The sequence below is a fragment of the Shewanella sp. FeAMO genome (assembly GCF_053653955.1).
In genome coordinates this window covers 4,429,304-4,486,974 of sequence record NZ_CM132201.1, presented here as the reverse complement: position 1 = coordinate 4,486,974, position 57,671 = coordinate 4,429,304, and the positions used below count along the sequence as shown (strand labels likewise).

The following is a 57,671-nucleotide window of genomic DNA, read 5'->3' as shown; positions in this document are numbered from 1 at the left end:
AATGGCTGACATTATTGAGGTCCGACTCCATCTGCTCGGTCAGAAAGTTCTGGGTCTCATTGAATTGCACATAGCCCACACTGGCTACAACCAAGAGAAACAGCCCAAACAGTAACGAGTATATCTGTCGAAACAGTGTCATTGCTGTAGCTACTCCAGTTTTAATTTTGGCTGACGTAAGCGATCAGCCCCTAATCTGTGTCTCAGGTCATTCCACTTTTCCAAGCGAGCGGATGAGCCTGCCAATACACCGCGTCCTTTCTCTTTGTTTAGCCACAATTGCTTACCGTTAAAGCTGTACACAGGGATCAGGTCTCTGCGTTGAGTTGCCGGTTTGAGCTCGCGATCCAGGTTGTCCAGAATAAGAGGAACAGAGGAGGGCGTCTCATAATAGGCCAGCACCATATGGTACTGATTAACACTGGTTGCCTTAACCATGGTGATGCGCATCTTGTCTTCAGGTATGCCCAACTGCAGCAGAGTGAAGTATTTGGCGATGGAGAAGTCTTCACAGTCACCACCATTTACTCCGATAAACTCTAAAGGGGTGGCCCAGTAGTTGGCCATCCCCCAGAGCTTGATATCATCTACAAAGCGAAACAGGTTAAAGAAGTTGTTTACCTTGGTGATTTTCCCCATATCGTCCAACCCTTGCGCCTCGTCCAATATCTTGAACCAAGCTCTGGCTCTGAGGCCTGCCCGCTCGCCATAACGAGCTTCCAGTGTCCTGGTAATGCTGTTGGGGTCGAGCTGTTGGGTTGAAGCGGCGTACAGGCATGACACTGCTAGAGTCGATGCCAGTACTGTGTAATGGCAGACCCGTCTGAGCAGTGAATACTGGTTGAGCCTGCCTGTCATATGGGGATATCAAGGTCCTATTTCACTTCTTGATCCACAGTGTAGATGTTCCACTTCATATCGGCCATAGTGTCTTCGCCTGTTACTTCGGCGATCACTCGGCGGTTACGTTTGTGGGCCAATTGCGTATCTGTTGGATCTACTGGTCTATCGTAACTGTAACCTATGGCTGTCAGTCTATCGGCAGTGATACCGAATTGATCTTCAAGCACTTTGGTTACGGCGTTTGCCCGATTCTGTGACAGCTCGAGGTTATGCTCATAGCTGCCGGTACGGCTACAGTGTCCTTCAATCGTCACCTTGGTGCTGGGATATTGCTTCATAAAGTCAGCAATAACACCAATTTGATCATAGTACTGAGGATCTATGTAGAAGGAGTCGTTGGCAAAGAGTATTTTCAACTCGGAACGCTCATTGATAGGCTTGATCTTACCACAACCATAGTTATCAATGTTGGCACCTTCAACGGTACCTGAGCAGCGCTCACGGGCTTCGATAACACCGTCTCTGTCATTATCATTGAGATCGTTGACCTGAGCTGTCGGCTGATCCATGGAAACCGTGTCACGCATTGAGCAGCCCGCCAGTATGGCGACGCTAAGCAGGGTGATAAAGAGTTTCATTATTTAACTCCTCCTTCATATTCACGCTCCCCTTTCCATACATCGGGGCGAGTGACTCTAAGCGAGTCTAGTAGTTGACCTGTGGCATTGAGTACGCGGTATTTGGCAATCACTTCGTCGTACTCGGCGGTCAGATAGTCTTTTCTGGCTTCAAACAGCTCATTCTCGGTATCCAGCAAGTCGAGCAGGGTGCGCTGACCCAGGTTGAACTGCTGTGAGTAGGCGACTTGAGTGTCCTTGGCTGCAATGACATGCTCGCGAATATACTGCTTCTGTGGCCCCAGGAACTCATAAGCGTTCCAGGCAAGGTTGGCGCCTTCAACCACTTCACGATAGGCGCGCTCACGGATCTCTTTCGCTTCACCTATCTTGTAGCTGGCCTCTTTCTCACGAGCCAAGTCGCGGCCACCGGCGAACAGGTTATAACGAACCCTGACCATGGCCAGAATGTCATTGTTGTAGCCGCCGACATTTTGGCTGGCGATACGGCTAAAGCCGTCTTCACCGTCCAGGTTGTTGTTCAGGTTGCCTTCCACCTCCAGCGTGATCTTGGGGTAGTAGTTGGACTGAGCCGACGACTTCTCATACTCGGCGGCGCGAATATCACTGGCGGCCGACTTGAGAATAGGATGGTACTCCTGAGCCATCTTGATGCTGGCATCTATATCTGCCGGCAACATATCGGCATCCGGAACCGGCACTATCAGGTCTTCCGGCTGCTGATGGGTGATGCGGAAAAACTGACTCTTGGCATCGAGGAAGTTATTACGCGCCGACACAACGTTGGCGTTGGCACGGGCCAGACGACCTGTGATTTGAGATAGATCCGCGGTAGAACCCAGGCCCGAATCAGTACGTTGCTTGATCTGCTCGTAGATATCCTGGTGGCTCTTGAGGTTCTTCTCGGCCAGCGTCAGCACCTGCTCGGTACGTATGTAGTTGATATAGACCTTGGCAACATCCAGCGCCATATCTTCGGCAGCGGCAAACAGCGCCCATTGATCGGCACTGGCTTCGAAGCTGTATCTATCGACTTCACTGCTGGTAAAGAAGCCGTCGAACAGCATCTGCTTGATGCTGACGCCGAATTCGCCTCGTTTGAGTTCAATTTCATCATCCAGGGTGCCGGCCAAACGGCGACGGGTGGCCGGACTGTCTGTGTATTCATAGCCGTAGCCACCGGTAATATCTACCGTTGGCATATAACCGGCTATGGCCTGGTTCACCTGCTCTTCACGAGCCTTGAAGCGGTTAAAGGCGAGCCGTAGTTCCGGGTTGGTATCCAATGTCTGCGCTACGGCTTGTTCCAGGGTCTGACCAAACCCTGCCGTGGGCAACATCAGCCCGGTAATCGCCAGTGCCAAGGCACTGGGTTTCACCAGCCGAGTAACTTTCTTGTTCATGCTAAACCCTCCAGGTTTATTGTGACTTTGAGCCTAGCGTTCTCTTAACGCTGTTTCTTTGGCCCTTAGAATGGGATTAAGTATGTACTCAAGGACAGTTCTTTTCCCGGTAATTACGTCAACAGAGGTCAACATGCCGGGAATAATGGGCATCTCAGTGCCATCGTCTTTAATTAAACTGGACTCTTCGGTCCGCACTTTTACCAAATAAAAGCTGTTGCCTTCTTCATCCTGAGTAGTGTCTGCACTTATCTGTTCCACAGTGCCTTTCAACCCGCCGTAACGGGTAAAATCATAGGCGGTAACCTTAACTATGGCGGGCAGCCCCGGATGCAGGAAAGCGATATCCTTTGGTAAAATTCGGGTTTCGATCAGCAGTTGGTCTTCGGAAGGAACTATCTCCATGATATCGATACCTGGCTGAACAACACCGCCCAATGTATTGATATTTATGGTTTTAATGGTTCCATTGACCGGTGAGGTTATGACGGCTTTGCTGACTTTATCCTTGGTTCCCACTTGGGCCTCATTCATTCTTGCCAGCTTGGCCTGCATCTCATTCAGTTGTGCGCGGGAGTCGGCGGCGTAAACCAATACCGCTTCCCGGCGTTTGAGTATGGCCTCATCCATGTTGGCCTTGAGCTTGGGACGCATCACCCTGAGGGTCGCCAGTTCGCCCTGAATGTCGTTAACTGTACGTTCCAGCTTCAAGAGTTCCACCTCGGGCACTATGCCTTTCTGTGCCAGAGGTTTGGTCAGTTCCAGCTCGCGGCTGACCAAGCGATAACTGGTGCTCAGGGTGCCGATTTTTGAGGTTAACTCTTCAGTTTCCTGCTGCCGCTGCTGGATTTGCCTTGCCTGGATTTCGACCTGGTTGCTGAGGTTGTCCAGACGGCCGGCGTATTCATCCTGTTGGCGCTTGACCAGCTCAGGCTCCTTCTCGGCCAGTTCGGCAGGAAATACCAGCGGGATCTTGGTGATCTTGAGCTGTTCCCGCCAATCGTTGGCCATGTCTGAGATAAAGATGCTGTTCAGCTCGGCCTGCAGGCGAATAACGTTGGCCTGCAGGCTGTAGACCTCTTGCTCCTGCTGGGCGGCATCGGAACGGAAACGTGTGTCATCGATGCGAACCAAGGGCTCCCCCTGTTTGACCAGCATGCCTTCTTGAACGTACATCTCTTTCAAAATACCGCCATCCAGACTTTGAATGACCTGTACCTGGGAAGAGGGGATCACTTTACCCGTGCCCTTGGTAACTCGGTCGAGAGAAGCGAAATAGGCCCAGGTCAGGAAGCAGAGCATCATTGTCGCCAGCGACCAGATGATCAATCTGTGGCTGGTGGGAGCATCTGTCATCATGGCGCCGTAGACATCGTCTACCATTTCCAAGTCATCAGAAGTCAGGTGCTTATTCATATTACTTGCCTCCTGCCATCAGCCCTTGGTTGAGCTTTTCGAGCACCTTATCCTTAGGACCGTCGGCAATGATGTGGCCTCTATCCATCACTATGATGCGATCCACCAGATTCAGCAGGTGCATCTTGTGAGTGATGATCAGCAAGGTTCTGTCTCGGCTGACATTATGCATTGAGCGCATGAATTGCTTCTCGGCTCTGGCATCCAGGCTGGCTGTGGGTTCATCCATCAACAGCACGGGTGGGTCATTGAGTATGGCTCTGGCCAAGGCCACGGTTTGCCGTTGGCCCCTGGACAGAGAGTGGCCGCCTTCACCTACCTGTTGATCCAGGCCTTCCGATTCCATATCGGTAAACAGGTTGACCCCGGAAAGTTGTACCGCTCGGATCAACTGGTGCTCGGTGACCTGACGGGTGCCGAAGAGAATATTGTCTCTGACCGAACCGTGGAACAGGGTGACATCCTGTGGTAGATAACCGAAGTTACGGCGTAGATCGCTGGGGTGGATCTGGGCGCTGTCTATGCCATCGTATCTTAGGCTGCCGTTACTGGGTTTGAATAACCCTACCAGCAGCTTGGCCAAGGTGCTCTTGCCGCTGCCATTACGGCCAATAATGGCTATCCGCTCGCCCGGGCGGATCCTCAAGGCGAAGGGATGCAATACAGGTTTTTCCGAACCAGGGTAACTGAAGCTGAGGTCATCGGCTTCTATCTTGCCCATCAGGCGCTGTTTGCTGACCAGGTGGCCTTTGTTTTCAAACTCGTCTTCCTGGGTCATTATCTGATCCAGCTGTCTCAGCGCGCTGGCCGTCTGGTTGGCTCTAGTCATCAAGCCGGCCAGTTGCGCCATGGGGGCAACTGCTCTGCTGGCAAGCATCACAGCGGCAATGATCCCACCCATGGAAATATCATTGTCGGCAACCCGGTAGACGCCGAGAATGACGACACTGACGACGGTCAACTGCACCACAAAGTTGGCAACGTTGGCCACTGAATTGGAGAGCTTTTTCGATCTCAACTGCCAGTTGGCAGTGTGGCCTATCATCTGCTGCCAGGCTTTTTGTACCAGGCCTTCCGCGCCGTATGACTTGATGGACTCCAGAGAGGCCAGACTTTCGATCAGATGGCCGTGTTTGAGGCTGGCAAATTTATTGCTTTCCTCAATGGCAGTCTTGAGCCTGGGCTGAATGATCAAGGTATAGCTGATGATGATTAAGCTGGCGATTAATGGGATCAGCGCCAGATCGCCGGCGACCAGATAGATGATCAACATAAACAGCAGGGCGAAGGGCAGGTCGACCAAGGTGGTGATGGTCGCCGAGGTAAGGATCTCCCTGATACTGTCAAACTCACCTAATTGACGCGCCATGCCGCCGACACTGGCCGAGCGGTTTTCGAGGGGAATACCGATTGCCTTATAGAACAGTCGCGACGAGACTATGATGTCGACTTTCTTACCGGCAACATCGATAAGGTAACTTCTCAGCTGTCTCATGACCAAATCAAACAGATAAGCAATACCGGCTCCGATGGCCAGTACCCACAGTGATTCGAATGCCAGGTTGGGCACCACTTTATCGTAGACGTTCATGATAAACAGCGGTGAAACCAGGGCAAACAAGTTCACCAGGATTGAGGCAATCAGTGCATCACGATAGATGGGGGCCGAGTCTTTGATGGTTTGCAGTAACCAGTGTTTACTGTGGTCGTGATGATAAACATCAAACCCCATATCGCCACGGTACTGCTGTTTAACCAGAAACAGATAGCCTACATAGAGGGTTTCCAGCTCCTCCATGGACAGGCGTTGTTCGCCGCCGGTTTCAGGTAATTGGATCACGGCATGCTGTTGCTCCAGATCCAGCTCGCGAAGAATGCAGGCTTTCTTGTCTTTCAAAAGCAAGATACAGGGAAGCTGAATAGCAGTAACCTGATTCAAGCCTTTACGGGAAAGCTTGGCGGTTAGGCCGGCCCTTGCAGCTGCCTGAGGTACCAGTTCCGGGGACAGAATCGCCGAAGACAGGGGCAGGCCTGCCGCCAGAGACTCACTGGAACAGGGGCTGCCAAAGTATTCCGTCAATAGAACCAGACTGTCGAGCAGGGGATCCACAGTGACTCGCTGGGAAGCCGAGATAGTCCATTGCTCAGGTTTAGGTGAAGCGGATGCGGTCACAGAACGACTTATCCTTTCGTTTTATATGATTAATTCTAGTATCAGCCATGCTAGCCCATATTGCGAATTGCAATATGGGCTAGCATTCAAACAACAGAGCTTTTAAAACACTGAATCCAGCGTTTTTTGCTCATCCAGCCCACTGGAGCTGGTTTGACTGACATAGGAGGAACCAGGGTTACCCGATTGAGTGTCGACAATCAGAGGGCCATCGCCACTGTTCCCCAGTAAGCCATTGATAATGTCGCTTTCATCACTGCCGTATGTCGCAAACAGGTCGACACCGTCGAGCACTATGTGCTGATCGAATTCACCATCCAGATCTGCATCGATCGAGATAGTGGTATTGCCATCAGCAACACTGAATTCGAAATATTGCTCCAGTGAGTTGTGCTCTTCACCCAACAGCAGATCACTGAGGTTCAGCTGATCTTTGTTGAGCTCAAAGTCAGTGATATGGTCGGTGCCGGTTTCACCCGCTTTCCAGCTGAAGGTATCTACGCCTTGGCCACCGGTGAGCCAATCATCACCATTGCCGCCAACCAGCAGGTCGTTGCCATTACCACCGAACAGCATGTCATTACCATTGCCGCCGTAGAGTTCATCATTACCGCCTTGGCCAAACAGAATATCGCTTCCGTCACCGCCGCGGATGATATCACCCTTGTCGTTGGCGCTTGACTTATCAAAGAGGTTTGAATGCTCGCTGATATAGTTGTGAATTTCAGCATCGGTCACATCACTTTGGCCCAACTCGCCGGCAATAAAGGCTTTGAGCGCGTTGTAACCCTGACCTTGAATACCATCAAAGCGAATCACGTCACCGAAGATGATGTCGTTACCCGCACCGCCATCCAAGGTATCTGAGCCAGGCATATTGGTGATTTCATTGCCGAGAATAGCGTCGGCAAGTTCATCGGCATCGATGTTGGTCTGGACGTTGCCATCTGTATCGTAAGACTGCAGGTCATCCTCATCGATATTGGAGCCCATTCCTATGGCTTCAACCGTGACACCCAGGCCAGAGAGTAGAGCAAAACCAGCTTCGGAATTCGCCGTAGTGTCCGAATTGGTACTGCTGCCGGTACCAGCCAAGGCATAGTAATCATAGTTACCTTGGGCATCGGGTCGCATGGCTCCAACAGGGCTTCTGCTCACGTTGTTAAAGTCTTCTACACTGAACACGTTACCGCTTTCGTCAATTACCACATGTCCGTTAACGGTATAGACTTGGCCGAATACGTAGGCTGCGCCAATGACTTGTGACAAGCTACGATCATTACCACTCCACCACGTGTCGTAGATCTTCGGGTTCCCACCGGCATTGGCGTTGTAGTAAGTTGGTTTGCCGTCAGTGATAAAGAAGGCCAGGTTAGTGGCACCGCTATTATCTTGAGCATCGCCATTGGCGAACCAGTTGGCTGTGGTGGTGAAGACATCCTCATAGTTGGTGCCGCCACCGCTGCTCATGTCATTCAGGGCATTCTGAAGAGTGCTCAATGCATTGGGGTCATTGAGATCTACACTGATGCTGCCCTTGGCATGAGTATCAAAATCGACCAAGAATATTTTCACGGTGCCGCTTTGCTCACCACCTGCACTGTCTTTGAGAGTTTCAAATACCTGTGCCAACTGGGACTTCATGGTATTAAGTGTGCTGGTGTTGATACTCCCCGAGCTATCGACCATAAAGGCGATATTGTAATCCTGCCCGGGAACCACGACTGTGCCATCCAGGTCGCCGATAACGATATCTTCGGCGTTACCCAAATTGACCGTTTGATCGCCTGGACCCGCTTCAGTGACCTGATAGTTAAATACAGGCACCACCGCAATATTGCCGGTGTAAGAGTCACCATCGGCATCGGTTACCGTTACTGCAAAGTCCAGGTCGCCGTCTTCGGTGCCCTGCATGGTCTGGTACTGATAGAAGTCCCAGTGGCCTGTACCAGGGGTGAATTCCAGCTTAAAGACCAAGTCGCCCGAGTCTGTTTGGCCCAGCAAAGTATTGCCTGAAAGGGTCACTTCAACGGCTTCCCCGCTGGCGGTAACCAGGGACGTGTCGGTCACACCTGCCAATGCAAGGCTGCCTTGGCCATCAGCGCCCCATTGGGCCGTTACTTCACCGGAAGCATAGGCGATTGCCGGGGCATTGCCTGTACCAGTGAATTCTATCGAGGAAATCGTGAAGTCACTGTTGTCTCCATGGCTGGGGGCTGTGCTGTTGTCGGTTGCCTTGATAACAACTCTATCAAAGCCACCATCCTGCACGTTAAAGTCAGCCGCATAGTCACCGTTACCGGCATCAGAGCTGAAGGTTTGGGTCGATATAAGTTGGCCATCACGCCAGAACTCAACCACACCGCTTTCAAGCTCACCTCCGAAGATGTTGGCAAACTCTATCTTCATGCCGAACGCCAGGGTGTTGGGATCCAGATCTATGATGACTTCTTCAGAAACGCCGGTGCCATCAGCAAATTCACGGAAATCTACTTCGTTGGCTATGTTGTGGTATGGCGAGCCAACACTGGCAACCCCTATGCCTGAACTGCTGCCGTTAATATTTGCCGAGGTCAGAGTGTGGTCGGTAGATGAGGTAAAACCTCTGGCAGTGATGGTGAAACCATTAAAGTCCAGTTCCCCTCTATTACCTGTGTAACCGGTCAGATCGAAGGCGCCTATGAGAGTATCCGGAATATCGGTTACCGTAGCCGTTACCGGAGCTGTATCAGGCATGTAAGGCGCATCATCTTCGACACTGACCACGAAGCTACCGGAGACAGTACCGCCATTGCCGTCATTAACACTGACACCAAATGTCAGATCTTTAACATCTTCAATGCTGGTATCAGGGTGATCTATTGGTCCCAACAGATTGACCTGATAGTCCCAATCACCACTGCCATTACCCGCTGGCGGTGTCAGTACCACAGTCATTACTGCAAGGTTACCTACAGAGCCTGTCAGGGTGTGAGTCGCAACGTCCCACTGCCAGGTAACAGCCTGGCCACCTGAGGTGATACCACTTGGTGGTGTCAGGCTAACAGTCAGTGCATCACCATCCACATCCTGAAGCTGGATAGTGCCATTTGCAGTGGCACTGTCAGTGGTATCACTGCTGCCGTTTGAATCCGGCAGGCCATTGGTCAAGCCTTCCTCAGAGACAACAGCATTGGTAGTGGTAACGATAGTCGGTGCGTCGTTGACACTGTTGACCTTGATGGTCAGGGTCGCAGTATCACCATTGTTGGTCACATAGGTGATAACGGGCACAGTACCGTTCCAGTTGGCTTCCGGAGTAAAGGTATAACTACCATCCAGATTGATAACCAGAGTGCCACCCTCAACTGTGACATCTTCTCCTGCGATGTAGACCTGGCTATCCCCGGCTACGGTAAAGCTGGCCAGTTCAATGTCTTGGCCATCGCTGAACTCACCTGTGTCATTGTCAAAAATGTTGCCGGTTGCCAGCTGATCTTCATTGATTTCTTGGTAATCATCCACTGCAGCCGTGTACTTCTCGACTTTAACGTCCAGAGTCGATACTGCGGTTTGGTTGTTGTTATCTGTACCAACAATCTCAATACCTGAAATCTTCAGAGAGTCGACATCTATGTTATGGGGGAGATTCCCTATCAGCTCAGCGTTGACTATGATATTGCCTTCACTGCCTGCCGCTATGGCAGACCAATCCAGACTGATCTTCAATACGTCTTTATTTGGACCATTACCCGGCATTGAAGCTATTAGGTACTCACCCTCAAGGCGCCAGCTCAATGGGAAGTTTTCTCTTATCCCTTCCACTGTAATACCGCTGAAGTCACCATTTTGATAGTTGAAGCCGAAGTCTGAAAGTTCACTGTCACCAGCCTTGAAGCGCAGTGACTGTTGATCGGTATCCAGGTTGTCATCCTGCAAACCAAATTCATCCAGACTGGCCAGTGCATAGGAGGTAATAGCGACTGGAGCGCCTCCTGGAGCATCCAGGTGAATATCCAGATTGCCGTTGGTCTGATCGCCGTCACTGTCAGTGACCACTACACCAAAGTCCAGATCCAGAGGCTCTGTGGAGCTGACGATCTCCTGAGCGGTTGTGCCGGTCAGTTGGAACTTGGCACCGTCAGGCGTTACAGCACTCAGCTCGATATAGGCGATAGCGCCCAAATCACTGATAACTTCGTTGGGGCCGATTTCGCCTTCACCCAGCAGTTGACCGTTGGCATCATAGGCCTTGTAGTGCACCAGCACAGGGTCGTTATTACCGACGTTGAAGTTAAAGCTGGCACTGGCTACTGTGTCTGCATAGTCAACGATAAGGGTCTCACCACCTGAAACCCAAGGGTTAGCCACCCCAAAGCCGTTGTCTGTACCATTGACATCGGCCAAGTCTCCGTTGCCATCACGGCCGTAAAGCGTGAAAGCAACTTCGGCATCAGAGGGCACTTTGCTTGGATCGTTGTATATGTTGTAGGCACCGGTAGCGTTGTCATAAGTGACATACACGGTACCGCTGATGCCTCCTTTACCTCCGTCCAACGCGCCAATGTCTATCTCTTCCAGCTTGTCTATGCTCTGCAATATATCGAGCTGATAGCTGTCGCTGTTTGGATCTGTGTTGAGGGTAAAGATCAGCGTCTGATCAGGGTTAGACGCATCATAGGCCGTAGCAGGGCTTTCATCGCTTGTATAAGCGAACAGTTGATCCGGGTTGTTTGGATCGACAAAGAAGAAGACTGTTTTGCCTCCGGCCGTGATATCAGAAGCACCAAAGTAGGTTTGAGAACCAGCATCCCAGCCGTTTACGTTGCCGCTGAGATCGGCACTATAGTCTTTATCTGCTCCTGATGTGTTCATGACCCCAGTATAGGTGCCAACAGTGTTGACCCCATCCAAGATAGGTTCAACATCGACAACAGGTGAGTCGTCTTCAACTGTAACCTGGAATGAACTTGAGTCTGTCGCTCCTGAACCATCCGCGACATCAATGCCAAAGTTCAAATTGAGCACATCTTCAACATTGGCTACAGGATGATCCAGCGGAGCATGCAGTGTGACCTCATAACCCCAAGTACCACTGCTGTTACCCGCAGGAGCCGTGAGCGATATGGTCATCACCACAGTTGAACCGGCAGAGCCTGTCAAAGTCTGAGTACTGGCATCCCAACTCCAGGTTACATCGACGCCTCCGGAGGTTATACCTGATGGGCCGCTAAGCGTAACTTCCAGCTCATCGTTGTCAGGATCTTGCAGCTCAATGGTACCGTTGGCTATCACGGCATCTGTTGTATCTGTGTCGCCTACATCATCCGGCGCACCATCGGTCAGCCCCTCTTCAGATACGGCAACATTGGTGATGTTACCTATGCTTGGTGGGTTCTGGGCATCGAGAATAGTGGTGTCGGCGCTGTTGTTGGCACCAATGCTGGCATCGGCACCGCTGACACTGTTAATGGTGACGGTGAAGTCTTCAGCGCCTTCATAGATACCGTCGTTAATGGTGCTGATATCCAGCGGCACACTGGTGCTGCCGGCGGGAATGGTGACACTGGCAACGCCGGTGAAGTCGCTGCCGTCCTCGGCCACGCCGGAGTAGGTGAAGTTGACTACCACATCCTCGTCGGCCACCTGGTCGATGCTGACGGTGAAGGCGGCGGTTTCACCCTCGGTGACGCTGCTTTGATCGGCGACGATGCCGACCACGGGCGCATCCTGGGCGTCGAGAATAGTGGTGTCGGCGCTGTTGTTGGCACCAATGCCGGCATCGGCACCGCTGACACTGTTAATGGTGACGGTGAAGTCTTCAGCGCCTTCATAGATACCGTCGTTAATGGTGCTGATATCCAGCGGCACACTGGTGCTGCCGGCGGGAATGGTGACACTGGCAACGCCGGTGAAGTCGCTGCCGTCCTCGGCCACGCCGGAGTAGGTGAAGTTGACTACCACATCCTCGTCGGCCACCTGGTCGATGCTGACGGTGAAGGCGGCGGTTTCACCCTCGGTGACGCTGCTTTGATCGGCGACAATGCCGACCACAGGCGCATCCTGGGCATCGAGAATAGTGGTGTCGGCGCTGTTGTTGGCACCAATGCCGGCATCGGCTCCGCTGACACTGTCGATGGTGACGGTGAAGTCTTCGGCGCCTTCATAGATACCGTCGTTAATGGTGCTGATATCCAGCGGCACACTGGTGCTGCCGGCCGGAATGGTGACACTGGCAACGCCGGTGAAGTCGCTGCCGTCCTCGGCCACGCCGGAGTAGGTGAAGTTGACTACCACATCCTCGTCGGCCACCTGGTCGATGCTGACGGTGAAGGCGGCAGTCTCACCCTCGGTGACGCTGCTTTGATCGGCGACGATGCCGACCACAGGCGCATCCTGGGCGTCGAGAATAGTGGTGTCGGCGCTGTTGTTGGCACCAATGCCGGCATCGGCACCGCTGACACTGTCGATGGTGACGGTGAAGTCTTCGGCGCCTTCATAGATACCGTCGTTAATGGTGCTGATATCCAGCGGCACACTGGTGCTGCCGGCGGGAATGGTGACACTGGCAACGCCGGTGAAGTCGCTGCCGTCCTCGGCCACGCCGGAGTAGGTGAAGTTGACTACCACATCCTCGTCGGCCACCTGGTCGATGCTGACGGTGAAGGCGGCGGTTTCACCCTCGGTGACGCTGCTTTGATCGGCGACAATGCCGACCACAGGCGCATCCTGGGCATCGAGAATAGTGGTGTCGGCGCTGTTGTTGGCACCAATGCCGGCATCGGCACCGCTGACACTGTCGATGGTGACGGTGAAGTCTTCGGCGCCTTCATAGATACCGTCGTTAATGGTGCTGATATCCAGCGGCACACTGGTGCTGCCGGCGGGAATGGTGACACTGGCGACGCCGGTGAAGTCGCTGCCGTCCTCGGCCACGCCGGAGTAGGTGAAGTTGACTACCACATCCTCGTCGGCCACCTGGTCGATGCTGACGGTGAAGGCGGCAGTCTCACCCTCGGTGACACTGCTTTGATCGGCGACGATGCCGACCACAGGCGCATCCTGGGCATCGAGAATGGTGGTGTCGGCGCTGTTGTTGGCACCAATGCCGGCATCGGCACCGCTGACACTGTTAATGGTGACGGTGAAGTCTTCGGCGCCTTCATAGATACCGTCGTTAATGGTGCTGATATCCAGCGGCACACTGGTGCTGCCGGCCGGAATGGTGACACTGGCGACGCCGGTGAAGTCGCTGCCGTCCTCGGCCACGCCGGAGTAGGTGAAGTTGACTACCACATCCTCGTCGGCCACCTGGTCGATGCTGACGGTGAAGGCGGCAGTCTCACCCTCGGTGACACTGCTTTGATCGGCGACGATGCCGACCACAGGCGCATCCTGGGCATCGAGAATGGTGGTGTCGGCGCTGTTGTTGGCACCAATGCCGGCATCGGCACCGCTGACACTGTTAATGGTGACGGTGAAGTCTTCGGCGCCTTCATAGATACCGTCGTTAATGGTGCTGATATCCAGCGGCACACTGGTGCTGCCGGCCGGAATGGTGACACTGGCGACGCCGGTGAAGTCGCTGCCGTCCTCGGCCACGCCGGAGTAGGTGAAGTTGACTACCACATCCTCGTCGGCCACCTGGTCGATGCTGACGGTGAAGGCGGCAGTCTCACCCTCGGTGACGCTGCTTTGATCGGCGACGATGCCGACCACAGGCGCATCCTGGGCATCGAGAATGGTGGTGTCGGCGCTGCTCTCGGTAGGACTGATAGTCGCATCGGCACCGCTGACACTGTTAATGGTGACGGTGAAGTCTTCGGCGCCTTCATAGATACCGTCGTTAATGGTGCTGATATCCAGCGGCACACTGGTGCTGCCGGCGGGAATGGTGACACTGGCAACGCCGGTGAAGTCGCTGCCGTCCTCGGCCACGCCGGAGTAGGTGAAGTTGACCACCACATCCTCGTCGGCGACCTGGTCGATGCTGACGGTGAAGGCGGCGGTTTCACCCTCGGTGACGCTGCTTTGATCGGCGACGATGCCGACCACAGGCGCATCCTGGGCATCAAGAATGGTGGTGTCGGCGCTGTTGTTGGCACCAATGCTGGCATCGGCACCGCTGACACTGTTAATGGTGACGGTGAAGTCTTCGGCGCCTTCATAGATACCGTCGTTAATGGTGCTGATATCCAGCGGCACACTGGTGCTGCCGGCGGGAATGGTGACGCTGGCGACGCCGGTGAAGTCGGTACCGTCCTCGGCCACGCCGGAGTAGGTGAAGTTGACCACCACATCCTCGTCGGCGACCTGGTCGATGCTGACGGTGAAGGCGGCGGTTTCACCCTCGGTGACGCTGCTTTGATCGGCGACGATGCCGACCACAGGCGCATCCTGGGCATCGAGAATGGTGGTGTCGGCGCTGCTCTCGGTAGGACTGATAGTCGCATCGGCACCGCTGACACTGTTAATGGTGACGGTGAAGTCTTCGGCGCCTTCATAGATACCGTCGTTAATGGTGCTGATATCCAGCGGCACACTGGTGCTGCCGGCGGGAATGGTGACACTGGCAACGCCGGTGAAGTCGCTGCCGTCCTCGGCCACGCCGGAGTAGGTGAAGTTGACCACCACATCCTCGTCGGCGACCTGGTCGATGCTGACGGTGAAGGCGGCGGTTTCACCCTCGGTGACGCTGCTTTGATCGGCGACGATGCCGACCACAGGCGCATCCTGGGCATCAAGAATGGTGGTGTCGGCGCTGTTGTTGGCACCAATGCCGGCATCGGCACCGCTGACACTGTTAATGGTGACGGTGAAGTCTTCGGCGCCTTCATAGATACCGTCGTTAATGGTGCTGATATCCAGCGGCACACTGGTGCTGCCGGCGGGAATGGTGACACTGGCAACGCCGGTGAAGTCGCTGCCGTCCTCGGCCACGCCGGAGTAGGTGAAGTTGACTACCACATCCTCGTCGGCGACCTGGTCGATGCTGACGGTGAAGGCGGCGGTTTCACCCTCGGTGACGCTGCTTTGATCGGCGACGATGCCGACCACAGGCGCATCCTGGGCATCGAGAATGGTGGTGTCGGCGCTGCTCTCGGTAGGACTGATAGTCGCATCGGCACCGCTGACACTGTTAATGGTGACGGTGAAGTCTTCGGCGCCTTCATAGATACCGTCGTTAATGGTGCTGATATCCAGCGGCACACTGGTGCTGCCGGCGGGAATGGTGACGCTGGCAACGCCGGTGAAGTCGCTGCCGTCCTCGGCCACGCCGGAGTAGGTGAAGTTGACTACCACATCCTCGTCGGCGACCTGGTCGATGCTGACGGTGAAGGCGGCGGTTTCACCCTCGGTGACGCTGCTTTGATCGGCGACGATGCCGACCACAGGCGCATCCTGGGCATCGAGAATAGTGGTGTCGGCGCTGTTGTTGGCACCAATGCTGGCATCGGCACCGCTGACACTGTTAATGGTGACGGTGAAGTCTTCGGCGCCTTCATAGATACCGTCGTTAATGGTGCTGATATCCAGCGGCACACTGGTGCTGCCGGCGGGAATGGTGACACTGGCAACGCCGGTGAAGTCGGTGCCGTCCTCGGCCACGCCGGAGTAGGTGAAGTTGACTACCACATCCTCGTCGGCGACCTGGTCGATGCTGACGGTGAAGGCGGCGGTTTCACCCTCGGTGACGCTGCTTTGATCGGCGACGATGCCGACCACAGGCGCATCCTGGGCATCGAGAATGGTGGTGTCGGCGCTGCTCTCGGTAGGACTGATAGTCGCATCGGCACCGCTGACACTGTTAATGGTGACGGTGAAGTCTTCGGCGCCTTCATAGATACCGTCGTTAATGGTGCTGATATCCAGCGGCACACTGGTGCTGCCGGCGGGAATGGTGACGCTGGCAACGCCGGTGAAGTCGCTGCCGTCCTCGGCCACGCCGGAGTAGGTGAAGTTGACTACCACATCCTCGTCGGCGACCTGGTCGATGCTGACGGTGAAGGCGGCGGTTTCACCCTCGGTGACGCTGCTTTGATCGGCGACGATGCCGACCACAGGCGCATCCTGGGCATCGAGAATAGTGGTGTCGGCGCTGTTGTTGGCACCAATGCCGGCATCGGCACCGCTGACACTGTCGATGGTGACGGTGAAGTCTTCGGCGCCTTCATAGATACCGTCGTTAATGGTGCTGATATCCAGCGGCACACTGGTGCTGCCGGCGGGAATGGTGACGCTGGCAACGCCGGTGAAGTCGCTGCCGTCCTCGGCCACGCCGGAGTAGGTGAAGTTGACCACCACATCCTCGTCGGCGACCTGGTCGATGCTGACGGTGAAGGCGGCGGTTTCACCCTCGGTGACGCTGCTTTGATCGGCGACGATGCCGACCACAGGCGCATCCTGGGCATCGAGAATGGTGGTGTCGGCGCTGTTGTTGGCACCAATGCCGGCATCGGCACCGCTGACACTGTCGATGGTGACGGTGAAGTCTTCGGCGCCTTCATAGATACCGTCGTTAATGGTGCTGATATCCAGCGGCACACTGGTGCTGCCGGCGGGAATGGTGACGCTGGCAACGCCGGTGAAGTCGCTGCCGTCCTCGGCCACGCCGGAGTAGGTGAAGTTGACCACCACATCCTCGTCGGCGACCTGGTCGATGCTGACGGTGAAGGCGGCGGTTTCACCCTCGGTGACGCTGCTTTGATCGGCGACGATGCCGACCACAGGCGCATCCTGGGCATCGAGAATAGTGGTGTCGGCGCTGTTGTTGGCACCAATGCCGGCATCGGCACCGCTGACACTGTTAATGGTGACGGTGAAGTCTTCGGCGCCTTCATAGATACCGTCGTTAATGGTGCTGATATCCAGCGGCACACTGGTGCTGCCGGCGGGAATGGTGACACTGGCAACGCCGGTGAAGTCGCTGCCGTCCTCGGCCACGCCGGAGTAGGTGAAGTTGACTACCACATCCTCGTCGGCGACCTGGTCGATGCTGACGGTGAAGGCGGCGGTTTCACCCTCGGTGACGCTGCTTTGATCGGCGACGATGCCGACCACAGGCGCATCCTGGGCATCGAGAATGGTGGTGTCGGCGCTGCTCTCGGTAGGACTGATAGTCGCATCGGCACCGCTGACACTGTTAATGGTGACGGTGAAGTCTTCGGCGCCTTCATAGATACCGTCGTTAATGGTGCTGATATCCAGCGGCACACTGGTGCTGCCGGCGGGAATGGTGACGCTGGCAACGCCGGTGAAGTCGCTGCCGTCCTCGGCCACGCCGGAGTAGGTGAAGTTGACTACCACATCCTCGTCGGCGACCTGGTCGATGCTGACGGTGAAGGCGGCGGTTTCACCCTCGGTGACGCTGCTTTGATCGGCGACGATGCCGACCACAGGCGCATCCTGGGCATCGAGAATAGTGGTGTCGGCGCTGTTGTTGGCACCAATGCCGGCATCGGCACCGCTGACACTGTCGATGGTGACGGTGAAGTCTTCGGCGCCTTCATAGATACCGTCGTTAATGGTGCTGATATCCAGCGGCACACTGGTGCTGCCGGCGGGAATGGTGACGCTGGCGACGCCGGTGAAGTCGGTACCGTCCTCGGCCACGCCGGAGTAGGTGAAGTTGACCACCACATCCTCGTCGGCGACCTGGTCGATGCTGACGGTGAAGGCGGCGGTTTCACCCTCGGTGACGCTGCTTTGATCGGCGACGATGCCGACCACAGGCGCATCCTGGGCATCGAGAATGGTGGTGTCGGCGCTGTTGTTGGCACCAATGCCGGCATCGGCACCGCTGACACTGTCGATGGTGACGGTGAAGTCTTCGGCGCCTTCATAGATACCGTCGTTAATGGTGCTGATATCCAGCGGCACACTGGTGCTGCCGGCGGGAATGGTGACACTGGCAACGCCGGTGAAGTCGCTGCCGTCCTCGGCCACGCCGGAGTAGGTGAAGTTGACCACCACATCCTCGTCGGCCACCTGGTCGATGCTGACGGTGAAGGCGGCAGTCTCACCCTCGGTGACGCTGCTTTGATCGGCGACGATGCCGACCACAGGCGCATCCTGGGCATCGAGAATGGTGGTGTCGGCGCTGTTGTTGGCACCAATGCCGGCATCGGCACCGCTGACACTGTCGATGGTGACGGTGAAGTCTTCGGCGCCTTCATAGATACCGTCGTTAATGGTGCTGATATCCAGCGGCACACTGGTGCTGCCGGCGGGAATGGTGACACTGGCAACGCCGGTGAAGTCGCTGCCGTCCTCGGCCACGCCGGAGTAGGTGAAGTTGACCACCACATCCTCGTCGGCCACCTGGTCGATGCTGACGGTGAAGGCGGCAGTCTCACCCTCGGTGACGCTGCTTTGATCGGCGACGATGCCGACCACAGGCGCATCCTGGGCATCGAGAATGGTGGTGTCGGCGCTGTTGTTGGCACCAATGCCGGCATCGGCACCGCTGACACTGTCGATGGTGACGGTGAAGTCTTCGGCGCCTTCATAGATACCGTCGTTAATGGTGCTGATATCCAGCGGCACACTGGTGCTGCCGGCGGGAATGGTGACACTGGCGACGCCGGTGAAGTCGCTGCCGTCCTCGGCCACGCCGGAGTAGGTGAAGTTGACTACCACATCCTCGTCGGCCACCTGGTCGATGCTGACGGTGAAGGCGGCAGTCTCACCCTCGGTGACACTGCTTTGATCGGCGACGATGCCGACCACAGGCGCATCCTGGGCATCGAGAATGGTGGTGTCGGCGCTGTTGTTGGCACCAATGCCGGCATCGGCTCCGCTGACACTGTCGATGGTGACGGTGAAGTCTTCGGCGCCTTCATAGATACCGTCGTTAATGGTGCTGATATCCAGCGGCACACTGGTGCTGCCGGCGGGAATGGTGACACTGGCGACGCCGGTGAAGTCAGTGCCGTCCTCGGCCACGCCGGAGTAGGTGAAGTTGACTACCACATCCTCGTCGGCGACCTGGTCGATGCTGACGGTGAAGGCGGCAGTCTCACCCTCGGTGACGCTGCTTTGCTCGGCGACGATGCCGACCACAGGCGCATCCTGGGCATCGAGAATGGTGGTGTCGGCGCTGTTGTTGCTGCCTATCTCCAGTTGTTCAAGGCTATTATCAACGTCAGTAACACCACTTATGGTGACGCTTAGATTTTCGCTATTTTCATAGACACCATCGTTAATGGTATTAACCGTAAAGCTTTGCTGGCTATCACCGGTAATGGTCACGCTTGGAGGTAAATTATCAACATCTGCCGCAGATGCTGAACCACCCCAATCAAGCGCAACGCTAACCGAAGCGCCACTAGGAAGGGTTACCGGGTTACCGTTGGCATCGACCAAAGTCACTGTATAAGTGATTTCACCACCTTCAGCGACACTGGATTTGTCTACGCTGATCTGGGCAAAAACTGTGTCGGTAGTGTCATTTACCAGTGTGGAAGCTGTGTCACTGGTATCCAGGTTTTCAAAATTACCACCTTGTGCACTATCTATACCTACGGTCAGAGTTTCCGCATCAACAAATACATCATCTGTCGGTGCATCAACGGTCACGGTGCCGGAGGTCTGACCGGCCGCAATGGTGATGCTGGCGCCGTTGGACAGGGTCAGTACCAGGTCGGTTTCGGGGGCATTATTGACCGTGGCGGTATAGCTGATCTGGCCGCCTTCATTCACTTCAGCCGGGGCAGTCAGGGTGACCGTGGTGGTATCTATGGTGTCATTGACCTGAGTATCGACACTGTTGCCGAGGTCCAGGTTTTCATAGTTGCCGCCCTGGGCACCGGTGACATTGACCGTGAGGGTTTCACCGTCCTGATAGACATCATCCGTCGGTGCATCAACGGTCACGGTGCCGGAGGTCTGACCGGCCGCAATGGTGATGCTGGCGCCGTTGGACAGGGTCAGTACCAGGTCAGTTTCAGGGGCATTATTGACCGTGGCGGTATAGCTGATCTGGCCGCCTTCATTCACTTCAGCCGGGGCAGTCAGGGTGACCGTGGTGGTATCTATGGTGTCATTGACCTGAGTATCGACACTATTGCCGAGGTCCAGGTTTTCGTAGTTGCCGCCCTGGGACTCAGTGACACCGACATTCAGTACTTCAGTGTCCAAGTAGACATCATCGCTGGGGGCGTCGACGGTAACGCTGCCTGAAGTTTGGCCAACAGGGATCACTATAGTTGCGCCGTTGGACAAGGTCAGAACCAAATCACTTTCCAGAGGAGCATTGTCTACAACAGCAGTGTAGGTAATGCTGCCACCCTCGTTGACTTGGGTTGGCGCCAACAAGGTTACAGTGCTGGGAGCAACTTGAGTCAACTCGAAGGTGTTTTGTGACAAGCCATCTTGCAGTGTAATGGCATCAGCTTCGACGCCCGCTGAATCGTAGCCACTGGCAGCCAGAGTTTCTGCCCCACTTCTTGCCAAGGAAACAAAGCCGGACGTCCCCTCATTCCCTTGAGCTCCACCGGCAGCAGTATCAGGCAATGAAGCGGTTGGATCTTCTCCCGCAGCGATAAGGGCCTGTAGCTGAGCAATTTCAGAATCTGTTGCAGAATCGGCACTTTGCAACGCTTCCTGAGGGACTTCAGCTTCACTTCCAAGACTGTTTCCGTCACTGAGCAAGAGCTCTATTTGTGCATCATTATCGACAAAAACTTCGCTTCCCTGCGCGACGAAGTCGCCCTGTTGTAGTGGCACTTGCTGGCCATTTGACATGACATAAGCCTTGCCATTCAAAGTCTTAACTTGACCATCTTGTGTAGTGATAAGTGCTTTCATGTCCCGCCCCCGGCGCTTGCAATATCCGTATCAGTGAAGTTGCAGCCCAATAGGTTTGGGTTGCAAGTTGGCAAATAGTGTAAATCTCTTGGATGCGATTTTAGATTAATTAGTTTCAAAGGTCAATTTTTTGACGCTACTTGTAATTTTATTAATATGCTGATTTAAAAGGAGTATTTTTTGTTGTTGATTAATAAAAAAACAGGAGCCTGCGGCTCCTGTTGATTCTATTGAAAAAATTATTGCTTAAGGTTAGGGAATTAATTGTTCCTCGGATGAATAAGTATAGTTAGGCTCTGGAAGAGAAGCCTGAACAACAGGTTGAGTGACCAACAATGCACCGTCGGAGATAAGGGATTGAATAATCACACCTTCATCTGTAGTTCCATACTCTGCGGACAGATCCACACCATTGAGAACTATGGTGACACTGTCCCCTCCGGCACCTGTTGTGTCGACGCTTATGATGGTGTTGCCACCCACGAAGCTGAAGTCCAGGTAATCATCCAAAACCCCGTTTTCTTCATTGACCAAGATGTCTGATAAATCCAGTACATCTGTGTTAGGGTCGAAGTTATAGACTTCATCAGTGCTGCCATCTGCAGACCCTGCATCCCAGATCAATATATCTCTGTCATTGTCTATGCCAGCATCCAAGCGATCACTGCCGGGGCCGCCAACCAGATAGTCGGCACCTGTACCGCCAAAGATGTAGTCATTGCCGGCACCACCCAGTAGTTGGTCATCACCTTCCAGACCATAGATGGTGTCATTTCCTTCGCGACCGACAATTTCATCGCTTTGGTTTGCCCCGGTGAGCGAGTCACTTTGAGTGCTACCAAAGATGAGATTATCTATGTCGTCGGTTCCTGTTACCGTAATGGCATCATCAGGTAGCAGCTCGTGAGTAAATACAGCTTGTACATACCTGGCCTGATAACTGCCTCCATCATTGTCGAAGTAAGTAATGGTCCAAAGATCGCCTGCTTGGGCCGGATTCAAAGTCAGGTAGTCGGCGAGAGTTACTGAGTTATCCGATTCTTGCACTATCTGATCGTAGCCAATACTGGCCTTCATCAAGCCAGAATCCGCATCATAGAACCAAGTCTGTTCTACGCTATCGACGGGATCTGCCAATAGTACTATGAAGGTTATGCCGTTAATGGTAAGCCTGACTGAGACCTCCGTTTCCCGCTTGCTGCCCGCGGTAGTGTCAATGTCTCTCTCATCTCCGGGAATTGGAATGGCAAAGGGCGATTTCTGGTAATCGGTAAACAGATCCAGGCTACCATTGGTTGGATCTAGATTAATGGCATCGGCGAATCCGCCACTGATACTGAGGACAGCATCCTGATCATTCCCTGAGGTCAAAGGCGATGAACCATCACCTATGGTGACACTTTCCCCTCCCAAGCTGTTACCAGGCACAGCATGGATGATGAAGTCACCATCAACCTGATCTGTACCTGAGTTGATTGTGAAGGTCAGAGAAATATCCAGTTGTTCCTCTATGTCACCGTTATCCCCCGGCATATAGACCAGACTGCCCAACTCTGTGGCAGATAAGGCCTCAGGATTGTTAAAGTCATACTGCACCAGCATCTGGATGTCTTCATCCCAATACCAAATGGAGCCTATCTCGGCGGTTTCCCCCGGATCGATAAACTCAAGGCTCAGGTTTGTGATGCTAATATCATCAGTAGCATCTACATCGCTCGGTACATCAATGTTTAGCGGATAGCCGGCAAGATAAGGATCCGAGAGTTGCAACAGGGAGGCCGGAACCCAGATCTCTTTGGCAAATTCGCCTTCAACCGGGTCGTTGGTACCATTGATGGTGATAGTCACGGTTTCAGTGTCGGTGCCGCCGTTGCCGTCATCGACCGTGACATCAAAGCTCAGGGTGATGGTCTCGCCGACGGCGAGGAACTGCACCAGGCTGTTGGCAATGTCATAGCTCCAGCCGGAGTTGTCGACACTGAAGCCGGCCGCCAGCGCATCCTGGGTAGCTTGATCCAGGGCGCCGCCGCTCCAGAGTACATCGCCGTTATAACTGCTGCCGACGCTGTGGCTGTCGTTGATATCGACATCGGTGAAGCTCAAATCGCCGCTGTCGCTGAGCATCCCGGCTACGACATCGACATCCTCGGTGACCGCGCCGCTCATATCGATGCTCAGCACAGGTGCATCATTGGTGCCGGTGATGGTCACTGTGACGGTGTCGGTACCGGTGCCGCCGTTGCCGTCATCGACCGTGACATCAAAGCTTAAGGTGATGGTCTCGCCGACGGCGAGGAACTGCACCAGGCTGTTGGCAATGTCATAGCTCCAACCGGCGTTGTCGACACTGAAGCCGGCCGCCAGTGCATCCTGGGTGGCTTGATCCAGGGCGCCGCCGCTCCAGAGTACATCGCCGTTATAACTGCTGCCGACGCTGTGGCTGTCGTTGATATCGACATCGGTGAAGCTCAAATCGCCGCTGTCGCTGAGCATCCCGGCTACGACATCGACATCCTCGGTGACCGCGCCGCTCATGTCGATGCTCAGCACAGGTGCATCATTGGTGCCGGTGATGGTCACAGTGACGGTGTCGGTATCGGTGCCGCCGTTGCCGTCATCGACGCTGACATCAAAGCTTAAGGTGATGGTCTCGCCGACGGCGAGGAACTGCACCAGGCTGTTGGCAATGTCATAGCTCCAGCCGGCGTTGTCGACACTGAAGCCGGCCGCCAGCGCATCCTGGGTGGCTTGATCCAGGGCGCCGCCGCTCCAGCTGACATCATTGTTATAGCTGCTGCCGACGCTGTGGCTGTCGTTGATGTCGACATCGGTGAAGCTCAGGCTGCCGCTGTCGCTGAGCATGCCATTGATAACATCGACATCTTCGGTGACCGCGCCGCTCATGTCGATGCTCAGCACAGGTGCATCATTGGTGCCGGTGATGGTCACTGTCACGGTGTCGGTATCGATGCCGCCGTTGCCGTCATCGACCGTGATATCAAAGCTTAAGGTGATGGTCTCGCCGACGGCGAGGAATTGCACCAGGCTGTTGGCAATGTCATAGCTCCAGCCGGCGTTGTCGACACTGAAGCCGGCCGCCAGCGCATCCTGGGTGGCTTGATCCAGGGCGCCGCCGCTCCAGAGTACATCGCCGTTGTAGCTGCTGCCGACGCTGTGGCCGTCGTTGACATCGACATCGGTGAAGCTCAAATCGCCGCTGTCGCTGAGCATGCCATTGATAACATCGACATCCTCGGTGACCGCACCGCTCATATCGATGCTCAGCACAGGTGCATCATTGGTGCCGGTGATGGTCACTGTGACGGTGTCGGTATCGGTGCCACCGTTGCCGTCATCGACGCTGACATCAAAGCTCAGGGTGATGGTCTCGCCGACGGCGAGGAACTGCACCAGGCTGTTGGCAATGTCATAGCTCCAGCCGGCGTTGTCGACACTGAAGCCGGCCGCCAGCGCATCCTGGGTGGCTTGATCCAGGGCGCCGCCGCTCCAGAGTACATCGCCGTTGTAGCTGCTGCCGACGCTGTGGCCGTCGTTGACATCGACATCGGTGAAGCTCAAATCGCCGCTGTCGCTGAGCATGCCATTGATAACATCGACATCCTCGGTGACCGCACCGCTCATATCGATGCTCAGCACAGGTGCATCATTGGTGCCGGTGATGGTCACTGTGACGGTGTCGGTATCGGTGCCACCGTTGCCGTCATCGACAGTGACATCAAAGCTCAGGGTGATGGTCTCGCCGACGGCGAGGAACTGTACCAGGCTGTTGGCGATGTCATAGCTCCAGCCGGCGTTGTCGACACTGAAGCCGGCCGCCAGCGCATCCTGGGTGGCTTGATCCAGGGCGCCGCCGCTCCAGAGTACATCGCCGTTATAGCTGCTGCCGACGCTGTGGCTGTCGTTGATGTCGACATCGGTGAAGCTCAAATCGCCGCTGTCGCTGAGCATCCCGGCTACGACATCGACATCCTCGGTGACCGCGCCGCTCATGTCGATGCTCAGCACAGGTGCATCATTGGTGCCGGTGATGGTCACCGTGACGGTGTCGGTATCGGTGCCGCCGTTGCCGTCATCGACCGTGACATCAAAGCTCAAGGTGATGGTTTCGCCGACGGCGAGGAACTGTACCAGGCTGTTGGCGATGTCATAGCTCCAGCCGGCGTTGTCGACACTGAAGCCGGCCGCCAGCGCATCCTGGGTGGCTTGATCCAGGGCGCCGCCGCTCCAGAGTACATCGCCGTTATAGCTGCTGCCGACGCTGTGGCTGTCGTTGATGTCGACATCGGTGAAGCTCAAATCGCCGCTGTCGCTGAGCATTCCGGCTACGACATCGACATCCTCGGTGACCGCGCCGCTCATGTCGATGCTCAGCACAGGTGCATCATTGGTGCCGGTGATGGTCACCGTGACGGTATCGGTGTCGGTGCCGCCGTTGCCGTCATCGACCGTGACATCAAAGCTCAAGGTGATGGTCTCGCCGACGGCGAGGAACTGCACCAGGCTGTTGCTAATGTCATAGCTCCAGCCGGCGTTGTCGACACTGAAGCCGGCCGCCAGCGCATCCTGGGTGGCTTGATCCAGGGCGCCGCCGCTCCAGAGTACATCGCCGTTATAGCTGCTGCCGACGCTGTGGCTGTCGTTGATGTCGACATCGGTGAAGCTCAAATCGCCGCTGTCGCTGAGCATTCCGGCTACGACATCGACATCCTCGGTGACCGCGCCGCTCATGTCGATGCTCAGCACCGGCGCATCATTGGTGCCGGTGATGGTCACTGTGACGGTGTCGGTATCGGTGCCGCCGTTGCCGTCATCGACCGTGACATCAAAGCTCAAGGTGATGGTCTCGCCGACGGCGAGGAACTGCACCAGGCTGTTGGCAATGTCATAGCTCCAGCCGGCGTTGTCGACACTGAAGCCGGCCGCCAGCGCATCCTGGGTGGCTTGATCCAGGGCGCCGCCGCTCCAGAGTACATCGCCGTTATAGCTGCTGCCGACGCTGTGGCTGTCGTTGATGTCGACATCGGTGAAGCTCAAATCGCCGCTGTCGCTGAGCATTCCGACCACGACATCGACATCCTCGGTGACCGCGCCGCTCATGTCGATGCTCAGCACCGGCGCATCATTGGTGCCGGTGATGGTCACTGTCACGGTATCGGTATCAGTGCCGCCGTTGCCATCATCGACCGTGACATCAAAGCTTAAGGTGATGGTCTCGCCGACGGCGAGGAACTGCACCAGGCTGTTGGCAATGTCATAGCTCCAGCCGGCGTTGTCGACACTGAAGCCGGCCGCCAGCGCATCCTGGGTGGCTTGATCCAGGGCGCCGCCGCTCCAGAGTACATCGCCGTTATAGCTGCTGCCGACGCTGTGGCCGTCGTTGATATCGACATCGGTGAAGCTCAAATCGCCGCTGTCGCTGAGCATCCCGGCCAGCACATCGACATCCTCGGTGACCGCGCCGCTCATGTCGATGGTCAGCACAGGTGCATCATTGGTGCCGGTGATGGTCACAGTGACGGTGTCGGTATCGGTGCCGCCGTTGCCGTCATCGACGCTGACATCAAAGCTCAGGGTGATGGTCTCGCCGACGGCGAGAAACTGCACCAGGCTGTTGGCGATGTCATAGCTCCAGCCGGCGTTGTCGACACTGAAGCCGGCCGCCAGCGCATCCTGGGTGGCTTGATCCAGGGCGCCGCCGCTCCAGAGTACATCGCCGTTATAGCTGCTGCCGACGCTGTGGCTGTCGTTGATGTCGACATCGGTGAAGCTCAAATCGCCGCTGTCGCTGAGCATCCCGGCTACGACATCGACATCCTCGGTGACCGCGCCGCTCATATCGATGCTCAGCACCGGTGCATCATTGGTGCCGGTGATGGTCACTGTGACGGTGTCGGTATCGGTGCCGCCGTTGCCGTCATCGACCGTGACATCAAAGCTTAAGGTGATGGTCTCGCCGACGGCGAGGAACTGCACCAGGCTGTTGGCGATGTCATAGCTCCAGCCGGCGTTGTCGGCACTGAAGCCGGCCGCCAGGGCATCCTGGGTGGCTTGATCCAGGGCGCCGCCGCTCCAGAGTACATCGCCGTTATAGCTGCTGCCGACGCTGTGGCTGTCGTTGATATCGACATCGGTGAAGCTCAAATCGCCGCTGTCGCTGAGCATCCCGGCCAGCACATCGACATCCTCGGTGACCGCGCCGCTCATGTCGATGCTCAGCACCGGCGCATCATTGGTGCCGGTGATGGTCAGAGTGACGGGTTGTGAATCACTGGCGCCAAAGGCATCGGTGACTGTTAGTGTGAAGCTCAAGGTGATGGTTTCGCCGACGGCGAGAAACTGCACCAGGCTGTTGGCGATGTCATAGCTCCAGCCGGCGTTGTCGGCACTGAAGCCGGCCGCCAGCGCATCCTGGGTGGCTTGAGCCAGGGCACCGCCGCTCCAGCTCGCATCGCCATTGTAGCTGCTGCTGACAACATGGCTGTCACCAATATCCACATCGGTGAAGCTCAAGCTGCCGCTGTCGCTGAGCATACCATTGATGACATCAAGATCTTCAATGACGGCGCCACTTGCGTCAGCGCTGAGAATAGGGGCGTCATTGGTGCCTATGATGGTAATAGTGACCAGTTGCTCGGCGTTGGCGCCATACTCATCTGTCACCGTGACAGTGAAGGTTTCAGTGCGAATCTCGCCTTCCAGTAAACCATCAACGGCGGCGTTGTCGAGCTGATAATTCCAGGCGCCGGTGGCGGCATCAACACTGAAGCTGCCAAGTGGGCTGTCGGCACTGCCGGACCAAATAAGTACGGCACCATTATCCACATCGCTGGCACTGAGCTGGCCACTGACACCCGGAGTTCCGGGATCGACGCTGCTATCGTCAAATTGACCGGCTTCACGCACAGTGCCGTCGGCATCGCCCTCGCCAGGAGGGTTAATTATCGGGCCATCGTTGGTGCCGGTGATGGTCAGAGTGACTAGCTGTGAATCACTGGCGCCAAAGGCATCGGTGACTGTTAGTGTGAAGCTCAAGGTGATGGTTTCGCCGACTGCGAGGAACTGCACCAAGCTGTTGGCAATGTCATAGCTCCAACCAGAGTTGTCGGCACTGAAGCCGGCAGCCAGGGCATCCTGGGTGGCTTGATCCAGGGCGCCGCCGCTCCAGCTTACATCGCCATTGTAGCTGCTGCTGACAACATGGCTGTCACCAATATCCACATCGGTGAAGCTCAGGCTGCCGCTGTCGCTGAGCATACCATTGATGACATCAAGATCTTCGGTGATACTGCCGCTGCTATCGGCGCTGAGAATGGGGGCGTCATTGGTGCCTATGATGGTAATAGTGACCAGTTGCTCGGCGCTGGCGCCAAACTCATCAGTTACAGTAACAGAGAAGGTTTCGGTGCGAATTTCGCCTTCCAGCAGGCCTTCGGCTGCAGCGTTATCGAGCTGATAATTCCAGGCGCCGGTGGCGGCATCTATGCTGAAGCTGCCAAGTGGGCTGTCGGCACTGCCGGACCAAATAAGCACGGCACCGTTGTCCACATCGCTGGCGCTGAGTTGGCCACTGACACCCGGGGTACCTGGGTCTATGCTGCCGTCATCGAACTGGCCGGCTTCTCGCACAGCACCATCGGCCTCACCCGGCTGGGGTGTGCTGATCACGGGCACATCGTTGGTGCCAGTGATAGTGATAGTCAAGGTCTGGACGCTGGTATCACCATCGGCATCGGTCAGCAGATAGGAGAAGACTTCCGTCAGGGATTCTCCCTGAGCGAGCGCCTGAACAGCTTGTGCTGCAGAATTGATTTGATAGTTGTAACTGCCATCGGCATTGAGGGTCAGCAGGCCGTAGCTGCCTGAAACCTGGCTTTGATTGGATACGGCATTATCAAGGTTGCCGCCACTGCCAGCGGCTGTTACCTGTGCGGTATCGCCGCCCTGAACATCGTTGTCGAGCAGATTGCCGCTAATGGCCAGTAGTGAGTCTTCATCTACACTGTTGATGTCGTCCTGACCGCTTGGAGCGTCATCCAGTACCGAGATGGTAAGGGTATTACCGACACTGTTTCCTTCTAGATCGGTCAATATCAGGTTGAAAGCCTGGGAGAAGTCATCACTTGAACTGTGGTCAACCGCGGAATTGAGGGTAAAGCTGTAGCTGATATTGCCGTTTATCAGGTCAACGGCGTTGATGGTGAGCACGCCGTATTCGGTATTGATACTGACAGGGCCATTAAAAACTCCGCCTGAGACAATGGAAACCCCATCCAGGGTCAAGCTTGCCACGCCGGCCGCGGCACTAAAGCTCAAGTTACCGGTTTGGGTCAAGGCTGTGGGTGATGGAGTGGTTCCTGTTGGCAGGTTGGCATCTGAGAGTGTGGCAGCGCCGCTATTGAGCGTGGGGCCTGTCAGGGGAAGGTCCTCAAGCAGTATTTCTTCTTGAGTGGTAATGGCGGTTTGGTCAAAGCCACTGGTGTCGTAGCCTGCGCTGGCCAATAACTCAGATCCGTCTCTGTCTACGGCAACATAGCCGAAATCACCTTGGTTACCGGCTGTTCCGGCCCCGGCTGCGGTAGCAGGCAGATTTGCGGTAGGGTCGTCACCAGCAAGTATCTGAGCCTGCAGTGCGGCTATCTCGGCATCGACTCCACTGTTGGCGAATTGGGCGACATCTGCGGCCGCGCTATCCGGCTGAGGTTGAGCGCTGGGCTGTGCATTTTGCTCTGTCAGCCTTGTACCATCGGCATATTCGATAGTGAAGGTATCGTTTGCGGTGAAGATGATCTCTTCACCATTGCGGATGAGATCCCCGATACTCAAATCGCGGATATTGCCATTTTCGTCCTTGGCCTTGAGTTGCCCAACCAAATTGGTGACAACCGCGTCTTGCTTACTGATTGCGACGCCCATAACTCATACTCCTTTGCACGCAAATACTGACGGCAAGGTCACTCTGTGCCCACGAGCGTCAGCTAAAGGTATTAATTATTAAGTCTGAGGTTGAAACTGAGGCTGTCAAATGTGTGACACTGATCGCGGTTGGAATGTTGTTGAGAGACAATTTGTCCGCTTTGGAGAATCTATCTCGCATTCATGCGGTTACGGTATGCGTGCAGATAATCTTGTGATGGCTAATAAAAAAGCCACTAAATAAGTGGCTTTTTTATTACGAAAAGGTCTAGCGATTAGTCGCTCTTGGCGGCTTGCTTGTAGCTATTGAAAGCCCCTTGATGATCGGCCAACTGCTCTTGAAGTCTGGCCAAGGCCAACCAGTATTCCTTACGGGGCAGTAAGTGACACAAGCGTTCCCATGCGGCTCGGGCCAGACTGAATTCACGGCAGAGTTCATGAATTTGGGCCATGCAGTGTTGGTAGTCGGCATGGTTCTCTAGCTTGGGTTCCAAGTTCTTCAGCAGTTTCAGGGTTTCACTGTCCTGGGCTTCAAAAATCTTCGGCAAAACTTCAAGTACAGAGGCGCAAGGTTCCTTCTTCAGCGCCTTGTTCAGTAGTTTCAGGGCTTCGTCACGGCGGTTGAAGCCGGCAAGCCCCAAGGCATATTGTGCCATATTGGCTTGTTGGCTGCGTTCCTGGCGGCTAAGCCAGTGCCAACACTTTTCCAGTTCCTGCTCGCTGCGAAGGGCTGCCTGGGCCAGCAAAGCATTATTTACCCTCTGGTTCAGGAGCTCGTATTCTTCATTATCCAGGATCTGCTTTTTGCGCAGCGCCGGCAGTAACAGTTTCAGAGCCTGCCAGTCAAGCTGGCTCTGGTAAAGCTCCAGTGCCAGTTGCAGTACCGGAGCCTTGCTCTTGCTGCTGGGTTGCAGTTTGTCCAGCTGCTCGCGGGCCTTTTCCAGCTCGCCTTGCTGCATGTAGTAGCGCACTCTGGTGGTGGTTACCGCCTGGGTCGCCAGTGGCAACAGGGCAGCCTTATTCAGGTAGTCGTCCCGCTCTTCATTTTTGAACTGTCTTTGGGCCGCTCTGGCGGCAGCCAGATAATTGAGAGCCGGCAGTTCACCGGCTTCGGCGCCTTTTTGCATCGCTTTTTCGGCCGCAGGCCAATCCTCTTCTGCCAACGCCAGTGCGCCGGTGAGCGTGTACTTGCGGGCGGCATTGCGGCGCCAGCGCCGCGGCAGGTAACGACTGCTTAATACCAGATTCAGCACAGTGACCAGTAGCCATTCCAGCAACTGCAGTAGAGCAAAGAAGATGATGAGTGCCATAACGGCAAACAGCAGATTGGTTTCCAGCTGCCAGTCCAGAAAGGCGATATAGACATAGCCTGTTTTGCCGGCAAAAAGCGGACTCAGACAGGCACCAGCCAGAATAATCACCAGATAGATGAGTACTCTTATCATAGTTCAGCCCCCGGCATGAGTTCGCCATAGGTGACCAACTGTTTGAGTTGAGCGCTGGATTCAAATTTTGTCAGATTGATGGGATCCAGTTGCAGACTGGACAAAGCATTGATTGCAGTCAGCACCTCTTCAGTGCGTGGATCGTCGAGATCGAAATATTGCTGGATCCACTTGCGGGCCATGGCCAATGACTGGCGGTAGTTGAGCTCATCATATTGATAGAGGGCCAGTTGCGACTGCAGCAGCTTATTGCGGATATTCTCGAATAAATACCATTCCTGCTGGGGAGACAGCAGCGGAGTGATATCTGAGCTTATCTTGCGGATAGTGAAGAAATCTTCCTTCAGTGCGCTCCAGGTCTTGGACAGGTTGCTCTGCCAATCACCTATGGAGTCAGACATCTTGTTTTCTGCTTCTGGCTCCATTTGCTGGCTGCCGACACGATTGAGTGGCAACTTGTCCAGCTTGGTGATAATGCCATCGAGGGTGAACACAGTACCTGCGATATCGGTATTCTTGATGGCGCTGACCGCCGCCATATCGTTGGCGAGGGCACGACGCAGAGGCATGAGTGAAGGCTCCTGCATGGCAGCAATACGCTCATCGGCAGCCTGTAACAGGCCGGTTGCCGTTTGCGGATCTTTCTCCAGCCACAGTTTACGTCCCGCCATCCGCACCAGATATTCGGCTTCTGCCGCCATCCAATGGTTGGGGTTACGCTGTGCCAGAGTGGCGATGCGGGTTTGCATCTGCTGCTGGGCATCGCTCAGTTGTTCTATGGCACCTTGCTGCTGTTGATTTTGCTGCCGGTCGCTTCTCAGTTGCTGCTCCAGTGCCTGCAATCTGGCCTCTGGAGCTTGTTTGACTTGTTCTAGAGTGGTTGCCAGTTGCGCATTGGCGGCTTGCTGTTGCTGCAGTTGCCAAAAGAGATAAGCACCTATGGCGCAGGCCAGCAGTGCCAGCAACAGGCTCAATAGTAGCGTCAGTCTCAGGGGCCATGAGCTGCGCTTGGCTGTCGCCGCTGGGGTTTCTTGCTCTGTGGTACCCAAGGGTTGGGTAGGCAGTGCGGGGGTATCGCTCCCGACTTCTGGCTTACTGTTATCCATTAATGCAGTCCTTTAACGCGACAATAGGGCTGGAAATCGGGAGGGGGGAAAACTAGAGCCTCAATGCCTTGAGTACGGCTTTACTGTTGGCTGCCGTGGCATCGGTCACTTGAGTTAATCCGGCGACCACGGCCTTATCTACCACCCGAATACTGGGAACTATAATATGACATGCTTGCAGCCAAGCAAAATACTCTTTTGGCAGCAGTCGGATAAGGTTCATCAGGCTCTCGGCGCTGCTGAGTACTATGGTGTCTATTCCGAAGTCTTGCCATTCCTTGACCAGTTGTACTGCATCATAGGCAGGACAAGTGCGGCGGTAGACTTCCCAGAATTGAACCGACGCCCCATATTGCTGGAGTGTTTGTCCCAGTACTTCCCGGCCACCGTTGCCGCGAATAATGACCACTTTCTTGTGTTTTACCGCTTCGGGTTGCAAACCCGGCAGGGTTAACAGGCCTTCAGTCTGTTGATTGTCATCCGGCGCTTTATGGCCCCGGATGCCATACTGTGCAAAGGCCTCGAAAGTGGCTTCGCCGACGGCAAAATATTGAATATGTGACGGCCAGGGAGCATTGAGTGCCTGAGTACCGAAATGCACCGCATTGGTGCTGACAAACACAATAATGTCGGCATCAAGGACCTCGGCAGGGGAAATACCTTTATCCTCCATGGCCTCAACAGCCAAGAGAGGGGTCACCATAAAAGGTATGCCCCTTTCTGTCAGCGCCTGTTCCATGGCGTGATTGCGCCCCTCGGGGCGCGTCAACAACACTCTCATGGTGCCGCCTTGTTATTTGCCGTAAACGGCATCCAATATGGTTTTGGCGCCTTTGCTCAGCAGTTCTTCTGCCAGGGCGTTACCCAGGGCTACGGCCTCGTCTTGGTGACCGCTGACTTGACCTGTGATCACCTCGGAGCCATCCGGATTACCTACCAAGCCTCTGAGGCTCAGCTGTTCGCCCTGGATTTCGGCATAGGCACCAATGGGGACCTGGCAACCCCCTTCCAAACGTGTGTTCATTGCCCGTTCTGCCAGTACGCGATAGCGGGTTTCTTTATGCTCAAGCGGTGCCAACAAGGCTTTTACCCGCTCATCGTCGGTGCGACATTCGATGCCCACAGCGCCTTGGCCGTTGGCCGGCAGTGATTCTTCGGCGCTGATAAAGCTGGCGATACGCTCTGATAATTTCAAGCGAATAAGCCCGGCAGCAGCCAGAATGATGGCATCATATTCACCGGCATCCAGTTTACCCAGACGGGTTCCCACGTTGCCGCGCAGATCTTTGATGATAAGGTCCGGGCGACGGGCTCTGAGCTGACACTGACGACGCAGACTTGAAGTACCCACAACCGCGCCTTGAGGCAGTTCATCTATACTCTTGTAGCTGTTGGAAACGAAGGCATCACGGGGATCTTCACGTTCGCAGATCACTTCCAGCCCCAGCCCTTCGGGAAACTCAACCGGCACATCTTTCATGGAATGCACGGCGATATCCGCCTGGTCTTCCAGCATGGCGACTTCCAGCTCTTTAACGAACAGCCCCTTGCCGCCCACTTTGGCCAGAGGAGTATCCAGGATGACATCACCCTTGGTGCTCATTGGCAGCAGTTCTACTGTCAGCCCGGGGTGAATGCGTTCCAGCTCGGCTTTGACAAATTCTGCCTGCCACATGGCGAGAGGGCTTTTACGTGTTGCTATGCGAATGCGATTTTCTGACATGCCAATCTTTTCCGTGAGAGTACGTTAAATGCGCCAATGCTAACATTGCCCATTGGAGAATGGCACCGAACGCTGCTCAATCTTTGAAGTGGGCACGTTAAATTTTCGCCAAATAGTGTGATCTTGATCTCATTACTTGCCTGCTACCTTAAAAGTGTTAGCATGATCATCTAACTGGTTCAGGGATAGTGAAATTCGGATGATCGAGCGTCAGCGACAATACGCCGAATACGCCGAGCGCCTCAATCGAGTGCGTTTGGCCCGTGCTCAGGCGCTGTTTTCCCCACTGCAAAGGCATCTGTTTAACCTGATCCCTCTGTTGTTGCATCAGCATCACAACCGCTTGCCCGGATACAACGGCCCCATGACGCCCTGCGGTATCAAGGGGTTCCAACACTCAGTCGAGCTCAAAGAATCGCTCGCTACTCTCAAGTTGCCACTGCTCGAAGACTCACAGCATGCCAGTCCTGTACTGGAAGGGGTTTACGTAATGGGCAGCACCGCCAGTTTTGGCCAGAACCCCAAGAGTGATGTAGATGTCTGGTTGGTCTATGACGCCGGGCTAACCCAGGAAGAAGTGGAACTGCTGCGGGAGAAGAGCCTAAAACTCACCCGCTGGGTTGCCGGCTTTCAATTCGAGGTGAACTTTTATCTGGTACACCCGCGGCAGTTTTGCCGTGATGACACTTGCTATCAGGACGCCGAATGGGAGCTATTGGGGCATGAACACAGCGGCAGTGCCCAGCATTGGTTGCTGTTGGAAGAGTTCTATCGCAGTCATATCCGCCTGGCCGGCAAGACAGTCGCCTGGTGGCCCAATGCCCAACCCTGTAATGACTTTCTGTTCCTTGGTGATGTGCACCAACTGCCGGCCAATGAGTATTTTGGTGCCTCTTTATGGCAGCTCTATAAAGGTCTGGACAAGCCGCACAAGGCCCTGCTCAAGGTGCTGCTGCTGGAAGCCTATGCCAGTAATTATCCACAAACCAATCTGGTCAGCGAATGGGTGTGGTTGAGAACTCTGGCCGGTGACTTTTCCAACGCCAACGATGCCTATCTGCTCCTGTATCAATATATCGAATCTTATCTGCTTAAAGTGGGAGACGAGCGTCGGCTGGAGATAGTGCGCCGCTGCTTTTACCTCAAATGTGGTATCAGGCTCAGTGATGTCGAGCAGTGTCACGATTGGCGCTACCAAAAGCTCAAGCAGTTGGTTGAACAGTGGGAATGGCCCCAGAGCCTGCTGACCACCCTGGATGATTGTGAACACTGGCACAGTGGCCAGTTGCAGTGGTTCAACGCCCAGCTCAACGAGTTGATGTTGGCCAGCTACCAGACCCTGCTGCATTTCGCTTCGACCCACAGGCTGAGCGAGTACTTTAAAGTGGAAGATTTGGGGCTGCTGACCCGTAAGCTGCACACCTATTTCAGTGAGGACAAGCAGCAGATCCTGCGGCTCAACCGGCTTTGGAGTCAGTCGCTGGCAGAGCCGAATCTGACTATAGTCCGCAGCGAGCAGGATGGTCGCTGTCATCTCTATCGTCTGTCACCTGAGCCGCGGCAGTTTATGGGCGAAGTGGCCATCTATCAGGCCGATAATGCCGCCTCCTTGATGATTTGGGCTTGTCTCAATGGGGTGGCCACTGTCAATAGCCGCTGGTTTGAATACGGCGCGGGTCGTCTGCGGTGCCGGCGTCTTAACCAGGTGGCTGAACGGCTACTGCCTTACACCGAAGACAAGAAGTGGCGGGTGTCGAAACTGGATCTGTGCCAGCCTTGGCATTATCGCAAATTGGTGTGGATCCTCAATCTGGAGCAGGATCCCAGCGAGCATTGGCAGGGCCAGACCTTGATGCTGGAACTCATGGGCAGCAACCTGCTGGCGACAGGAAAACCGGCAATCAGTTTACTGGGGTCGGTGCAACTGATGAGCCTCAACTCCTGGGGGGAATGGCATTGTCACAGCTTTGTCGGTGAGCAGGCTCTGCTGGAGGCCATCGCCTTTGCCACTCCAGGCATGAGAAGGGCGCCACAACAGGTGGCCTTCGATGTCGTCAGTGCTTCGCAAAAGCTGCAGTCCCAGCTGGAACAAACTGTAGTGGATATTCTCAAGCAGGTGCACCGACTGATAAAAGATGCCTGTCCGTCAAAGACCCTGGTGCAGCCACTGCAACTGGGTGAAAAGAAATATGGCCTGTTTTTCGATGCCAAGGGCATGAGTTACCGGGATCTCAGCGATGTGAAGTCCCTCTATCGTCAGTTGGCCAGGGGCGAGTTACAGAGTTTGCCAAGGCCTGAGCTTGCCAATGACCCTTGGGTCAAGGTGCCTGAGGTTATCCAAAATTATGCGGTGAAAGGGGTGATACAGTATTTTCTGCGCAGCCGGGAAGACGAGTTGGACGTGTTTGTATTGGATGAAGGAAATGGCTTGAGCCACTATGTGCACAGCAATCCGGATGTCAGTGAATTGGTGAATACTGTTACCCAGCATTACGCCTTTGGCGAAGTCCTGAGCCTTAAAAATCACTTCAACTTTCCGCAGTTTTTCCGCCTGGTGCGCCAAAGCGGTAATCTGGATGTGGTGCCTTTCGGGGTCACGGCAAGGGCGGCGCAGACAGAGTTCTGACCGCCCCTAAATCATCAGAACGACAGCTCTATTCCGCCCTGGCGGCTGATGGACTCTCTGACGAAGGGCATAAACTCGCCGCCATTGCGCTCATCTATCCATTTTCCATCGACATAGCCAAAGTGATAACCGCCGAAACGGGTTGCTACCCAGATCTGGTGCAGCGGCTCCTGCTTGTTGATCACGATTTTGGAGCTGTCGGCGAACTCGAGTTGCAGCACATTGCCTGAAGCGTCGATATCAACATCGGCATCCTGCTCATCGATTGCATTCTCAATTGCGGTTTCTATCCGGTCGAACATTTCATCGGCGAGCTGATGATATTCGGTATCTGTCATTGCCATGGAATATCTGTCCTTTGCTTTCATCAAGATGAATGCGATTATAAGGCTAATGTAATCCTGCTGCCCAGATGTTGAGTAAAATGAGACTGTTTTTATCCCTGATGCTTGCTAGCCTGTTGCTGCTTGGTTGTGGTCAAAAAGGCGCGCTATACAAGAGCCCGGATCTGCCGGACAACCAATCCCAGGCGGAACAAACCGAGCAACCCCAGCAATCGACAGAGGAAAACTAATTGGATCATTTTCAGTATCAAGCTCAGGCTCTGTATGCCGAAGACTGTGCCGTGGCCGATTTGGCGGCTCAATATGGTACGCCTTTGTATGTCTATTCGCGGGCGACACTGGAGCGCCATTGGCATGCCTTTGACAGAGCCGTGGCCTCTCATCCGCACCTTATCTGCTATGCGGTCAAGGCCAACTCCAATCTGGCGGTGCTCAATGTGTTGGCGCGCCTTGGCAGTGGCTTTGATATTGTCTCAGGCGGAGAACTGACCCGGGTAATCACCGCAGGTGGCGATCCGGCCAAGGTGGTGTTTTCCGGTGTTGGCAAGACAGCGGCGGAAATGAAACTGGCACTGGAGTTGGGCATATATTGCTTCAATGTTGAATCCCGCGCCGAGCTTGAACTGCTCAACGAAGTGGCAGGCTCTTTGGGTAAACAGGCGCCGGTTTCCTTGCGGATCAACCCGGATGTGGATGCCGGTACTCACCCCTATATCTCCACTGGCCTGAAAGAAAACAAGTTCGGTATCGCCATGGATGAAGCCGAGGAAGCCTTCCTGCAGGTGCAATCCTTGCCGCACCTGGCCATCAAGGGCGCCGACTGCCATATCGGCTCACAGCTTACTGAACTCAGGCCGTTTCTTGATGCCATGGACAGAATGCTGGCATTGATCGATAGGCTGGCAGAAAAAGGCATAGTGATTGAGCATCTGGACGTGGGCGGTGGCCTGGGGGTCACTTATGATGAAGAAACCCCGCCACAACCGGACAAGTATGCCGCCGCATTGCTCGAGCGTCTGGGTGAACGACCACTGAAGCTAATTTTCGAACCGGGCAGGGCGATTGCCGCCAATGCCGGGATCTTTGTCACTCAGGTGCTGTTCCAGAAAGAGAATGCCGGCAAGCATTTTGCGATAGTGGACGGTGCCATGAATGACCTTATCCGCCCGTCACTCTACAGCGCCTGGCAGCAGATTATCCCGGTGCAGCCAAGAGAGGGTGAAAGCCGGGAATACGACATAGTCGGCCCAGTGTGTGAAACCGGGGATTTTCTGGGTAAATCGCGCGCCTTGGTGCTGCAAGCCCACGACCTGCTGGCGGTGCGTTCCAGCGGTGCTTATGGCTTTGTGATGTCCTCCAACTACAACACCCGTCCGCGAGCGGCTGAAGTCATGGTCGATGGCAGTGAACATTATCTGGTGCGTGAACGGGAAAAGCTGGAACAACTGTGGCAAGGTGAGCACTTGCTGCCGTAAACTAGTGTGAGTACTTTCCCGCTGTAGGCGTTGGAACCTAGGAGTAATCTTGATCCACTTCACTAAGATGCATGGTCTGGGCAACGACTTTATGGTCGTCGATGGCGTGACTCAGAATGTGTACTTTTCGCCGGAGCAGATCCGGCGCCTGGCCGACCGCAACTTCGGTATCGGTTTCGATCAACTGCTGCTGGTCGAGCCGCCCTATGATCCGGATCTGGACTTTCATTATCGTATCTTCAATGCCGATGGCAGCGAGGTCGAACAGTGCGGCAACGGCGCCCGCTGCTTTGCCCGCTTTGTTCGCAACAAGGGCCTGACCCAGAAATACAAGATCAAGGTCAGCACCTCATCCGGCAAGATGACCCTGCGACTGGAGCGCGATGGCAATGTCACCGTCAATATGGGCGTACCTATCTTGGATCCGGCGCGGATCCCCTTCAAGGCCAAAAAGGCCGAAAAGACCTACCTTTTGCCAACCGAAGGGCAAACCTTCCTCTGCGGTGCAGTCTCCATGGGTAACCCCCACTGTGTGCTGGAAGTCGAGGATGTGGCTGCCACAGATGTCGATGTTATTGGCGCGCAGCTGACCAATCACGAACGCTTCCCCAAAGGGGTCAATGTCGGCTTTATGCAGGTGCTCAACAAGGGCCATATCAAGCTCAGGGTTTATGAGCGCGGCGCCGCCGAAACCCTGGCCTGTGGCAGTGGTGCCTGTGCGGCTGCAGTGGTGGGCCAATTGCAGGGCAAGCTGGGCAACACTGTGCAGGTCGACCTGCCCGGCGGCACCCTGACAATCAAATGGGACGGTGAGGGCAAGCCGTTGTGGATGACAGGCCCGGCCGAACAGGTATACGACGGACAGATACAGATATGACAGACGCCAAAGCTAAGCTCAATCCACCTTTTGATGAGCAGATCATCCGTGAATATCTGTTGGATAACCCGGAGTTTTTCTGTCGTCACCCCGAGCTGCTGTTGGCTATGCGTCTGCCCCACGGCGAGCGTGGCACTGTTTCTCTGGTAGAGCGGCGGCAGGAGCTACTGCGCAGCCGGGTACAGCAGCTGGAAGAGGAGATCACCGCGCTGCTTGGCATGGCCAGCCGCAATGAGAAAATCTTCCGCTTCAATACCCAGCTTTCATTGAAGCTGCTCGATTGCGAAGATATGGGCGAGCTTAGGCAGGTGCTGTGCGCCGAGCTTAAAGAAGCCTTTAACTTCAGCCATGTACGCCTGATTACCGTGCATGATATCGACTCAGAACTCTCGGCCATCTGGCGTAAGCGCCTGCAGCACGGCTATTACTTTGGTCGCTTGACCAAGGAGGAGTCCAAGCGTTTGTTCGGCTCTGAAGTCGGCTCAGTGTCACTGGCACGGCTGTCGGAACAAAATGGCCAGGTGATCTTTGCTATCGCCAGTGCCGATGTGACTCACTTCCATCCGGAGATGGACAATATGCTGCTGGATCAGTTGCGGCAGCTGTTGGACCATCTGCTGCCCAAGCTCTGATGGCCGTTAAACAGGATTCTCCCTGGCTTGGCCGCTTCGAGCGCCATCTCAGTGCCGAGCGGCAGCTGTCTCCTTACACAGCCCGCAACTATCTGCGCGAACTGCAACGGGTTGCCGGGCTGCTGCCGCAGGATATTGACTGGGACCAGGTAACTGATCCCCTGTTGAGTGCTGTGTTGGCCAAGTTACATCGTCAGGGTCTCAGCCCCCGCTCTTTGTCTCTGTGCCTGTCGGCGGTCAAGCAGTTCTACGAATTTCTGCTGCTCGAAGAGTTGGTCAAGAGTAATCCCGCCCGGCAACTGAGCGCCCCAAAACAGAATAAGCCGCTGCCCAAGAATCTCGACGCCGATAGCATCAGTCATCTGCTGGATATTGAGGTGACAGATCCCCTCAGTGCCCGTGACAAGGCGATGATGGAGCTGTGTTACTCCTCAGGGCTGCGTCTGGCCGAGTTGGCCTCGTTGGATGTGCCGCAACTGGATTTCGCCCAGCAGCAAATCAAGGTGATGGGTAAAGGTGGCAAGGAACGGCTGCTGCCTGTGGGCTCGGTCGCCATTGCCGCATTGCAACAATGGCTGGATTACCGCCGGGATATTCCCTGTGAAGATCAGGCGCTGTTCGTGACCGCCAAGGGCAAGCGCTTGGCGCATCGCAGTATTCAGGCGCGCATGGCGCGCTGGGGGCAGGAACAGGTGTTATCCGCCAGGGTGCATCCCCACAAGCTCAGGCATTCCTTCGCGACCCATATGCTTGAGTCCAGCGGCGACTTGCGGGCAGTGCAGGAGCTGCTGGGACACGCCAATCTGGCGACCACCCAAATATATACCAGTCTGGACTTTCAGCATCTGGCCAAGGTGTATGACGGCGCTCACCCCAGAGCCAAAAAGGACAAGTGATGCAGGTGTTTCTTCGCCCCGGCGCTATTAAAGCCATCAGTTTTGATCTTGACGATACCCTCTATGATAACCGGCCAATTATCGCCGCCGCCGAAGGCGCATTGCTCGAGTGGCTGGCCAAAGAGTACCCCCGGAGCGGCAATTGGCAGGCCGCAGACTGGCGGGCATTGAAGCGCCAGCTCTTGTTGCAGCAAGCCGAGCTGACCCATGACACCAGTGCCGCGAGATTGATGCTGCTGCAAACCGGGTTGGAGATGCTCGGATATGATAAGCACAAGGCAAAGCTGGGCGCGAAAGCGGGTCTGGCCTTGTTCCTTGAGCGGCGCAGTGACTTTAAGGTGTCAAAGGAAGTGCTCGCCTTACTTTCGCAATTGGCTGAGCGTTTTCGCCTGGTCGGGATCACCAATGGCAATGTGGATGCCGGCAGAATTGGCCTGGGAGAGATGTTTGAGTTTGTGCTGCATCCGGGCAATGGTGTCAGACGTAAACCCTGGGGAGATATGTTCCAGTTGGCCGCCGAGCGCCTGGCCTTACCCTCTGAGGCGCTGCTGCATGTCGGCGACCACCCGCTGACAGATGTCGAAGGTGCCCGTAAGGCCGGCTGTCAGGCTGCCTGGCTCAATCCGGCGTTTGCCGGTGATAACTGCAGAGCAGCCAACACCCTGCTGCCTCACATTCGGCTCCATTCTCTGAGTGAATTGGCACTTCTATTGTGATTTTGTTGCGTTTTTGTGTTTTCTGAGTAGATTGGCTGCGCCCGGCCGGGCTGTAACCATCTCTATGGATAAGAAGAAAATGACAAAACGACTCGCCATACTACTGCTTACATCTTTTTTGGGGCTCAGTGCTTGCTCCATCAAACAACAGGTCGATCCCGTGGCACTGCATCAAGATGCAGGCCTCTGTATTCTGGAAAACCCAAAGGTCAGGGAAGGTTTCTTGCAGGAAGTGGAGAAGGTGCTGCGTGAAAAACAGATACGCTATCGACTGGTTCAAGAGTTAAACGCCGCCGATCAATGTGATTGGACTGCAACCTACAGTGCGAATTGGGCATGGGACTTGGCGCTTTATATGGTATACGCCGAGATTAAGGTGTATCACCAGGGTAGACTCGATGGTCAGGCTATCTATGATGCTCGGATGGGTGGAGCCAATATGAACAAGTTCATTGATGCCGAACCTAAGATCCGTGAACTGATCAATCAATTGATCCAACAGAAACAGGCGCGTGTTTCCTGGGCACAGCCACTGACTCTGGCTCCCTGAAACAATTTCTCACCATTAAAGCGTGCATCAAAGCGCGCTTTTTTAGTTTCTTATCATTTTTTTAACATCGACTTGGTGCTAGTGTATAGCTCCTTGCCGTTGTGCTCTGAGGTTTAACCTATGCCATCCCGAATAATCATGCTGTTGTTGTTGCTGTTGAGCCTGCCGGTCTCAGCACACGAGCTGCATGCGGATGGTGGTTTCTGGGATGGTTTCAATCACCCTGTATTGGGGTTCGATCATCTGTTGGCCATGCTCAGTGTCGGTATTCTCAGTACCCAGTTGGGGCGCAGTGCCATCTGGTCTGTACCTTTGGCATTTCTGTTTTTCATGACCCTGGGCGCGGTTGCCGGTATGTCACTCATGCCGATCCCTTTTGTTGAATCGGGTATTGCCCTGTCGGTATTGCTGCTGGGGCTTGCCATTGCACTCAACCGTGAGATGCCCATCTCTTTTGCCATGGCCTTTGTCGGCGTCTTTGCCTTGTTTCACGGTCATGCTCACGGCGTTGAAATGCCTGAGTTGGCCAGGCCAAGCATTTATGCCATGGGCTTTTTGTTGGGAACGGCGGCCATTCATGTTGCTGGGGTGATCATCGGCAGTTTGATAAACCCGGATGGCAAGCGCAAACGTGTGGTGCAACTCATGGGCTCGGCTATCGCCCTGGTGGGAAGCTATTTGACTCTGGAACTCTGGCTGGCTTGAATACTGTGTCTCTGTTTGCGTCTTAGCATGCGTTTCACCTGCGCCGGACTGGCGCGCATATCGGCATCTCCGACCCTGATATAGGTGCCGCCAATCGCTTCTGTCCCCAGATAGACGGGCTGCTGACTGTAGTCGGCTTGGGGAACCCGAAAGCGGATCAACTGCTTACCGGCCAGTTCTATCAGCTGAATGTCGGCCGGGCCAAGAATATTGGCGCTGATCTTTTGTGAATTGTTGAGTATCTTCCAGGCTTCATCGATAAGGGGCCTGGGTTCGGCTATTCCTTCGATAAAAAACTCGCCCTTTTCCTCCCTGACACCAAGAATGATCTCGCCGCCATTGGTATTGGCAAAGGCGCTGTAGCTTTCCCACAGCGCCAGCGGTAGCGCACCCTTGCCATGGCGTCCGGCGGCGAGCTTGAACTCCACCGCGGCGGACTCACGCAGATTTTCAATATCGTCCAGAATGAAACCTGTAGCCGGCATGACTGACTCCTTGTTTACTGCTGTTACTGCAGTTGTAGCAAGTCAGCCGGGATTTGAACAGCCCTCAGTCCACCAGTGCCAGGGCTTTGGGAAACAAGAGGTTATTTTCCAGGTGGATGTGGCGGTGCAGATCGGCTTCAAACTCGGCCAGGGTGGCATAACATACCCGCCAGGTAGTGCAGGCATGCTCAGGGGCCTGGTAGTGATTGGTCAACTGCTGCAGCTTGGCCAGAATTTGCCCCGCCTCATCATGCTCATATTCCATTGCCCGGATAGGATTGCCTATATGGCCGAAACAGGCGTTGAACTCTTGCCCTTGACTCAGGGCACGAATGGCCGGAAACAGTATCTGTTCCTCTTTTTGCAGGTGGGGCAAGAGGTCGTCCATCAAGGCGCGGATCCAACCGGCCAAGGGCTTGATCTCTTCATAATGCTCACCGTGGGCCCGCACCATTTTCTGGGCATATTCCAGCAGCAGCGGCGCGGTATCGCGTATGTATTTGTGGTGGGTCGCTTCGATATGCTCGATAAGCTCACCCAGTGGCAATTTGGCCAAGGCATCGTCCGGCGTGCCCTCTGCGGCCAGTTGGCTCAAGGCGTGCAGTACCTCGGTGGGCTCGGCGCCGGCTCGCTCGCAGGCCGATGCCAATGAACGGCCACCGCCACAGCAAAAGTCGATACCAAAACGGCTGAAAACATGGGCGTTACGGAAGTCTTCGGCGACCAGTTCGCCGACTCTGCGTTCGAGGGAGATTTGCGCTGACATAGGATGCTCTCTGTATTATCAATTTACATGCATAATAAAAGCATCTTTAATTTTAGCCAAGCTTAGGCCAATAAAACTTGACTGTTTTGCTTGGTTAATCACATTTTGCAGGCAAACCTGATAGAGCCTCAGGGGGCGTCCGTGAGGTAGTTTATCTGATTCAGCCACTGAGCCGCCGTCGTCTGGTACTCTCCCTGATTGATCGCTTTAAGCAAGGTTTTGGCTTGTTGTAACTGCCCGGCTTCGTAGTGGCTCAGGGCCAGCAACAGCTGCCAGTAGCGGTTATCTGCATCTTGCTGCCGTAGCTGTGACAACAGTTGTTGTGCCAGCGGCCATTGCCCCAGGCTGTAAGCCAATTGTGCCCGCAGCGGCAGGGATTTCTGTCCTTGGGTTTGGCTTGATTTCTGCAGCAGGCTCAGCGCCTTGTTTCTTTGACGCGACAACAGATAGGCCTTAGATAACAGCGGCTTATAGCTGGAGTGTTGTGCCAGTGCCTCGCTGTGTTGCTCCAGCAGATCTGCCGCTCGGCCGGGGGCCTGATGCAGCATCAATAACTGTGCCAGCAGTGGAATACTGCGAGTGGGCAACTGCCCGGCCTTATAGGCCGAGCTGAGGACATTGAGTGATTCCTGCTCTTGCCCCTGTTGCTGCAGGTTATGGCCCAGGCGTTCCCAATATAGGGGGCGATCCGGATAGGCGGCGATCATCTGTCTCAACAGTTGCTCTTCTTCCGGCAAACGCTGCTGCCTTTGATACAGGGACTGCAGAAAGTGTTGCCGGGTTTCGGTGACTTCCCAATCCAGTGCCAGACGCATCTGCTCAGTGGCCTTTGGTAGGTGCTGCAACTGAAATTCGGCGTAGGAGGCCAGCGAGTGCATGGTGGCAAATTCAGTGGCGCCGGGTTTGAGTTCTTGTTCCTGTTGTTGCTCTTGGAGATTGGCCGCCAGTTGCAGCCACTGCTTACTGTATTCGAGGCTTTGGCGGTATTCGCTTTGCTGATAGTTCAACTGGGCACCCAGCTTATAGAGATCCCGTTGCTGCAATGCCGTGACGGGTAAAGCCAGCAACAGCCGGGTTTGCTGCGCGGCGCACTGATAGTCCTTGAGACTGATGCAGGCCTGCAGATGCAGGTAGGCCGCCATCTGCTGTTCGTTGTCGCTGCCTTCGGCATACTGACGCTGAAAGCTTTCAATCGCCTTGAGCGCCGCAGCAGGATCCCGCTGCAATTGAAACTGCAGTTGTTGGTAACGTTGCAGTGCATTGCTCGCCAGCAGCGGCGCGCTGAACAGAATGCAGCAAAACAACAGGCTATTTTTCAAGTTCATATCTGATCACTATCCGTTGCCATTGGGTCTGCTTGGGCGCCGCAAAGCGCCACCTGAGCACGGCTCTGGAAGCCGAGCGGTAAAACACGCCGCTGGGGGTTTCATCCACCAACTTGATATCTTCCACTCTGCCCTCCGGGTTGATCGCCAAATCCAGGGTCACCTGTCCTTCAATGCCCCGCTGTTTGGCCTGCAGCGGGTATTCGGGCGGCATTTGAAACACCACCTGCGCCATGGCGATACTGGCCTGCATGGTACTGCCGGGGGCGCTGCCGCTTTGGCTGAAATTCAGCGTCGGTGGCTGGATTTGCTGAATATCATCCGGCGTCGGCCACAGGGGATCCGGCACAGGAATACCTGTGTTGGCATCCAGCGCGCTGAGATCCAGTGTCATGGGCGGAGGTGGTGGCGAGGAAGTCAGCGGCGCCGAGCTGAGGCGCACCTCAGGCAAGGGCTCTTGCGGTTTGCTATCCTGCCGCTCGGGAAAGTAGACTCCGCCCAATGTGACCCGTTTAACCGGTGCTGTACTTTGGCTCAGAGTCAGGGCATAGATCAGGCTGGCCAACGCCAGATTGATCAGTATGGCACTGGTGAAAATCAGTCCTGTTTGGCTAGCTGGGGTCTTGGGTTGCGACGGCCACATTATTGACTCCTGCGATGCGTACTTTGTCGACCACTTCGATGAGCTTGCCGCTGGTGACATGCTTATCCACTTCGATAATGGCCGAACTCTGTTCTGAACTTGCCAGCGTGTGTTTCAGCCGGGCGGGCAGTTCAACCGCCTTGACGGCTTGCTGTTCCAGCCAGATCACATTGTGTTTGTCTATGCTGATTAAGATGGCGCGCTTATCCTGATTGTCTTGCACCTGAGCTGTGGGGCGTTCCAGCTCCAGCGACTGGGTTTTCTGAAATGACGCCGATAAAATAAAGAAGATCAATAGAATAAATACCACGTCAATCAAGGGAGTTAGATCGACATTGGCTTCTGTGCCCTGACCATCTGTGTGTTTGAATTGCATCTTTTACTCCGAAAATGTCCGGCGCAGCTCCGCCAGCAACCGCTGATTGCTCTGCTTGAGCTGATAGGCCAGATAGAGTCCGGAAAGAGAGGTCACCAAACCGGCCAATGTGGTCAGTAGTGCCGAGCTGATCCCGGATGACAGCTGTTTTTGGACATCGAGTTGCCCAAGCTCGGCAAAACTGCTGATCATCCCATCGACAGTGCCCAAGAGCCCCAGCAGCGGCAGTATCTTTATCAGTGAATCTATCCAGTCGAGTCCGCCGCTTAAATTCAGGGCGGCGCGGCTGATAAAGGCCTGTTGCAGCTGCGCCTTTTGCCAGAGGTCATAGCGCGCTAGCTTGGGGTTCAAGTGGCGGGCATCATCCAGCCAGCAGGGGCTCAGGCGGCGAATACGGCTAAAGCCCTTAAGCAGCAGATACCACATCAGGCAAGAGAGCAGCAGTATCAGCCAAACAATGACGCCGGCCTGCAGCACAAAGTCATAGAAAGTGCTCATTGCCCGGGGTTACCTGTGTCACCAAAGCGCTGCAATACCACCAGGGCGGCCGCTTCCTGCTCAAGCATCTGGGTCAGTTGCCGACTCTGGCTCTTGACTGCGCAGTGCAGCAACAGCAGCGGAATGGCTGTCATCAGTCCCAGCTGGGTGGTCAGCAGTGCCTCGGCAATGCCACCCGAGAGCAGCTCTGTGTTGTTGCTGCCGAAACGGGTGATCACATCGAAAGTTTCAATCATGCCGCCAACCGTACCCAGAAGCCCCAGCAGCGGTGGAATACCCGCCAATACCGCCAGGGTGCCAGTACCACGGGTCAGGCGGGGGACTTCGCTGAGTACGGCGGCGTTGAGCCGCGCTTCGAGTTGCTCCTCGGGGCAGTCGGTTGCCGCTAACATCACCCGGCCGAGGGCATTGTCACTCTGCACTTGCTGACTGGCCTGCTGTTGGGTCAGCCGCCGTTTTTCGCGGCGCAGTATCCACAGGCGGTTCAGGGCTATACCTGAGGCTATCAGGGCTATCAGGCCGATAAAGACGCCGACTATTCCTGCCGGTTTGAGCTTGTCGAACCAGCCGTTACCGTTTGCCGCCTGTTGCAGCAACTTGCCAAACGAGGGGTCGAGCCAGACACTCCCCTGGGTGGGCGATAGCTTTGGTTGCTCAGCCAGCAGTTGCCAGCTTTGCTGCGCCGGCAGGTAGCGTACCCAGCCTTTGTCGCTGAGGGCATTGAAAGGCCCATATTCGGTGACATTCAATAGCACTGGGGTGCCATCGGCATTGAGGCCTTCGCTGCTTTGCACTATGGGTTTGGCAGCCAATACGCTTTGTTCTGTCAATGCGGTCCAAAGCGCCTGCAGTCGCTGCAGGCCAAGTTGGTCAGTGGGTATCTCGGCGAGGCCGCTGCTGTCGTGGCGCCATAGGCTGTGGGGTGCCACTGTGGTGAGCAGCAACTGCTCATGTTCCTGGATGGCGCGAAACACCCCGTCGAGACTGGCTTTCTCGGCGTTGAGCTGGGCCTGTTTGTCCTTGAGGTTTTGCTGCAGCGCCAGCAGTTGGTCTTCAAGTTCCAGGTTATTTGCCTGAGTCCGGGTGAGTTGCTGCTGCAGTTTCTTATGGTTGCTGCGTACCTGCTCCAGGCTCTGACGACTCAGGTTCTCTTGCCGCTCGGCGGCCGCTTGTTCCTGGCGACTGCCACTGCGAACCTGTTCCAACACCTGTTGCAGACTCTCGGCCTGGCAGGGGAGGGACAATGAGAGCGACAACATCGATAGCGACCACAGTAATGCGGGACGCATCATGGTCTGGCGAGTGAGGGAAGACAAAAAGCTCATGATGCCTCCGCTATCAGAGGCAGTTGCAGCAGTGCCGGTATGCCATCTCCGGAGGCGACTCGGATGGCAGCGGCGACATTGCCAAGCTGCTCAGGCGCCAGCGCCTGCCAATTATCTCCCTGCCAGCGGCCACCGGCCTTGCCATCCAGGGTAAGGAAAAAGTACCCCAGGCGCCCGGCGCGCAGAAAATTCACCAGCCGACCGTCGCCGAGTTTGCCCTGCCAGCTCTCCACACTGTAGCCGTAGCTGAGCTCCACCTGGTAGGCATCCAACAGCCGGGTCAGTTTCTCGCCCTGGTTCAGCTCGGCGCTTTGCAGCAAGAGTTGCAAATTATCGAGACGCTGCTGCCGTTCCTGCTGCTGAAATGGCAGATCGGCCCGCACCAGTTGCGTGAGCGACAGCAGCATTTCGTCCATCATCGGGGCCAGCTGCATCCGGGTCTGGCGCAGTTGCCGGCGCTGCTCGCCCAGCTCCTCCAGAGAAGATTGCAGCTGCCCTATCTGCTGTTGCAACTGCTTTTGGTAATGGCTGGCCAGTTGGATTTCATGCTTGAGTTGGCGGCTTTCCTGGATCAGGGATTGCTGCTCATCATCGAGTTTTTCTATGGCTTGCTGGGCTTGTTGGCTGGCCTTTAATCCCTGACGGTCGGCCCTGTGGATCTCGTTGAGGTCACTCGGCGTGGCCGCCACCTGTAATACCCAGGCGGCCAAGACAGATACTGCTGTTTTAGTAAACATCTGAATGAAAATATTTTTTGTCTGGAATGCTGTGGTTTTGCGCACATCATCACCAGAATGTTGACATGATTTGAGACATTATCAGCAAATAGTAATGATAACAATTGTCATTTGTATTTGATCAAGTTATTTTGGCCAACCTCACACTTTAGTGGTGCGGGTTTAACTCCGGCATCGCTGTTTTTTAACAATAAAGGGATTGAGGATGAAGAAACACGCGGCTGTAGTCTGTGGTCTGGCATTGATGCCGGTAGCTCAGGCGCAACAGGTTGATGTGGCTGATCAACAGGAGATAATCGTCAGAGAGCAGGCCGACAATGGCCTGACCCAACATGAAACCCTGACCCGGGAAGATATCAAAAAACGCCCAACCGGTGACGGTAACCTGACCGACTTGCTCAGGTCCAATCCGGCGGTGCAGTTTTCCAACAGCGCCAACAGCAGTCTGAATCAGGGGGAGATCAAACCCGCCGACATTTCCATTCACGGCAGCAATGCCTATCAAAATGCCTTCCTGCTCGATGGCATGAGCATCAACAACGACCTGGATCCGGTCGATGGCGGCGTGGTTACCAATGCCCGTCTGTCCAGCGACGAGCAGGGCTTGTATGTCGACAGCCGCCTGATAGACAGCGTGACCCTTTATGATGCCAATATCCCGGTGGAATTCGGTGGCTTTACCGGCGGGGTAGTGGATGCCACAACCCGCAGTTGGCAAGGGGAAACTGCCGCCAGCGTCTATTTCCGCCAAACGGATGCCAGTTGGAACAAGGTGCATATAGATGACAAATTGCAGTTTGACTCGGCCAATAATGACCTGTCACAACCGGCCAGATTCCAGACGGATTACAGCAAGCGCAACTATGGCCTGAGCTTTGAAACCGGCATTACCGACGATTTGGGTTTTGTGGCTTCGGTTTCCCGGCGTGAGTCGAAAATCCCCATGATGAATGTACCTGCTACCGCAGTGGGACTGGATGCCAACGGTGAGCTGGTGGCCTTCAAGACAGGCGGCGGCCTCAAGCATCAACGGCGCACCTCAGACAATCTGTTCAGCAAGTTTACCTGGTACGCTTCACCACGCACCACGGCGCATCTGTCGCTGGCCTATTCGGCCTATGAGGCGGACATGTTCTTCAACGGGGTGGCCAATTCAGACTACCGCGATGAACACAAGGGCTACAGTTCTACCCTGGAGATAGAGCACGGCTTTGACGCTTCTACACTGGAGTTGTCGCTCAACTATAACCGCATGACAGACAAGCGTGCCGGCGAGCAGACTTACTGGGTGCAATTGATGGACTGGCAGAGCAATCGCTCCTACTCCTCAGGAGGCCCGGGCGATCTGGACTCGACCCAGGAAACCAGTACCGCCAAGTTGAAGTGGAAATGGGATCCCCTCAAATGGGCCGGTATGAGCCACACCTTTACCCTGGGGGGCGAAGCCAGTTACACGGACGCCGCATTCAACCGGGACAAGACTTACTACCGCAACAACTATGACGGCAGCCTGGAGATGATGGGCTGGTCACAACTGCGTCTCGATGCCTTCCTTGAAGGCAGATACAAGAGCACTCACAGCCAGTACGCCCTCTATGTTGAAGATGTGATCAACTGGGGCGATTTCAGCTTCAGGCCTGGTCTGCGGCTGGATCACGACGGCTTTGTCAATCGCAATAATCTGGCTCCGAGACTCAGCAGCAGCTGGAACCTGTTTGGCGACGGCAACACCCTGCTGACCGCCGGGGCCAACCGTTACTATGGTCGCTCCATGTTGACTTATGCTCTCTACAGCGGCCAAAACGGTGGCCTGGTGCATTGCTACTTTGACTGTAAACCCAACTCTGCCGACAACGACTGGATGCCGACCCGGGATTATGAGGGGATGGAAGACCTGCAAACGCCCTATAACGACGAGTTTACTGCCGGTGTGCAACAGATTTGGGGCAACAGCATCTGGAAGCTGAACTATGTGCACCGCAACGGCCGTGATGAAGTGCGCAGTCGTTACAAGTATCCCGGCACTGATGACTATGAACAGCGCGCCATTCGCACTTTCGACAACAGCGGCAGTACCAGCCATGACAGCGTGATCTTCACCCTGATGAATCGGGAAACCCTTCAATTTTGGGGCGCGAACCACCAGGCCAAATTCTCGGTCGCCTGGCAGGAAACCAAGAGCAACACCCCGAAAGATCAGGGTTACAGCTATTTCGAATCCGGTCTCAATGTGGATGCCGACAAGGTTTGGTATGACGGCAAGGTCATTGCTGCGGCCGATTTACCGGCCACTGACTTCAATGCGCCCTGGAAGATAGATCTGGAACTGACCCACGAGTTCGATGACTACGGCCTCACCTGGTATAACCTGCTGCATTGGACCTCCAGCCGTGAGCAGGCCAGTCGCGATCAGAATGGTTATTTCCGCGATCCCGAGACCGGCAAGGATCTGGTTAAGTACGCCAAAGTGGATTACGCCTCGACCTTCCGTTGGGATACCAAGTTGCAATGGCAGCCCGAGTTTGCCAAGGGCGCCTCTGTGTCGGTGGAGATCTACAACCTGCTCAACCGCAAAAATGCCAACGACTCCTTTGTTTACCAGGATCAGCTCTATTTCAACTATGAGCCGGGACGTCAGTTCTGGTTGCAGTTGAACTACGAATACTAAGCTGACTCTTCGGCGGGCGGCCCAGCGGCCGCCCGTTGCTATTGATGGATTTTCCAATATGAAACATCTGGCCATGTTCTGGCATTTGATAAAACCCTTTTGGTGTAATCGGCAACGGCTGCCGGCGTTGGCATTGCTGCTGGTGGTGTTGACCTTAAGCCTCTCCTCGGTGTGGTTCAGCGTGCAGCTCAACCAGTGGAACGGCGACTTCTTCAATGCGCTGCAGCAGTTGGATGGCAGCCTGATTTACCCCCTGTTGCAGCAGTTTATGCTGATCATAGTCGCCTTGGTGTTGGTGTTGGTGTACGCCGACTACCTGAAGAAAAAGCTAATTATTCAGTGGCGTGAATGGATGACCCGGGATCTCTGTAGCCGCTGGCTGTCGCCGGACAGTCGCCATTACCGAATCCAGCTTGGGCAGCAGGAGCCTGACAACCCGGATCAACGCATCGCCGAGGACGTTTTCCTGCTGGTGGACACTTCGCTGGATCTGCTGTTGTCCTTCCTGCGTTCTGTACTCACCATAGGCTCCTTTGTGGTGATCCTCTGGACGCTGTCCGGCGAGATCAGCATTCCCTTGGGCGATGCCGAGTTGACCATTCCCGGCTACATGGTGTGGGTCTGCCTGCTCTACACCCTGATAGGCACCCTGATCACCCACAAGGTGGGCAAACCATTGCACCGGCTTAACTTTCAGCAGCAAAAGCGTGAGGCGGATTTCCGTATCGCCCTGGTGCAGCGCCGTAACCACAGTGAAGCCATTGCCGGTCAGCGAGGCGAGGACTGCGAGCAGCAGGCGCTGGCGCAAAGCTTCTCCCGGGTAGCCGGAAACTGGTACGCCTTGATGTCCAAGGAGCGTAATCTGGCCTTCTTCACAACAGGGTACAGCCAGGTCACCATGTTGGCGCCGATATTCTTTGCTCTGCCCAAGTTTCTTGCCGGGGCAATTCAGCTCGGCGGTTTAATGCAGATAAAGATGGCCTTCACCCAGGTGGCCAGTGCCCTCAGCTGGTTTATCTACGCCTATAAAGACCTGGCGCGCTGGAGCGCTACGGTCGAGCGTCTGAGTCATTTTGAAGCCAGTTTGTTTGCCGATACGCCGCGGCCCGAGGCGGCAGTCGCCGCCAAGCCCTCAGCTGCAACCGATAGTGCCCCAGATAAAAGTGTCAATGTGCTTGAACCTCAGGCAGTGCCGCTGTTGCAGGCCAGTCTGGATCTCTTGTTGCCGGATGGTCGGCCGCTGCTGCAAAGACTGCGCCTTTCACTCACACCGGGAAAGCTGCTGGTACTGCACGGCCGCTCCGGTATCGGGAAAACCAGTTTACTGCGAACTCTGGCAGGCTTCTGGGATGGCTATTACGGGGAGCTGGCGACTCGGGTCAGTCCCTGCTGGATATCCCAGCGCCTTTATCTGCCGGAAGGTTCACTCAAGTCGCTCATCTGTTATCCGGCTGTCACCCAGAGGTTTAGCGACGAACGTTGCCGCCAAGTGTTGCAACAGGTGGGTTTAGGGGAGCTGCAGGACACGCTCGAACACACAGATAACTGGCTGCAGCGGCTATCGGGCGGCGAGCAGCAAAGAGTAATGTTTGCCCGGTTGCTACTCAACGCCCCTGAGCTGATCCTGCTGGATGAAACCACCTCGGCACTGGACATAGCCGCCGCCACTTCGCTGCTGCAACTCTTGCGTGCCGAGTTGCCCAAGGCCTGCATAGTGTTGGTCAGCCATCAATTGCCACTGCATCAGCTGGCCGATGAGATTATTTCCCTGGAACAGGATGAACAATGTCAACCTGCCAACATCACCCGCCTGAGGGAGGCCTGAAATGAAACCCTTGATAGTATGTTTGCTGGCCGGTTTGCTGCTGGCTTGCCAAAGCACTACTGAGCCGAAACCACAGTCACAACTAAAGTCAACTTCACAGCAACCACTCGCCGAGGGCAGCTTGCCACTGAGGCCAGATCTGCAAACTTATACCTTGGCCAACGGTTTACAGGTGATGCTGCTGCCCAGGAAAGATCCGCGGCAAAATGTGGAACTCAGGCTGCTGGTCAAGGCCGGCTCGCTGCAGGAAACTGACGCCCAGCAAGGCTTGGCCCATTTTGTTGAACACATGGCGTTCAAGGGCACAGAGGCGTTTGCGGATCAGCAAAGCTTTAAACAGTTGGAGCAGCAGGGGATCAGCCTTGGTAGTCATGTCAATGCGGTAACCAGCTTTGCTTCCACCGTCTATAAGTTGTCTTTACCCGCCCCCGATGAGCAGCAAGTGGCGTTGGGACTGAAAATCTTATCCCAGTGGGGCCATAAGCTGACATTCGATCCCCAGGCGTTTGAGCGCGAGCGGGAAGTGATCATCGAAGAGTGGCGTTTGCGTCAGGGGCTAGGGCAGAGGATTAACAGCGCCCTGGAGCAACTGCGTTATCAAGGCAGCGAACTGGCCGAGCGTAATCCCATAGGCCTGCCCGAAGTGATCCGCAATGCGCCTGTGACCCTGGCCAAGCAGTATTATCAGGACTGGTATCAGCCGCAGAATATGGTGCTGATGATGGCCGGTGAATTCGATGTCGAAGACGCTCGGCAGCATATCGAGCACTTCTTCGGGCCTATGGCGAAGGGCGACAGCAAAGTCGCCGCCGACTGGGGCTGTTTCGATTCCTCTGCTGCCGAGGTGCAACTGCAAACTGTGTTGGATCCCGAGCAATCGCAGCGTTTTATCCAACTCATGCTGCAACAGCCCTTGCCCGCGCCGCTCAATAGTGTCAACGGCCAATGGCGGGATCTGCTCGACAGGCTCTGGCTGGCGGTACTGAATCGTCGTCTCGGCCTGATGGTGGATGAACAGCTGTTTGCCAAGGCGCAGCTCGGCGATCAGAGTGCGGTGCTGTCGCCCTCGCGAATTCAGCATCTGGCGATTCTGCACCCGCTCGATGCCGACTATGGCACAGCGTTGCAGCGCTTTGCCACCGAACTCAAACGTTTGGCGAGCCAAGGGGTGAGCCAAGCTGAGCTGGATGCCGTCAAGGCGCCCTTGCTGGCGCGCTTGCAACAGCAGGCGCTGAGCGAGTCGCGCTATGACAGCGGTTATCTGCTTGAGCAACTGACCAATGCCGTCAGCTTTCAAATGCCTATGCTGAACAAGCAGCAAGAGTGGCAGATGACCCAGACCTTCCTCGCCGAGGTCACACCCGAGCATCTGCAGGCGGCGGTGCAGTCTTTGCTGCAACAGGCCGAGGTCAAAATTGCCCTCATAGGGCCGGACACAGACGCCGAAAAGCTCAATAAAAATAGCCTGCTGACCGCCTGGCAGCAAGGGCTGGCGAGCACGCCAGGCGCCTTTGCGCTCAAACCCAGGCAACTGACACTGGACTTAACGCCGCCTGCGATGAATAAGGTCGTGGATAGAGCATTACTGCCGGCGCTTGGCGCCTTGCCCAAGGTTCGCAGCGAGCGCTGGCAACTGGCCAATGGCCTGACCTTGCTGCTGCACAGCGATCCTATGCTGACCGATAACATTCAGCTGGATCTGCGCCTTCCCGGTGGTCGCTCTCTGGAGAACCACAACACCAAGGGCTATGTCAGCCAGGCGCTTTACCTGCCATCCTCCTGCGGTATCGGCGAATATTCGGGCCGGGATCTGCTGGCCTTGCAGAAGCAATACGGCATCAGCATCACCCCCTATGCCGAGCTGCTGCATCATGGCCTGCGTGGTCAGGCATCCGCCGATACCCTGGCGCCGCTGCTCAAGTTATTTGCCCTGCGTTTGACTCAACCCAAGTATTGCCAGGAGGCCTTGAGCAGGCAGCTTGAGGCCATTCAGCAACAGCGGAATCATATGCCCGCCGAGCGGCGCTTTATGGATGCCATCACACAAGCCGCCTTTGAGAACGGAGAGCTGCTCTTGATGCAGGGCAGTGACCCTGCATCAGAGCTGGCAAGGCTTGAGCAATTAGATAGGCAACTGTTGGGTGACCCGGGCACCATGGTGCTGAGCATCAGCGGCAATCTGCCGCTCAAGCAATTGGGCGAGCAGGCCAACCTCTGGCTCGGTCATCTTGCCAAACAGGAGGGCAAAACGGCGCAGAGCTGGGCTGATCGCAACATTCGCCCCAAGGCTGAGTCTATGGAGCGCCGTTACCCCTGGAGCAGTAGCCCGAAAACCATGGTGCAGATCCAATACAGCCAGGATGCGAAGTGGAGTGCGGCAAACAGCATGGCGATGCAACTGATAGAGCAGGTGCTGAACCAAAGGCTGCGGCAGAAACTGCGCACCGAGGCTTCCGGTGTCTATGTGATCCAGATGTCGCAGCTATTGGCGCGTGACCCGGCAGCTTATTATCTGGGACGGCTCAACTTCACCGCAGCGCCTGAGCGGGCCGAGGCGCTGGCCGCAGAAGCCGATACTGTAGTGCAGCATCTGGTGCGCGAAGGCATGAGTGTCGCCGAGTTCAAACAGGCCAGGCAAACCCTGGCCGTGTTGCAGCGTCAACAGCGCCAAAGCGCCGCCTTTTGGAGCGCCGCTCTGGCACAGACCATGGCCGATGAAAGGCGACTTCAGGAGCTGGCTGAGACTGATAACACGCTGAATAAGCTGACGTTGGAGCAGACCAATCAACTGCTTCAGCAACTCTTGGGACAGCATAAGAAGGTCTTTATGTTGGAGCCGGCAGAGGTTTAATACCCAAGAGCCGAGGTATCTAACAAGACGGCCATTCGGCCGTCTTCTTTTACTAAACAATATGTTGAGGGCATTTATCAGAGTGATTTTTACCGAATTATATATTGTATGAGCTGTGTCGAATATTTCGCCATCAGACCTACTCGTTGACATGGGGCTATGGCAGACTGAATTTATGTTCAGGTGACGACAGCTAAATGTCCATGGAGGGGAAGGTGAGCAATTGTAAGTTGCCGATAGAGCGATTTGCTTTTCTCGAGATGTTGGCCTTTTGGAAAGGGAGAGTCCGCAATAAAGATATCGAACACCAATTTACCATTACCCGTCAGCAAGCCCACAAAGATTTGGCCAAATATCGGGAATTGCACCCCGGCGCCCTGATAAAGCTTGATAAGGCCTGCTTCGGGTTTGCGGAGCACGCCAGCCTCAGCTACTCATCTGCTTCCCTGGATGATTTTTTCCTCTGGTACGAGACAGGTTACTTTGCTCAGCCCCGCCCCTTGAATGGCTCCTGTGCCACCCGAATGGCATTGCCGGAGCGCAACATTTGCCGCCATGTCCTCGCCGGTTTGATTAATGCCATCGAGCAAAACCTCAGGCTTGAGGTGGAATATGTCTCTCTGTCCAATCCCGAAGATGAAGGCCGAATTTTTACCCCTCACACCTTAGTCAAGGCCGGCAGCCGCTACCATGTTCGGGGCTACTGTGAAAAGTCAGCGGCTTTTCGCGATCTTGTCCTGAGCCGCTTTCGGGGAATTCCTGTTGTGGAGGGCATCGCCCATCAAACTGTAAAAGAAGACTCTGCCTGGCAGACCATGCTGGCGGTAATTCTGGCTCCGGATCCCCGCCTGACAGCCCAGCAACAACAGGTGCTGGCCAAGGA

The 57,671-nt window shown here is 55.3% G+C and carries 34 protein-coding genes (2 of these 34 running past the window's edge); 13 read left to right on the top strand and 21 right to left on the bottom strand.

What is annotated here, in order from left to right:
- The 12 genes from ACWAU4_RS20025 to hemC all read right to left on the bottom strand — a co-directional run.
- Positions 1–142: the start of a bifunctional diguanylate cyclase/phosphodiesterase gene (locus ACWAU4_RS20025; protein ID WP_062793964.1), read on the bottom strand. 1,778 nt of this gene lie to the left of the window's left edge; only the first 142 of its 1,920 coding nucleotides appear in the window; it begins with the start codon at positions 140–142; its stop codon lies beyond the left edge, outside the window.
- An 8-nt stretch (positions 143–150) separates the two neighbouring features.
- A complete protein-coding gene (locus tag ACWAU4_RS20020; RefSeq protein ID WP_025010063.1) occupies positions 151–858 on the bottom strand; it encodes a transglutaminase-like cysteine peptidase in 708 nt (235 codons plus the stop codon).
- A 17-nt stretch (positions 859–875) separates the two neighbouring features.
- A complete protein-coding gene (locus ACWAU4_RS20015) occupies positions 876–1,481 on the bottom strand; it encodes an OmpA family protein (protein ID WP_025010062.1) in 606 nt (201 codons plus the stop codon).
- A complete protein-coding gene (locus ACWAU4_RS20010; RefSeq protein ID WP_025010061.1) occupies positions 1,481–2,884 on the bottom strand; it encodes a TolC family outer membrane protein in 1,404 nt (467 codons plus the stop codon). The genes ACWAU4_RS20015 and ACWAU4_RS20010 overlap by 1 nt, the downstream gene beginning before the upstream one ends.
- Before the next feature lie 33 nt (positions 2,885–2,917).
- The gene (locus ACWAU4_RS20005) at positions 2,918–4,300 is read right to left on the bottom strand and encodes an HlyD family type I secretion periplasmic adaptor subunit (RefSeq protein WP_025010060.1); all 1,383 of its coding nucleotides are present in this window, start codon (positions 4,298–4,300) and stop codon (positions 2,918–2,920) included.
- A 1-nt stretch (position 4,301) separates the two neighbouring features.
- On the bottom strand, positions 4,302–6,473 hold the full coding sequence (locus ACWAU4_RS20000; RefSeq protein WP_028780118.1) for a type I secretion system permease/ATPase: 2,172 nt from the start codon (positions 6,471–6,473) through the stop codon (positions 4,302–4,304).
- A 102-nt stretch (positions 6,474–6,575) separates the two neighbouring features.
- Positions 6,576–21,260 (bottom strand): Calx-beta domain-containing protein, encoded by a 14,685-nt coding sequence (locus ACWAU4_RS19995; protein ID WP_454290363.1) that lies wholly within the window; start codon positions 21,258–21,260, stop codon positions 6,576–6,578.
- A 252-nt stretch (positions 21,261–21,512) separates the two neighbouring features.
- Entirely contained in the window at positions 21,513–30,194 is an 8,682-nt protein-coding gene (locus ACWAU4_RS19990) for a retention module-containing protein (protein ID WP_454290362.1), read from the bottom strand.
- A 275-nt stretch (positions 30,195–30,469) separates the two neighbouring features.
- Positions 30,470–31,639 carry a heme biosynthesis HemY N-terminal domain-containing protein gene (locus tag ACWAU4_RS19985; protein ID WP_071238618.1) on the bottom strand — a complete coding sequence of 390 codons (1,170 nt, stop codon included), beginning with the start codon at positions 31,637–31,639 and terminating at the stop codon, positions 30,470–30,472.
- Positions 31,636–32,745, bottom strand: a complete 1,110-nt coding sequence (locus ACWAU4_RS19980) for a uroporphyrinogen-III C-methyltransferase (RefSeq protein ID WP_052678653.1) — start codon at positions 32,743–32,745, stop codon at positions 31,636–31,638. The genes ACWAU4_RS19985 and ACWAU4_RS19980 overlap by 4 nt, the downstream gene beginning before the upstream one ends.
- Before the next feature lie 52 nt (positions 32,746–32,797).
- Positions 32,798–33,526, bottom strand: coding sequence for a uroporphyrinogen-III synthase (locus tag ACWAU4_RS19975; protein WP_025889834.1), 729 nt, complete (start codon positions 33,524–33,526; stop codon positions 32,798–32,800).
- 12 nt (positions 33,527–33,538) lie between these two features.
- Entirely contained in the window at positions 33,539–34,468 is a 930-nt protein-coding gene (gene hemC, locus ACWAU4_RS19970; protein ID WP_025011358.1) for a hydroxymethylbilane synthase, read from the bottom strand.
- Positions 34,469–34,670: 202 nt separating this feature from the next.
- On the opposite strand from hemC, the gene ACWAU4_RS19965 reads away from it, so the two are divergent.
- A complete protein-coding gene (locus tag ACWAU4_RS19965; protein WP_208135001.1) occupies positions 34,671–37,094 on the top strand; it encodes a class I adenylate cyclase in 2,424 nt (807 codons plus the stop codon).
- A gap of 14 nt (positions 37,095–37,108) precedes the next feature.
- Here the strand turns inward: ACWAU4_RS19965 and cyaY are convergent, their stop codons facing one another.
- Positions 37,109–37,438, bottom strand: a complete 330-nt coding sequence (gene cyaY / locus ACWAU4_RS19960) for an iron donor protein CyaY (protein ID WP_025011356.1) — start codon at positions 37,436–37,438, stop codon at positions 37,109–37,111.
- Positions 37,439–37,518: 80 nt separating this feature from the next.
- Here cyaY and lptM point away from each other — a divergent pair, with 80 nt between their 5' ends.
- The 8 genes from lptM (at position 37,519) to ACWAU4_RS19920 (ending at position 43,289) form a co-directional block, all read left to right on the top strand.
- Positions 37,519–37,668: an LPS translocon maturation chaperone LptM gene (gene lptM / locus ACWAU4_RS19955; RefSeq protein ID WP_162887842.1), complete on the top strand. Its 150-nt coding sequence runs from the start codon at positions 37,519–37,521 to the stop codon at positions 37,666–37,668.
- A complete protein-coding gene (lysA, locus tag ACWAU4_RS19950) occupies positions 37,669–38,913 on the top strand; it encodes a diaminopimelate decarboxylase (RefSeq protein WP_071238619.1) in 1,245 nt (414 codons plus the stop codon).
- A gap of 49 nt (positions 38,914–38,962) precedes the next feature.
- Positions 38,963–39,790 (top strand): diaminopimelate epimerase, encoded by an 828-nt coding sequence (dapF, locus tag ACWAU4_RS19945; protein WP_025889830.1) that lies wholly within the window; start codon positions 38,963–38,965, stop codon positions 39,788–39,790.
- The gene (locus ACWAU4_RS19940; RefSeq protein ID WP_025011355.1) at positions 39,787–40,422 is read left to right on the top strand and encodes a DUF484 family protein; all 636 of its coding nucleotides are present in this window, start codon (positions 39,787–39,789) and stop codon (positions 40,420–40,422) included. The genes dapF and ACWAU4_RS19940 overlap by 4 nt, the downstream gene beginning before the upstream one ends.
- On the top strand, positions 40,422–41,318 hold the full coding sequence (gene xerC / locus ACWAU4_RS19935) for a tyrosine recombinase XerC (RefSeq protein ID WP_107110699.1): 897 nt from the start codon (positions 40,422–40,424) through the stop codon (positions 41,316–41,318). Before ACWAU4_RS19940 ends, xerC begins: the two co-directional genes overlap by 1 nt.
- Positions 41,318–42,034: an HAD-IA family hydrolase gene (locus ACWAU4_RS19930; RefSeq protein WP_208194583.1), complete on the top strand. Its 717-nt coding sequence runs from the start codon at positions 41,318–41,320 to the stop codon at positions 42,032–42,034. Before xerC ends, ACWAU4_RS19930 begins: the two co-directional genes overlap by 1 nt.
- 79 nt (positions 42,035–42,113) lie before the next feature.
- Positions 42,114–42,584 carry an Sbal_3080 family lipoprotein gene (locus tag ACWAU4_RS19925; protein ID WP_045283232.1) on the top strand — a complete coding sequence of 157 codons (471 nt, stop codon included), beginning with the start codon at positions 42,114–42,116 and terminating at the stop codon, positions 42,582–42,584.
- A gap of 120 nt (positions 42,585–42,704) precedes the next feature.
- A complete protein-coding gene (locus ACWAU4_RS19920) occupies positions 42,705–43,289 on the top strand; it encodes a HupE/UreJ family protein (protein ID WP_028781404.1) in 585 nt (194 codons plus the stop codon).
- Here ACWAU4_RS19920 and ACWAU4_RS19915 read toward each other — a convergent pair.
- From ACWAU4_RS19915 to ACWAU4_RS19880, 8 genes are all read right to left on the bottom strand, one after another.
- A complete protein-coding gene (locus ACWAU4_RS19915) occupies positions 43,259–43,774 on the bottom strand; it encodes an AlbA family DNA-binding domain-containing protein (protein ID WP_025011350.1) in 516 nt (171 codons plus the stop codon). The genes ACWAU4_RS19920 and ACWAU4_RS19915 overlap by 31 nt on opposite strands.
- 64 nt (positions 43,775–43,838) lie before the next feature.
- Positions 43,839–44,540 carry an iron-sulfur cluster repair di-iron protein gene (ric, locus tag ACWAU4_RS19910; protein WP_096141166.1) on the bottom strand — a complete coding sequence of 234 codons (702 nt, stop codon included), beginning with the start codon at positions 44,538–44,540 and terminating at the stop codon, positions 43,839–43,841.
- Between the two features lie 128 nt (positions 44,541–44,668).
- On the bottom strand, positions 44,669–45,865 hold the full coding sequence (locus tag ACWAU4_RS19905; RefSeq protein ID WP_096141165.1) for a tetratricopeptide repeat protein: 1,197 nt from the start codon (positions 45,863–45,865) through the stop codon (positions 44,669–44,671).
- Positions 45,849–46,508, bottom strand: coding sequence for an energy transducer TonB (locus ACWAU4_RS19900; RefSeq protein ID WP_025889824.1), 660 nt, complete (start codon positions 46,506–46,508; stop codon positions 45,849–45,851). Before ACWAU4_RS19900 ends, ACWAU4_RS19905 begins: the two co-directional genes overlap by 17 nt.
- Positions 46,477–46,884 (bottom strand): ExbD/TolR family protein, encoded by a 408-nt coding sequence (locus tag ACWAU4_RS19895; RefSeq protein WP_115389658.1) that lies wholly within the window; start codon positions 46,882–46,884, stop codon positions 46,477–46,479. The genes ACWAU4_RS19900 and ACWAU4_RS19895 overlap by 32 nt, the downstream gene beginning before the upstream one ends.
- A 3-nt stretch (positions 46,885–46,887) precedes the next feature.
- The gene (locus ACWAU4_RS19890) at positions 46,888–47,382 is read right to left on the bottom strand and encodes a MotA/TolQ/ExbB proton channel family protein (RefSeq protein WP_096141164.1); all 495 of its coding nucleotides are present in this window, start codon (positions 47,380–47,382) and stop codon (positions 46,888–46,890) included.
- Positions 47,379–48,707, bottom strand: a complete 1,329-nt coding sequence (locus tag ACWAU4_RS19885) for a MotA/TolQ/ExbB proton channel family protein (RefSeq protein ID WP_342180083.1) — start codon at positions 48,705–48,707, stop codon at positions 47,379–47,381. Before ACWAU4_RS19885 ends, ACWAU4_RS19890 begins: the two co-directional genes overlap by 4 nt.
- Complete coding sequence (locus ACWAU4_RS19880) at positions 48,704–49,444, bottom strand: DUF3450 domain-containing protein (RefSeq protein ID WP_141250878.1); 741 nt, start codon at positions 49,442–49,444, stop codon at positions 48,704–48,706. Before ACWAU4_RS19880 ends, ACWAU4_RS19885 begins: the two co-directional genes overlap by 4 nt.
- Before the next feature lie 205 nt (positions 49,445–49,649).
- Between ACWAU4_RS19880 and ACWAU4_RS19875 the strand changes: the two genes are divergently transcribed.
- From ACWAU4_RS19875 to ACWAU4_RS19860, 4 genes are all read left to right on the top strand, one after another.
- Complete coding sequence (locus ACWAU4_RS19875) at positions 49,650–52,112, top strand: TonB-dependent receptor plug domain-containing protein (protein WP_454290361.1); 2,463 nt, start codon at positions 49,650–49,652, stop codon at positions 52,110–52,112.
- Positions 52,113–52,170: 58 nt separating this feature from the next.
- Positions 52,171–53,937: an ABC transporter ATP-binding protein/permease gene (locus ACWAU4_RS19870; protein ID WP_025011342.1), complete on the top strand. Its 1,767-nt coding sequence runs from the start codon at positions 52,171–52,173 to the stop codon at positions 53,935–53,937.
- 1 nt (position 53,938) lies between these two features.
- Complete coding sequence (locus ACWAU4_RS19865; protein ID WP_208125182.1) at positions 53,939–56,788, top strand: M16 family metallopeptidase; 2,850 nt, start codon at positions 53,939–53,941, stop codon at positions 56,786–56,788.
- A gap of 215 nt (positions 56,789–57,003) precedes the next feature.
- Positions 57,004–57,671: the 5' portion of a WYL domain-containing protein gene (locus ACWAU4_RS19860; protein WP_208125181.1), read on the top strand. It continues 169 nt past the right edge of the window; 668 of the gene's 837 nt are visible here — the first part of the coding sequence; it begins with the start codon at positions 57,004–57,006; the stop codon falls past the right edge of the window.

What these genes read in the sequence shown, in the direction of transcription:
- ACWAU4_RS20020 (WP_025010063.1), bottom strand. Translation starts at nt 858, where the DNA reads ATGACAGGCAGGCTCAACCAGTATTCACTGCTCAGACGGGTCTGCCAT.
- ACWAU4_RS20015 (WP_025010062.1), bottom strand. Translation starts at nt 1,481, where the DNA reads ATGAAACTCTTTATCACCCTGCTTAGCGTCGCCATACTGGCGGGCTGC.
- ACWAU4_RS20010 (WP_025010061.1), bottom strand. Translation starts at nt 2,884, where the DNA reads ATGAACAAGAAAGTTACTCGGCTGGTGAAACCCAGTGCCTTGGCACTG.
- ACWAU4_RS20005 (WP_025010060.1), bottom strand. Translation starts at nt 4,300, where the DNA reads ATGAATAAGCACCTGACTTCTGATGACTTGGAAATGGTAGACGATGTC.
- ACWAU4_RS19995 (WP_454290363.1), bottom strand. Translation starts at nt 21,260, where the DNA reads ATGAAAGCACTTATCACTACACAAGATGGTCAAGTTAAGACTTTGAAT.
- ACWAU4_RS19990 (WP_454290362.1), bottom strand. Translation starts at nt 30,194, where the DNA reads ATGGGCGTCGCAATCAGTAAGCAAGACGCGGTTGTCACCAATTTGGTT.
- ACWAU4_RS19985 (WP_071238618.1), bottom strand. Translation starts at nt 31,639, where the DNA reads ATGATAAGAGTACTCATCTATCTGGTGATTATTCTGGCTGGTGCCTGT.
- ACWAU4_RS19980 (WP_052678653.1), bottom strand. Translation starts at nt 32,745, where the DNA reads ATGGATAACAGTAAGCCAGAAGTCGGGAGCGATACCCCCGCACTGCCT.
- ACWAU4_RS19975 (WP_025889834.1), bottom strand. Translation starts at nt 33,526, where the DNA reads ATGAGAGTGTTGTTGACGCGCCCCGAGGGGCGCAATCACGCCATGGAA.
- hemC (WP_025011358.1), bottom strand. Translation starts at nt 34,468, where the DNA reads ATGTCAGAAAATCGCATTCGCATAGCAACACGTAAAAGCCCTCTCGCC.
- cyaY (WP_025011356.1), bottom strand. Translation starts at nt 37,438, where the DNA reads ATGGCAATGACAGATACCGAATATCATCAGCTCGCCGATGAAATGTTC.
- lptM (WP_162887842.1), top strand. Translation starts at nt 37,519, where the DNA reads ATGAGACTGTTTTTATCCCTGATGCTTGCTAGCCTGTTGCTGCTTGGT.
- ACWAU4_RS19940 (WP_025011355.1), top strand. Translation starts at nt 39,787, where the DNA reads ATGACAGACGCCAAAGCTAAGCTCAATCCACCTTTTGATGAGCAGATC.
- xerC (WP_107110699.1), top strand. Translation starts at nt 40,422, where the DNA reads ATGGCCGTTAAACAGGATTCTCCCTGGCTTGGCCGCTTCGAGCGCCAT.
- ACWAU4_RS19930 (WP_208194583.1), top strand. Translation starts at nt 41,318, where the DNA reads ATGCAGGTGTTTCTTCGCCCCGGCGCTATTAAAGCCATCAGTTTTGAT.
- ACWAU4_RS19925 (WP_045283232.1), top strand. Translation starts at nt 42,114, where the DNA reads ATGACAAAACGACTCGCCATACTACTGCTTACATCTTTTTTGGGGCTC.
- ACWAU4_RS19920 (WP_028781404.1), top strand. Translation starts at nt 42,705, where the DNA reads ATGCCATCCCGAATAATCATGCTGTTGTTGTTGCTGTTGAGCCTGCCG.
- ACWAU4_RS19915 (WP_025011350.1), bottom strand. Translation starts at nt 43,774, where the DNA reads ATGCCGGCTACAGGTTTCATTCTGGACGATATTGAAAATCTGCGTGAG.
- ric (WP_096141166.1), bottom strand. Translation starts at nt 44,540, where the DNA reads ATGTCAGCGCAAATCTCCCTCGAACGCAGAGTCGGCGAACTGGTCGCC.
- ACWAU4_RS19905 (WP_096141165.1), bottom strand. Translation starts at nt 45,865, where the DNA reads ATGAACTTGAAAAATAGCCTGTTGTTTTGCTGCATTCTGTTCAGCGCG.
- ACWAU4_RS19900 (WP_025889824.1), bottom strand. Translation starts at nt 46,508, where the DNA reads ATGTGGCCGTCGCAACCCAAGACCCCAGCTAGCCAAACAGGACTGATT.
- ACWAU4_RS19895 (WP_115389658.1), bottom strand. Translation starts at nt 46,884, where the DNA reads ATGCAATTCAAACACACAGATGGTCAGGGCACAGAAGCCAATGTCGAT.
- ACWAU4_RS19890 (WP_096141164.1), bottom strand. Translation starts at nt 47,382, where the DNA reads ATGAGCACTTTCTATGACTTTGTGCTGCAGGCCGGCGTCATTGTTTGG.
- ACWAU4_RS19885 (WP_342180083.1), bottom strand. Translation starts at nt 48,707, where the DNA reads ATGAGCTTTTTGTCTTCCCTCACTCGCCAGACCATGATGCGTCCCGCA.
- ACWAU4_RS19880 (WP_141250878.1), bottom strand. Translation starts at nt 49,444, where the DNA reads ATGTTTACTAAAACAGCAGTATCTGTCTTGGCCGCCTGGGTATTACAG.
- ACWAU4_RS19875 (WP_454290361.1), top strand. Translation starts at nt 49,650, where the DNA reads ATGAAGAAACACGCGGCTGTAGTCTGTGGTCTGGCATTGATGCCGGTA.
- ACWAU4_RS19870 (WP_025011342.1), top strand. Translation starts at nt 52,171, where the DNA reads ATGAAACATCTGGCCATGTTCTGGCATTTGATAAAACCCTTTTGGTGT.
- ACWAU4_RS19865 (WP_208125182.1), top strand. Translation starts at nt 53,939, where the DNA reads ATGAAACCCTTGATAGTATGTTTGCTGGCCGGTTTGCTGCTGGCTTGC.